Raw genomic sequence first — 57,671 nt, 5'->3', positions numbered from 1 at the left:
CGCTATAGTTAGCGCCTTTTCTGTTTTATGATTAATCTATACTTATATCAGATCAAATAAATTCTTTACGCCAATGTGTCGTTCCACTGTAAAGCCTTCGCCATAAGTAACCCCGATAGCATGGCCAAACTCTTTAGCGCGAGCTTCTAAAAACTCCATAAACTCAGGTGAAGAGATGTAAGTATTTTCGGAAGTATCATTCGGGTTAAAGAACTGCGATTTGAAAGCGCGTATACTTTCAAGCTTCTGTTCCCAGTAGGGCGTGATGTCCACGATCACATCGGGCTTAATGTAGCGGTCTTGTATGTAATGATATACTGCTTTGGGTCTCCAGGCTTCCTGCTTCTCTCCTTCCGGTCCTATAGTTTCAATCATCTTAAGACCTGCCAAAAAGCACGCTTCTGATACAACCTGTGAGCCCCTGCCATGGTCCGGATGCCGGTCATGTATGGCATTCATGATTACCAGTTGAGGTTTATACTCCCGGATCTTCTGAACTACTTTTAACTGGTGCGCTTTATCGTTTACAAAAAAACCATCGGCAAAATCAAGATTATCTCTTACAGCTAGGCCCATAATTTGAGAAGCTGCTTCTGATTCAGCGAGGCGTGTTTCAGGCGTGCCACGGGTTCCGAGTTCTCCCCTCGTTAAATCAACTATACCTACTTTTTTACCTGCAGCAATATGCGCTACTATAGTTCCTGAACAACCTAACTCCGCATCATCGGGGTGAGAGGCAAAAACAAGTATATCTAGTTTCATAGAGGTCAATGTTATCTTACACGCAGTTTCCTACCCACGCGAAGCGTAGAACGTGTACTCATGCCGTTTAGTTTAGCAACCTGGCTAGCCGATACACCATACTTTTTGGCTATACCGGATAATGTGTCTCCTTTACGAACGGTGTGGTAATAAGATCTGCGGCCACTGCTTGCTGTGCTTTTTTTGGCTTTGTTATAGTAGTTAAACAGCGCTGATGTTATCTGGAAATTCTGCCCTTTCAGCAGGTAATCCGGGAAATCATACATGTACTCCGGATCCATTGGGTTACCCTGGTAACGCACTTCGTAATGCAGGTGTGGACCAGAACTACGGCCAGTACTACCGCCTAAACCAAGCAGGTCGCCGGACTTTACAAACTGGCCGGGCTTGGCAATGGCTTTACTCATGTGGCCGTACAAGGTTTCCAATCCGTTATAGTGCCGAACTACAATATAGTTACCATACCCACTCCCATCCCATTTATTTATGCGCACTACGCCGTCAAAAGCAGCAAAAATGCTATCGCCTGTATCTAGGTCAATGTCAGTACCATAATGCCAGCGATACCCTCTGTGACCGAAGTGGCTGGTAACGGGCGTTTTAACCAACGGCATTTTATAGTTACGGTTAGATCGCGGGTCGTATAGTTTAACATCAACTGTATCTTTCAGCTGGCGTGCATCCATCCGGTACGGGTTAATGTTACGTGTATCCCAAATGGCATAATAACCAGCAATCTTGATCCATGACGAGTCGATTAACACTTCATCTGATACTTCCAGGATATGTTGTTCGCCCAGGTCCAGTTCGCTGGTGTCTTCGCTAACTATAGACAGCTCTTTCTTCGGGCTGAAGTTTATCGATCTGCCTGCATCCGAATTCTCATCATCAAACTCCTCATACTTTATAAGTATAGTAGTGTCAGGTCGAACGTATTGTATCTTAGGCGATTTAACCTTAAACAGATCCTTGGCTTTTTTCTGAGCTTCTGCACCTTGCGTAAAGCACAGAAAACACATAAAAAAAAGTACAACTGATAAGGGACTTTTAAACTTTGGCATTGCTTTGTAATAAGGCTTTTCAGCAGTTATAATGGCGCTGTTCGCATACATAAACTAACTCAAAGCCAATTTATTGTTAACTCCCAACACTACAACCTGAAATATAGTGCAGGTCGGGTGGCAACAAACTATAAAATTTTAATGCAAATCATTTGCAGCCAGGTAACGCTCCGCATCCAGAGCAGCCATGCAACCAGAACCAGCCGCTGTAACTGCCTGACGGTAAGTATAATCCTGCACATCGCCGCAGGCAAAAACCCCATCAATATTGGTTTTAGAGGTGCCCGGAATAGTGCGGATATAACCGTTCTCATCCAGGTTAAGGTAGTCTGCAAAAATATCGGAGTTTGGCTTATGACCGATGGCAACAAAAAAACCAGTTACAGGAATTTCAGTAGTCTCGTTGGTCAGTACATTTTTAACGCGCACACCAGTTACTACATCATCTCCCAGAATTTCATCTGTTACAGAGTTCCATAATATCTCTATGTTCGGGGTTTTCTTTACACGCTCCTGCATGATAATGGAAGCACGCATTTCTTCGCGGCGCACGATCATGTAAACTTTCCTGCATAGGTTAGCCAGGTAAGTTGCTTCTTCGGCAGCTGTATCGCCGGCACCAACTATAGCTACATCCTGTCCGCGGTAAAAGAAGCCATCGCAAACCGCACAAGCTGATACGCCGTTACCATTCAGCTTTGCTTCAGACTCCAGACCCAGCCATTTTGCCGATGCTCCTGTTGAGATGATCACTGTATCTGCTTCTATTACCTTTTGGTCGTCAATGGTTACTTTATGTGGCTGACCGGAAAAGTCTACTGCTGTAGCAATACCATAGCGCACATCGGTACCAAAACGCTCGGCCTGCTTTTTAAAGTCTTCCATCATTTCCGGGCCTTTTATTCCCTCCGGGTAGCCTGGGTAGTTCTCAACATCGTTGGTAATGGTAAGCTGGCCACCAGGTTGCAATCCCTGATAAAGTACAGGTGATAGTCCGGCTCTAGAAGCATATATGGCAGCGGTGTAACCGGCAGGGCCGGAACCGATAATAAGGCATTTTACTTTTTCTATTTCCATGGAAATGCAGTGCAATTTGAATTTGGTTGCAAGTATACAAAAAATCTGTTCCTTTGCCTGCATCCGGTGGGTATAAATAGGGCAAACAACCGGCTGAAACGACAAAAGCCCCGACTTGCAGCCGGGGCTTTTGCTTTACAAACTATAGGCTTAGCCTAAGTATGGTTTCAATGCTTTGCTTCTGGAAGTATGACGCAATCTTCTGATCGCTTTTTCTTTGATCTGGCGAACACGCTCACGGGTCAGGTTAAATTTCTCACCTATTTCTTCCAGTGTCAGCGAGTGCTCTCCGTTCAGGCCAAAGTATAGCGTAATTACATCGGCTTCGCGCTTGGTTAACGTAGAAAGGGCACGCTGTACTTCTTTGCGAAGCGAGTCGTTCATCAGACCCATGTCCGGCGATTCTTCGTCTTCGTTTTCCAATACGTCCAGCAAACGGTTTTCTTCGCCTTGCACAAACGGGGCATCCACGGATACGTGGCGGCCGGAAATCTTCAGGGTATCAACTACCTCCGCGGTTGTCAGTTCCAGTACCTCAGCAATTTCTTCCGGCGATGGCTCGCGTTCAAATTTCTGCTCCAGTTCCGAGAATGACTTGGATATCTTGTTAAGCGAACCAACACGGTTTAGTGGTAAACGCACAATACGCGACTGCTCGGCCAATGCCTGCAGAATGGACTGACGGATCCACCAAACGGCATAAGAGATAAATTTAAAACCTCTTGTTTCGTCGAAACGCTTTGCTGCTTTAATAAGACCAAGGTTACCTTCGTTAATAAGGTCACCTAAAGACAGACCCTGGTTCTGGTACTGTTTTGCAACAGATACCACGAAGCGCAGGTTGGCTTTTGTTAGTTTCTCAAGTGCAAACTGATCTCCCTCTTTGATTCTCTGTGCTAACGAAACCTCCTCGTCCGGTGTAAGCAAATCTACTTTACCAATCTCCTGCAAATATTTGTCAAGCGACTGGCTTTCGCGGTTTGTGATCTGTTTGCTTATCTTGAGTTGTCTCATCAGAGTATATTATAAATGCAAAAATGGTGAAATGTTAATTTGGGCTCGGTTTGGTAACACCAGAAAATCGCGCAAAGTTCTTACATATTACGAATAAATTCAAGACTATGCACGCTTAACCCAAAAATAAAAACTCCTGACACCACAACAGCTTACCTGCTGGTGGTATCAGGAGCAATAAAATGATTACTGGTTTTGCTGAGGAGCTTCCGGTTTAGGAAGTATCGCCTTGCGTGACAGTTTAAATTTACCTGTCTTTTTATCTACATCGATCAGTTTTACTTTTACTTCTTCGCCAACTTCCAGCACGCCGTCCATTGTTTCAACGCGCTCGTGTTTGATCTCAGAAATGTGCAGTAACCCGTCTTTGCCAGGCATAAATTCAACGAATGCACCATAAGGCTGGATAGATTTAACTTTACCGATGTATACATCACCAATCTCAGGTTGTGCAACTATAGCTTTGATCTTAGAAACCGCGCTGTTCATGGCATCCTGGTTGCTTGCGAAAATGTTTACATGGCCTTTTTCGTTCTTCTCCTCGATGATGATCGTAGCACCTGTATCTTTCTGTATCTGCTGGATAACTTTACCACCTGGTCCGATAACGGCACCGATAAATTCTTTATCAATTACCATGTTGAACGAACGTGGTGTGTGTGGCTTATAGTCAGCATTAGGAGCTGATATAGTCTTATTCATCTCGTTCAGGATATGCAAACGACCACCTTTAGCCTGCTCAAGTGCCTGATAAAGTACATCGTAAGATAAACCATGAACTTTAATATCCATCTGGCAAGCCGTGATACCATCTTTTGTACCAGCTACTTTGAAGTCCATGTCACCTAAGTGGTCTTCGTCACCCAGGATATCTGAAAGAACGGCAAACTTACCGGTTTTCTCATCTGTGATCAGACCCATTGCAATACCGGATACACCGCCTTTAACAGGTACACCGGCATCCATCAGCGCAAGCGAGCCTGCACAAACAGTAGCCATAGACGATGAACCATTAGACTCCAGAATATCAGAAACGATACGGATAGTGTATGGATTTTCTGCATCTCCAGGTAATACTTTCTTAAGGGCACGAAGCGCCAGGTTACCATGACCAATCTCACGACGGCCTGGACCTCTGTTTGGCTTTACCTCGCCGGTTGAGAACGCAGGGAAGTTATAGTGTAACAAGAATTTGTTTGTACCAGAAACCATGGCGCTGTCGATCATCTGCTCATCTAGCTTAGTACCTAGCGTTACAGTAGTTAATGACTGAGTTTCGCCACGGGTAAATACAGCAGAACCGTGTGTAGCTGGCAGGTAATTTACCTCAGACCAGATCGGACGGATCTCATCCAGCTGACGGCCATCCAGTCGCACGCGCTGATCCAGGATCATGTTACGCACTGCTTCCTTCTCTACATCGTGGTAATAGGTTTTGATCAGGGTCATGTCATAACCATGGTCTTCGCCTAACGACTCTACAAACTCGTTCAGAACAGATGCAAAGCCTTCTTTACGCTCCGATTTGTTGGCACGGCCACGCATAGCCACTTCAAAAGCTTTGTCGTAAGTTGCGCTGCGTACTTTTTCGCGAAGCTCTTCGTCATGGGTTTCATGCGAGTATTCACGCTTGTTCAGTTTGCCAACCATTTCAGCTAATTCCAGCTGCGCCTGGCAATGTACTTTAATGGCATCGTGAGCAAACTTGATCGCTTCCAGCATTTCAGCTTCAGAAACTTCGTTCATCTCCCCTTCTACCATCACTACGCTGTCCATAGAGGCACCAACCATCATATCTATATCGGCACGCTGCAGGTCAGAAACGTTCGGGTTAATTACTAACTGGCCATCGATACGCGCTACACGCACTTCAGAGATCGGGCCGTTAAAAGGTATATCCGATACAGCCAGGGCAGCAGAAGCAGCAAGCGCAGCAAGGGCATCCGGCATGATCTCCGTATCAGCAGAGATCAGGTGTATCGTCATTTGCGTTTCAGCATGATAATCATCCGGGAAAAGCGGGCGCAGTACACGGTCAACCAAACGTGAAACAAGGATTTCGTAATCAGAAAGGCGGGCTTCTCTTCTCAGGAAACCACCAGGTATTTTACCAGATGAAGCAAACTTCTCCTGATAATCAACAGATAGTGGAAGGAAATCAACGCCCTCGCGGGCATCTTTGTTGGAAACTATAGCTGCAAGCAGCATGGTGTTTCCCATTTTTACTACAACAGAACCATCGGCCTGTTTGGCTAATTTACCAGTTTCAATAGTTATCTCCCGGCCATCCGGAAGAAGGATTGTTTTTGTGATCGCGTTTTGTGACATCTTCAATTATTTTTTTTCATCAAAAAACAGGGCTGCCCATTGCGGCCGCTGTCGGGGTACTGGCAAAGAGGAAAACGGGAATGGTATAAAAAAGATTAGGGAATTCCCGTTGTGAATTCCCTAATATAAAAAGCTTATTTTCTGATACCTAGCTCGCTGATGATAGCTCTGTATCTTTCGATATCGTTTTTCTGAAGGTAGTTAAGCAATCTTCTTCTTTTACCTACCAGTTTCAGAAGACCCAGGCGGGTGCTGAAATCTTTTCTGTGAATCTTCAGGTGCTCTGTAAGATCAGTAATGCGTGTAGTGAAAAGCGCGATCTGAGACTCAGCTGAACCAGTGTCAGTTTTAGATTTGCTTATGCCGTGCTTTTCGAAAATTTCTTGTTTCGCTTCAGTAGTTAATTTCATTTCGTATAAATATCAATCTGTTTTTATCAATGAGATTGCCGTATAAGCCGCAAAGATATAAAAAATTAAATTAATCAAAAACTATTTTGCCGCTCTATTTTAGCTCTTGCTACAATTTATTGCGCCGGAGCCTTGCCATAAATTTGCGCCAGAAATCCAACTCCAGCAGGTTAGAGTCGTTGCGGGCCTGAATCAGAAAGAACAAACCTATAGGCAGCAGTATAGCATTAGAGGCCCACATACCTACCGGCACCGGTACCAAACCCTCGCGTGCCCACTTCTCGCCAAGTATAGATAGCACGTACATGACAATAAAGAAAATGATGGAAATAATAACCGGTACGCCTAAGCCACCCTTCTTTATAATAGCGCCCAAGGGCGCCCCGATCAGGAACATAATAAGGATGCTGGCCGACTGGGTATATTTTTTCCAGATCTCGATCTCGAAGTTTTTAGACTCGCGGATGGTGCTGTTTACGCGCTCGATATAGCTGGTAGTAAAACTCCTGATATTACGGGCTTTGTTCTTGGCCATTACCAGCGTACCGGTTGTAACCTCGGGCAGTTTGTATGCGATTTCCTTTTTAATATCGGCGCGGCCGCCAAATTTAGTACGTGTGGTATCCGTTTTCATGTACATATAAAAAGGATCCAGGTTGGTAACGTATTTCTTTTTTTCGGTGCTGGCCTGGGTGGCGAGCGAATCGGTTACCACGTTTAGCTCGGCAATATTCTTCATCATTTTGTTATCCGAAAAATACTCTTCGCGGGTACGGCTGAGGTCGAAAGACGAAAGACTGAACATGATCTTGCTCTCGTTGAAACGCTGCCTAACAAACTGCTCATCCGAGTTCTGAACTGAAATATCGTTCTGGTTTACGTAAATATTACCATCGAAAAGCTCGAGTACCAGGTAGCTGTCGTTGTGCTGGGTGTACATGCGGCCGGAGTCGGCAAGTATAACCCGCGAGTTGTTGCCGCCCTGCGTGTGGTCGTAGATCATGACATCGCGCACCGAACCGTTATCACCCAGCTTTTCGTTTATCTTTATACTATAGCCGGGCAGCCCATTGTAAAAAGCGCCTTCTTTAAAGTTCATGGTCGGCTTGGTCTGCCTAATATCCCAGAGCAAACTATAGGCCTTTAAGTTAGCTTTCGGTACGATATTGTTATTGAAGAAGAATGCGCAGAAGCCCAGCACGGCCGTAAAAATAAAGACCGGACGCAGGATGCGCGGCAAGGCAATGCCGGATGTTTTAATGGCCGTAAGTTCGTGGTGCTCGCCCAGCGTTCCGTAGGTCATCAGGGATGATAGAAGCACGGCTAGCGGCAGTGCGACAGGCGCCATGTTCAGGCTGAAATAAAAGAGAAGCTCTCCAAAAACACTGGCACCAAGATCCTTACCTACCAGTTCGTCGAGGTATTTTAACATATACTGTGTAAGTAGTATAAACTCTACCACAGTAAAGGTTAATATGAACGGGCCGATGAACGACCGGATAATAAGTTTATCTAATTTCTTCATGAGAGCATAAAACCATTGCGGCTTTGCCTGGAACTATAGGGTATACACGTAACGCCAAAGCTCCAAAAAACGTGCAAAGATACGCAGCAGAACCGGACGGAATGCTACCCGCCTACTATTTCTCTCAGGTTTTGCATCAGGTGTTCCCAGAGCTCGGCCAGTTCTTCCTGGTCCTCTTCATCAGAATAATCTACTACTTTCAGGAACTGCTCCTGGGTAAGCTCACTCGACTCGATAGAGAAATCAATATAAGACGGATCGGAAACGTGTTGGCGGTGGTCGTCCAGGAAAAGGAAACGAACGGAACGGTTAGAGCGGAAACCCGTCATTTCAGCGTAATGGTTGCTGCTATCCCATATAAAATTAAACACTTTGTTTTCTTCCACTTTTACGTCGTCGCAAAACCATTCGGCCAAACCACTGGCGGTACTCAGGTAAGGATACAGTAATCGGGCAGATGCATTGATCGGGTACTCTCCAACAAATTTAGTCTTTGTAGATCTCATCATAGAGCATAATAGTAAGTGATTGAGTAAGTATAGTGTTATTTTTTGATTCTATTAATATATCGAAAATAAAATATTTTTTTTCTGACTAAACTATTGTGCAGAATTAAATCTTTTGCATACTTTTGCATCACAATTCGGCGGGGTAGCTCAGATGGTTAGAGCGCAGGATTCATAACCCTGAGGTCGGCAGTTCGATTCTGCTCCCCGCTACAAACAAAAGCCTGTTGGTTAACGCCAGCAGGCTTTTTTGTTTCAGCACAAACTATAGCTGTGATTCTCAATCAGTTCTATCCTATAACTATAGTTTATACTTTTGCATAGCACGTTATTTAAATAAAAAAGAGCCTGTCCGGATTACCAGGCAGGCTCTTTTTATAGTTTATAGGTTAAATTATTACATTTTTGCCTCAACTGGCAGGTCTTCCAGTTGGGCGTAGCTAAGTTTCCAGTTTCCGTCTTCGCCTTTTTTCCAGAGAAGGATAAAGTTACCTTCGCCTTCACCACCCGGTTGGCCCGGAGCATCCGGTTTTACGTCTACTGAAAAAGTACCGGCTTCGTAGGCCATGTTCTTATCAACTCCGGAACTCACTACATTCAGTCGCAGGTCTTCTATCGTTTCTATCGTTTCGTTTACCCATTTATCGGCAACTTCAGACTTACCACTGAAATGAATCTCACCCTGCACAAAGTCTACGTCTTCGGCCAGCATAGCTTCTATTTTACTTTCATCTTCGCTGTTCCAGGCATCAATAAACTGTTTGTTCAGGTCTTGCACCACTTTAACATCTTCGGTTTTCTGGCAAGAGGTAAACAGAAATGCTACGGACAGCATCGCGATTAAGGATCTCATAATTTTAGTTCTTTAGTGTATACTTAAATACAAAAACACATATATATTTTCCGGCTTATACGGATTAAAAAAAAACCAGTCATTAAATGACTGGTTTTTTTATTTGTAGAGGTGTTATTTACCAGCTCTTTCTTCTGTACTCAGAAGTATGGTATGGCTTATCTGTGTCACCAAAGTCAGGGTTTGGAAGGAAGCCGTTGCTTGCCAATAAAGCCATTGAGTTATCGTTGTAAGCTAAAGCAGGCTGCTGGGTAGCTACTAATGCATTTGTAGAAGCTTTAGTGCTGGCAGGAGCTGATGATCTTCTGCTTGATGCCATACGGGCATTTGCAGCTCTGTTAGCGGCTGCTGCGCGGTTAGCGGCTGCAATACGCTCTGCTTCTTTTTTCTTCTGCTTGTTATCGATGATCTTACCAACACCGTAACCGGCACCGGCACCAACTACTGCACCTACAGCACCACCCACTACACGATTACGCTTATGGATGATGGCACCTGCAGCAGCGCCTGTAGCACCACCAATAACTGCACCTTTTGCCTGAGGGCTCCAGCCTCTTCGTTCTGTTTGTGCCGATGCACTAAAAGCAACAGCAACTATCAATACAAGGCTTAGAGCTAAACTGATTACCTTTTTCATAACATTCATTTTTAAGTTGAAACTTTATACGCAACTGAAGACTGTAGTTACAATTCGTGTGCCAAAAAATTAACCTTGCTTAAAACAATCTTTATTCAGGTAAACTTTTTTATATTTAAATACCTATTCCGGTTAAAATTCTCCACTTCTATGAAAAAAACACCCTTGCCCGGTTCTGCCCTTCGGTTTATACTTTTGCTTTTATTGCTGGGCAGCTGCAAAGGCAACTCCGACGAGCTGCTTTTAGAAAGCCGCAACTTTGAGCAGCAGATAGCACAGGAACAAAACCTTGTTTTTACTTTCGATAAAGCCTTGGTACCGGATTCGCTGCTGAACCAATGGGACACCATACCTTATATAAATATAAAACCCACCGTAAAAGGCAAGTTTAAATGGACGGCCCCCAACGAACTGGTTTTCTCTCCTGACCGGCCATTTGCGCCCAGCACCAATTACCAGGCCGACCTAACCGAAAACTTACTACAGCATTCTAAAACGAAATATAAAATTCCGGCTGGCCAGGGCTTCACATTTCACACCCCCTACCTAGCCCTCGCTAAAACTAACGCCTACTGGACCCTAAACGAAAACAACCCCACCCAGCTGGAAGCAAACCTGTTGCTGAACTTTAATTATCCGGTAACTATAGCTACCCTGCGCGATAAACTGCATGTGTACCAGGGCAACACTGATCTGCCTTTAGAGATAGTAAGCAGTACCCCCCAAACTATAGCTGTAAAACTGAAGCAAATAAACCAGTTAGATGAAGACGCTTTACCGGTGCGGGTAACTATAGCCAAAGGTCTTGCCATGCCGGGCAGCACTTACCAGACCACACAAACTATAGCACGGGAGGTAGCATTGCCCAGCCGGCGCCGGATGCAGGTAAGCGAAGTAGCCACGGCTTTTGAAGAAGGCCAGGAACGCATTTATGTATTTACCACCCAACCCGTAACTAACTCCGACCTGCGCAGTGTAATACAACTCAGTCCGCAACGCGAATTTACGGTAGAGCGACTAGAGAATGGCCTGGTGCTGCAAGGCAACTTTGCCGACCAGGAAAACTATACCTTAACGATAAGCGGTAACCTGGCAGGCATAGCAGGTAAAGAACTGGGCCGCGATTACCGGCACCCGATCTCGTTCCGGACCTTGCAGCCAACCATAGCGTTTGTAAACCAGAAAAGCATTTACCTGAGCAGCCAGGGCGCCCGCGATATTGCCTTAAGCCTGATACAGGTGCCGCGTATAAAAGTAAGCATCGGTAAAGTATACGAAAACAACATTCTGCGCTATTTACAGGATGGCAAAATGTACGATGGCTATTACGATGAAGAAGCGGAAGAATACTATGAAAGTAACTACTATGCTATAAACGACAACAACGGCAACATCATTTTCGAACGCGAATACGACACTAAATCACTCCGAAAAAAAGGCAACGCCCACCTCTTAAACCTCGACCTGAACGACCTGGATTTTGACAGCCAGTTAAAAGGCCTGTATGTGATCACGGTTACCAGTACCGACAAAAACTGGCTGAAGGATTCTAAAATTGTTTCAGTTTCAGATATCGGGCTGATAGCCAAACAGGGAAAAAACGAGGTGGTAGTATTTGCCAACTCTATCCGGAATGCCACCACTTTGGAAGGTGTTGAGGTTCGGTTCATCAGTACGAATAACCAGGTTATCCATAAAGCTACTACCGATAAAGAGGGCGTGGCCCGTTTTAGTAATATAGCTAAAGCAGCTCCTGATTTTAAGATGGGCCTGATAACCGCACGGTTGGGCAACGACTTTAACTACATGCCATACAGCCAGACACTGGTAAACACATCAAGGTTTGATGTAGGTGGCAAGCGGCTGGGGGAACTGAACTATGATGCCTTTATTTATGGCGACCGCGACCTGTACCGCCCCGGCGATACCGTGCATGTCAATACCATTATCAGAACACCCGCCTGGGAAACTATAGCCGGACTACCCCTAAAGCTAAAACTGCTGTTGCCCAACGGCAAAGAGTACCGAAGTATAAAAACCAAGCTGAACAAAGAGGGCGCCACTACCACAGACCTTATACTGCCTGCAAGCGCAGTTACCGGCACCTATACCATAGAAGTATACTCGGGCAACGACGTGCTGCTAAACTCCCGCAAAATTGGCGTGGAAGAATTTATGCCCGACAGGTTAAAAGTAACAGCAACCTTGAACAAAACTGCTTTTGTGCCCGGTGATAAACTTATAGTTGACATGACAGCGCAAAACCTGTTTGGTCCTCCGGCAGCCAACCGCAACTACGAAGTACAGCTCAGCCTGAAGAAGAAACCCTTTGAACCTGAGAGTTACCCCGACTATACCTTCGACATCAATACGTCCGGCACAGTAGCCTTACAGAACAGCGTGCGCCAGGGTATAACCGATGCACAAGGCAAAGGCAGGGAAACATTTGAGCTGACCGGTTACCAGGATGTGGGGTTGCTGGATGGCTCGGTGTATACCACGGTGTTTGATGAAACAGGCAGGCCAGTGAACAGGCTGAGCAAATTTGATGTGAGTACGCAGCAGGTTTATTTCGGTATCCGCAGGTTTGATGCGTATGTAAGTACCCGCCGCGCCCTGCATATTCCGTTGCTTGCCCTAAACCGAAGCGGAAAGCCCATTGCCGGCAACGCCCGCGTGCAATTGGTGCGCTATACCTACGAATCGGTGATTGAACGGAACCTTGACAACTATAACTATAAATCGCAGCGCAAGGAGAACGTGGTACTTAACAAAACGATTACTATACCTGCCGGAGGTGGCTCGTTTAGCTTCACGCCTGTTTCGTCGGGTGAGTATGAGCTGCGCGTAATGCGCCCGGGTGCCTATAACTATGTAGCCCATGAATTTTACGCCTACGGCTGGGGCGATACCGAAAGCACCTCGTTTGCTGTGAATACCGAAGGCGAAGTAGACATAGCCCTGGATAAAGATAACTACGAGGTAGGCGACAAAGCCAAGGTGCTCTTCAAATCTCCGTTTGCCGGTAAAATACTGGTAACCGTGGAGCAGGAAAACGTGCTGAACCATTATTACCTGAAAACCGATAAAAAAGCAGCCTCGCTGGAGTTGCCTATAGTTAGTAAACACCTGCCCACTATTTACATTACAGCCACTGCGTTGCGACAGGTTAAAGATAACCGCATGCCACTAACGATTGCCCGGGGTTTTAAACCTGTAACCATAACCGCTAAAAGCACCAGGCTCGATGTTGCTATCACTGCTCCCGAAGTTTCCCGGTCGAATAAACTACAGCAGGTAAAAATAAAAACTGCCCCAAATGCTGAAGTAACGCTGGCTGTGGTGGATGAAGGCATCCTGCAACTGAAAGACTATAAAACACCGGACCCTCACAGCTATTTTTACCAGAAGCGCGCCCTAGAAACCGAAATGTACGACCTATACCCTTACCTCTTCCCGGAATTTGGCAACCGATCAAGTGTAGGTGGCGATGGTTATGACCTGGAGAAACGCATTAATCCGCTTACCTCTAAACGAGTAAAACTGGTATCGCTGTGGAGCGGGCACCTGAAAACAAATAGCAGCGGCGAAGCCATCGTTAAAGTAAAAATTCCGGAGTTTTCGGGGGCGGTACGTGTGATGGCCGTGGCGTATAAAGGAAAAGCCTTTGGTGCAGCTGAAAAGATGATGCGCGTTTCGGACCCTGTGGTAATCAGTACAGCGTTACCGCGTTTTGTGAGTCCTTCTGATACGATACTTGTCCCGGTTACACTGAGCAACACCACCACCAAACCAGCAACGGCCGGTAGCGCTATATCCGTTACCGGTCCGTTGCGCGTGGTTGGTACAACGTCAAAATCAGCAAGCATCAAACCGAATACAGAGACACAGGTAATTTATAAACTGGTAGCCACTCCAACTATAGGTCAGGCTAAGGTTACGGTAGCCGTAAATGCGCTGGGCGAAAAATTCAGTAGCAATACCGACATTACTGTAAGGCCAACGGCACCGCTGCGCAAAATAACCAATGCCGGAACTATAAAATCAGGCACCACTGCCGAGCTCAAACTGGCGCATGATTTTATACCTTCATCGGTAGCGTCAAAACTTATCGTAAGCAATTCGCCGCTGGCTCAGTTTACCGATGATATTACATTCCTGCTACGTTATCCGCATGGCTGCCTGGAGCAAACAACGTCTACGGCCTTCCCGCTACTTTACTATACCGACCTGGCCAGGGCCCTGCAACAAACACAAAAGAACCGGACCTATAACCCGACTTACCTGGTGCAGGAAGCCATTGCCAAAATAGAGCAGATGCAGCAGTATGATGGCGGATTTACGTATTGGCCTGGAGCTGAAAATACGGATTGGTGGAGCAGCATTTATGCCACCCATTTCCTGCTGGAAGCAAAAAAAGCCGGCTATCCTGTAACGCAACAGGTGCTTGATAAAGCTATTACTTACCTGCAGCGCAAAGTAAAAGCCAAAGGCCTGGAAGAATACCGCTACTACAATGCTGCCCGGCAGGTACAAAGCAAATACATTGCCTCCCGCGAAACAGCCTACTCGCTGTACGTGCTAACTATAGCCGGCAAACCCGACTGGGCCACCATGAACTACTATAAAACAAAACCAGAATTACTGGCCCTCGACAGCCGCTATTTACTGGCCAGCACCTACGCCTTAAACGGCCGTCGCGAGAGCTTTAACCAGCTCCTGCCCCGCTCCTTTGCCGGCGAAACATCGGTGCGTGCGCTTGATGGCAGCTTTTATTCCCCACTACGCGATATGGCCATTTCACTGAATAGTCTGATAGAAGCTGACCCGGAAAACGCCCAGATAACTACGTTGGCAAGACATCTTTCAGAAGAGTTGAAATCGAGCCGTTGGTACAACACCCAGGAACGGGCATTTGCGCTGATGGCACTTGGGAAACTGGCAAGCCGTAATGCTGGTAATGCTACCGCACAGGTTATACAGGATGGGAAAGTAATTGGGACTTACAACGGTAAAGACCTGGTGCTGCAGGATAAGTTGAAGGCTGGAACTATAACCCTGAAGAGTACAGGCAAAGGCACGCTGTATTATTTCTGGGAGATGGAAGGCATTAGCCAGAGCGGTAACTATAAACAGGAAGATAATTTGATGCAGGTCCGCAAAGCTTTCTTTAACCGCAATGGCAAACAGATAACGAACAACACCTTTCAGCAAAACGACCTGGTTATCGTCCGGATCGCGTTGCAGTCGCTGGATGGCAGAACGATACCGAATGTAGCGATCACAGATATGCTGCCGGCCGGATTCGAGATCGAGAACCCACGCCTGATGACCGAACGTGAGTTTGCCTGGATTCAAAAACAGCAACCAGCTACCCCAGACCATACCGACATCCGCGACGACCGGATTAACATTTACACCACAGCCAGGCCTAAAGAACAATATTTTTTCTATCAGGTTCGGGCTGTCTCAAAAGGGAATTTCAAATTAGGTCCGGTGGGTGCCGATGCGATGTATAATGCCGAGTACCATAGCTACCATGGGGCTGGAACGGTAAAGGTGAAGTAACGAACAAATGGTAATGCAGCAACATCCATTTAAGTATAAACTACAACATTGGCTTTTAAAATACAGAAGCTGGCTGGCTGGTTTTGCGTTGGTTTTGCTGTTACCTATAGTTGGATTTATAGTTCTGAATAAGCTTTACCCACTAACTATAACTATCTCCTATTCTCCGGTTATCACAGCATCGGATGGCAGCGTGGTAAATGCGTTTCTGAGCAGCGACGACAAATGGCGGATGCAACTGGAGCCGGATGAAATTAATCCGGTTCTGAAGAAAGCTGTCTTGTTAAAAGAAGACCGGTATTTTTATTATCATCCCGGGGTAAACCCGGTGGCTATCGTACGGGCTACATTCAACAATATTACGCATCGCAAAACTACCTCCGGGGCATCTACTATTACCATGCAGGTAGCGCGGCTGCTTTATCCTCAGAAACGCACCTACACAAACAAACTGTCCGAAATTTTTCGGGCACTGCAGTTGGAGTGGAACTATAGCAAAAACGAGATACTGCAACTATACCTGAACCTGGTACCTTTTGGCGGTAATATTGAAGGCGTAAAAGCTGCCTCTGTGCTATACTTCCAGCAATCGCCGAGACAGCTGAGCCTGGCGCAGGCCGTAACACTGACCGTAATCCCTAACAAGCCCTCTTCGCTTCGGATCGGCAAACAGAATGCGCGTATCGTGGAGTTCCGGAACAAGTGGCTGCTATACTATAAACAGCAACAGGCTTTTCCGGAAGATGCCATACAGGATGCCCTGAACGAACCATTGGAAGCCGTCCGGCTGGAAGCCCCAAAAGTAGCGCCGCATTTTGCTTACCGTATGTTCCGGAAGTATAAAAATCAATCGATCATCAAAACTACGCTTAACCGGCAGGTGCAGGAAAAAGTAGAACAGCTCGCTTATAACTATAGGCAACGGTTGCGCTACCAAAACATTCATAATGCCGCGGTACTGGTCATCAATAACGAAACAAAAGCTGTAGAAGCCTACCTGGGCTCGGCAGATTTTACGGATGCGGCACATGGTGGGCAGGTAGATGGTGTGCGGGCTGTCCGATCGCCGGGCAGTACCCTGAAACCGTTCCTGTATGCTGCTGCTATCGACAAAGGACTTATTACCCCGAAAACGATCATCAGCGATGTGCCAATTGATTATGCCGGCTACCGGCCACAAAATTACTTTGGCAACTATAACGGAAATGTAACCATAGAACATGCGCTGGCCACATCGCTGAACGTACCGGCTGTAAAATTACTTGATCAGGTGGGCGTACATACGTTTGTAAAAAAACTACAGCAAGCCGACTTCTCTGATATAAAACTGAAAGGCGACCAGTTGGGCTTATCGTTAATACTTGGGGGCTGCGGCGTTAAACTGGAAGAACTGACTACGCTTTATGCTGCATTTGCAAACCAGGGTAAGTACAACCCCATCAGGTGGCTGCAGCAAGACACAACTATAGTTTCCCGGGAGATCTTCTCTCCTGCTTCGGCTTATATGATTAACCAGACGCTTACCCAATTGCTACGCCCCGACCTGCCGCATAATGCCCAGAACAGTGCACACCTGCCCAAAATCGCCTGGAAAACTGGTACCTCGTATGGCCGCAAAGATGCCTGGAGCATTGGCTATAATAAAAAGTACACGGTGGGTGTCTGGGTTGGCAATTTCTCCGGCGAAGGCGTACCTGAACTAAACGGTACCGATTCTGCTACCCCGCTGCTATTCGACATTTTTAACGCTATAGATTATAACAGCCCGAATAACTGGTTTAGGCCACCGCCAACTATAGCTAACCGAACTGTGTGCACAGAAAGTGGCCAACCAAACAACAGCTTCTGCCAGAACCTGGTGCTCGATACATTTATACCCGGCGTCTCGCCTGTCGCCAAATGTACCCACCTCAAAAAAGTAGCCGTATCCACAGACCTGAAATATGCCTACTGCACAAGCTGTCTGCCTTTGTCCGGGCTAACCGAAAAATGGTACCCCAACTATGCCCCCGAGATCCTGACCTATTTTGATGCGGAACATATACCCTACCAGCGCATACCACCGCACAACCCCACTTGCAGCCGTATATTCCAGGAGTATGCGCCTGTTATCACCTCGCCTACTGCCGAAATGGAATATATTTTAGAGCAGGAAGAGCGCCAGAAACTGATGCTGCACTGCAATGCCAACAACGAAGTAAAACAGGTATACTGGTACATCAACGATACGTTTATAAAGTCAGCGGCTGCTAACGAAAAAGTGTTTTTTGAGCCACAGCATGCAGGCAAGTATAAAATCTCCTGCACCGACGACCAGGGCCGCAATACCAACAGCTACATTACGGTGCAGTTCCTGTAAGCAACTATAGCGTAGCCATAACTTTAAACATCAATTCCTGTTTATTACAGCATGATCTCAGCAACCACCTACCAGGCCGCAAGTGTAGTAGCACCAACTATAGAAAACCATTTTATAGAGCAACTCGCAACGGCACGCCTTAGCAGCAATCAGCAAGTGGCACCGTTGCCTTCTGCTTATGTCATAGAAAAAGTAATTGATGTCGCCTTCTGGGCAAGTTTACGCCGCGAAGAAGGCCATGTCATCAAAATATCGCTTGCTTATTTGTCGCCGGAGCAGACGCGGTTACCGGTTGTGTTTCAGCAGCGCTTACCGCTTACGCCGGCCATACTTACCAAACTGGCACCTGGCGTAGAGCGGCCAGGCATCCACATCGGGGTTTGGGAAGAGGACGGGGAGCTATACATCTGGGGCACTACGCGTTCCATCCCGAGTTTAAGCTTTGTGGTAGATGTATCGGAGCCAGGTTTGCTGGTTATAAAGCACAGGCGATTAGATGGTTTCGGGAAATATGCCAACGTAGCTGTACTGAAAGGCGACCAGGTAAAGCTCATAGACGAAAACAGCGCTGCCCTGGAAGATTGCCCTGCTTTCCTGACCTCGTTGCTGGGCGCTGAAAAACCATTTACCGATGTATCGGCCAATATACTGATACAACTGGCTGTATCGATGCGGGCACATAAACGGGGCGGCTCTTTACTGGTGGTTCCTGCTGCTTCCGAGGCCTGGCAAGCTTCTATCATTAAACCGTTGCTTTATGCCGTGGAGCCTTCTTTTTCGGGGCTGGCTGACCTGGTGAAGAATAAAGAAACCGAAAAAGCCAAAGGCACCTGGCAGGAAACCTTAAAACGCGAAGTGGACGCTTTGGCCGGACTTACAGCTATAGATGGTGCCACCATCATTAACGATAACTATAACCTGCTGGCGTTTGGCGCAAAAATAGGGCGTGCCGCAGGAAGTAAACCAGTAGATGAACTGATTGTAACGGAACCTATTATAGGTGATACTGAAAAACAACTGCACCCTGCTCAGAACGGCGGCACCAGGCATTTATCGGCCGCGCAGTTTGTGCACGACCAGCGCGACGCATTGGGCCTAGTAGCCTCGCAGGACGGTCGCTTTACCATTTTTTCGTGGTCGCCGTGCAAGCAAATGGTGCATGCCCACCTGATAGATACACTGCTGCTCTAACTATAGTTTGTAACTCACCTGCAAAGCCTGCGTTCTTACGCATATGAGCAGAGCATTTGTAAAAGAAGACGACTCCGGAGAAGCGCCGATTATACCGCCACGGGCAGCCTTGCCGCCAGGCATTACCAACTATGTAACCCCGCGCGGACTAGAGCAACTACGCCAGGAGCTGACCGAACTGGAAACTGAACGATCACAGGCCGAAGCCAACCGGGAAAATGAAGCCGAACGCACACGCCAACTGACTATACTGAACGGCCGTATCGCAGCAGTTACAGCCCGTATTGCATCCGCTAAAGTAATAGAACCCAAAGATCAACCCACCGACCAGGTACGTTTCGGGTCCACCGTTACACTTAAAACTATAAAGGGCCGCAACCTTGGCCATAAGAGAACTTTCACTATAGTTGGAGTGGACGAAGCGTCTGTAGAACAAGGCCGTATCGCGTTTGTAGCTCCTATTGCCAAAATTGTAACCGGTGCAAAAGTGGGCCAAAATATAACCTTGCGCCTAGGCAAAGACGAAGAAGTAGCCGAGGTAACCAATATTGCTTACGACACAAACCAATAACCAAGCATAGCTCTGCCCCAGCTCAGATTTGCTACAGAATTGTTGTTTAGCTTACCGCCCTTACACCCACACTATGAGAATCCTGATTATCGAAGATGAGCCTGCCCTTAATGCGTCTATAGTTACCTATCTGCAACAGGAAGGCTATAGTTGCGATGCCGCTTATGATTTTAAAGAAGCCAGCCTTAAAATTGCAGACGTGCCCTATACTTGTGTGCTCGCCGACCTGAACCTGCCTCTCGGCAACGGACTGGACCTGGTAAAACTGCTGAAAGAAAACACGCCCGAAACCGGTATCATCATTATCTCTGCAAAAAATGCCCTCGACGACAGAATTACCGGACTGGAACTGGGCGCCGACGATTACCTTACCAAACCATTCCATTTATCTGAACTGAACGCCAGGTTAAAATCGGTGATCCGCAGGCGTAATTTTAATGGCCATAAAACTATACAGGTAGGCGTGCTGGAAGTGTTACCGGATGCGGCAGAAGTACAGGTCCAAGGCAAGAAACTGGCGCTAACCAAAAAAGAATACGACCTGCTACTCTATTTTCTGGCTAACCGCAACCGCGTACTTACCAAAGATGCCATTGCCGAACACCTTTGGGGAGACCATGTAGAGGCCCTCGATTCGCTTGATTTTGTGTACACGCACATTAAGAACCTGCGTCGTAAAATTATGGAAGCTGGTGGTGAGGATTACATCCAGACGGTATATGGACTGGGTTATAAGTTTGTGAGCCCATGAGAATCCTGACTAAAACAAGCCTGTATTACCTGCTGGTGTCTTTTGTCGTGTTCTTGGCAGGCGGTATCGGGTATTACCTTATTTTGCAGGGCGAGATTTACGACGAAGTGGACGACCAGCTGTTTACGGATAAAGAAAATATACTAACCTACATCCGCCGCACCAATACTCTGCCCCACGTAACCTCAGGCGTTACCGAAACTATAGTTGTAAAAGAAGTAACCAGCGCCACGCCTGTCCTCGAATCTCTGACCGATACCCTGATTTATAGTTCCTACGACGAAGAAAGCATCCCGTACCGCCGGCTGACCTTTACCGCTTACCAGAACGGAAAGGCCTACCAGTACACGATTATGAAATCGGTGATGGATTTTGATGACCTGTTCGAGAGTACCGTTTTTGCTATGGGCTGGACTTTTGTGATGCTGCTTTTTGGACTGGGTGCTGTAAACTATAGCATTAACAAATATACCTGGCGCAATTTTTACGATACACTTGGCAAACTAAAGCGCTATAGTTTGGCACAATACGGGCCGTTGCAACTCAAGCCATCCAACACCACCGAATTCCAGGAACTGAACAACGCGCTTCAGGCCATGACCCATAAAATCCATACAGATTATCTGAACCTTAAAGAGTTTACCGAAAATGTGTCGCATGAGATACAAACCCCGCTGGCTATAGTTAACAGCAAACTCGAGCTTTTTATGCAGTCCGATAACCTGACTACAGAGCAGGCAAAGTTGCTGGAAGAGATGCACCATTCTGTAAGCCGTCTGGCCCGTTTAAACAAATCGCTCATCCTGCTTACCCGCATCGAAAACCGGGAGTTTAAAGAAAACGAGGAGGTACCACTACACGAGCTGCTTACACAACAAACCGAACAGCTACAGGAAATAATAGAAATGCAGGGACTGCAACTAACGCAAACTATAGAAAGCCCCGTATTCCTGCTTATGAACCGCGGCCTCGCCGAAGTGCTGCTCTCTAACCTGCTCATTAACGCCATTCAGCATAATCGCCCCGGAGGTGCAGTAACTATAACCTTAACTATAGCTAACCTCTGCATCCAAAACACGGGCCAACCATTGCAGACTGCACCTGATGCATTTTTCGGGAGATTTGTAAGTGGCAGTACAAACTCCGGTTCGTTAGGCATCGGGCTGGCGCTGGTAAACAAAATCTGCGCAATCTATAGTTTGCAACCCAGCTATACTTACCAGAATGAGCTACATACACTTTGCATAAGCTTTCCGGAAAAAAGCAGTAAATAATTTACTTCTACAGATTGTCTTCAGATTTGGGTTGTAAACTTCGGTTGATATTAACCTAAAAACCGACAATTATGAAAAAATATAACCTTTATGCATTTGCCTTAGCCGCTTTGCTAATTGGAAGTGCCTGTAACACTGTTTGGGATAACACCGAAGTGCCCGAAGCGGTAAAAGTACAGTTCGCTGAACGGTACCCAACTATAAAACAAGCTGACTGGGACAATGAAAACGGAAACTACGAAGCCGAATTTAAACTAAGCGGTCTTGAACGTACTGCCCTTTTTACACCCGATGGAAAGCTTATAAGTTATACCGAGGAAATTGATCAGCGCCATCTGCCCGATGCTATACTGGAAGCACTGCAAACCGGGTATGCCAACTATAAAATAGACGAAGCCCACCGCGTGCAGCAAAACGGCAGCGCCCGTTACGTAATTGAGCTGGAAGATAACATGCAGGAGCTCGAGCTTCAATTTGAAGCATCTGGTAAAATGATAGAGCAGCAACCTGTATCTACAACATCGCCCCTGGAAGCCTCTCTCCTGCCCACACAGCTTTTAGAGTCCTCTACAGGCACACTTGGCCAACCAACAGCCCGCTGGGAGTTACCCGAAAACCTGCGCGAAGTATCGGGCATAGCCCTGTTACCTAATGGTTTAATTGCCTGCGTGCAGGACGAGGAAGGAGCCATCCATTTATTTGATCCGGAAAAGAAACAAGTAACCGAAAAGATTACTTTTGCCGGACCCGGCGATTATGAAGGAATCGTGTTGGTAGAGAAGGATGCCTATATCTTACGCAGCGACGGTGCCTTGTTTGAAGTACAGGATTTCAGGAATGGCCAACCCAGCGTAAAGGAACACAAAACAGTACTGGCAGCCACCCAAAACACCGAAGGCCTTGCCTACGATGCCAAAAACAACCGCCTGTTGCTGGCCTGTAAAGGTTTCGATACCAGACTTGGCGATAACAAAGGTATCTATACTTTCTTGTTAAGCGATAAAACCATGCAGCCCGAACCGGTAATGCACATAGCCCTGGCGCAGGATGGCCTGACAAGCACCAAAAAGAAGAAGAAAGACAAATACGATGTTTTGCAGCCTTCGTCCTTCGAGATTCACCCAATAACCGGGGAGCTATACTTGCTGGACGCCGTAAATGCGCGCCTGCACATTATTGATGAAGCTGGTAAAATTCTGAAAACAACTCAACTCGACAAAAAATTGCTCCGCCAGCCGGAGGGCATGGCTTTTAGCAGCAAAGGTGAATTATATATCGCCAGCGAGGGCGGCACCAAAGGGAAAGGCGTAATCGTAAAATTTGATCAAGGAATTTAAAGTATAAATAAAGCACAATGCCCGGCTATAGTTTAGAAGCAACTATAGCCGGGCATTTTTTATTGGTCAACTATACAGCTTATACTTTACCTGCTTTCCGGAAAATCAGGTAATCCACCATTCGCCATGCTGTGCCGTCCTTACTCACTTCATAGGTCATTTTAAAGGAATCTGTAGTTAGCTTTTCGTAAATAAAGTGTTGCCATAGTATGCCACCTTTCGGGTTAGGTTGCTGGGTAGTAAGTATAAGTTTGCCATTGGCCCAGCCTTCAGCGTTAAATTTGCGATGCCCGCCATAGTTATCAAATACATAGGCTACATACTCACCAGTCTGCGGGTCATTTCCCCACATAGAAGTAGCTTTATACGTGTTAGGGGTTACATCCACATGTTCCAGTTTTAGCCAGCTGCTATCCAGGGCTACCGTAAATTCAAGATTTGCAGTAATAGGCTTGTCGTTAAAGAATTTGCCCTCACCGGTCCATTTACCAGCAAAGAATTGTAAGAGATCCGCAGATGGTTTTTTTTGAACTGATTGTTGGGCCTGGGTTGAAAGACAAACAAGCAGAAAGGCAAGGATGATAAAAAGGTTTTTCATGGGTTTTATTTTGTAGGGTATAGTTGGTAATCGGAAGCAGTACTGCATATGCAGCATTCAAAGGTAAATAAAAAAGGGCTTAACCGAAGCTAAGCCCTTTCCTGTTATATAACGAAGTAAATTACTTTACTTTATCAACGATGCTCTTGAAAGCCTCTGGGTGGTTCATCGCCAGGTCAGCAAGTACTTTGCGGTTAAGGTCGATGTTAGCCTTTTTAAGGGCGCCCATTAATGCTGAATAAGAAAGACCGTGCTCACGTGCACCGGCGTTGATACGCTGTATCCAAAGTGCGCGGAAATCTCTTTTCTTCTGCTTTCTGTCGCGGTATGCGTAAGTTAAACCTTTTTCAACAGCGTTTTTTGCTACTGTCCAAACGTTCTTACGACGGCCAAAGTAACCTTTGGCCATTTTCATTATTTTCTTTCTTCTGTGTCGTGCTGCAACGACGTTTACCGATCTAGGCATTTCTTTACAGTTTTAGTGGCTGGTGATTATAGTTCAATCTTTAGGTAAGACCAGACACCGGGTTTATACTAATTAATTAACCTTCTAATTCCTGGAATTAGATTTGAAGCATCAGTTTCACGCGGTCCATGTCAGCTGTGCTAACTAGGCCAGAGTGAGTTAAATTACGCTTCTGCTTTGTCGTCTTCTTGGTCAGGATGTGGCTTTTGTAAGCGTGTTTACGCTTTACTTTGCCAGTACCTGTCAAAGAAAAACGCTTCTTTGCACCAGATTTAGTTTTAACTTTTGGCATGTGTATATAATTGATTAAACAAATTACTTTTTAACAGGAGCCGCAACTTTTGGAGCAAGCATCAGGAACATTCTCTTTCCTTCCAGCTTTGGTAATTGCTCCACTTTTGCTACGTCTTCCAGTGCTTGTGCAAATTTAAGCAGCAGTATCTCGCCACGCTCTTTAAACACGATCGTTCTACCCACGAAGTGTACATAAGATTTGATCTTAAATCCACTTTCTAGGAAAGCTTTTGCGTGCTTTAGCTTAAACTCAAAATCGTGATCATCTGTGTTAGGACCGAAACGGATCTCCTTCACAACCACTTTCTGAGCCTTGGCCTTCATCTCACGGGTCTTCTTCTTCTGCTCGTACTTAAATTTCGAGTAATCGATAATACGGCATACCGGTGGGTTAGCAGTCGGCGAAATCTCAACCAGGTCAAGATTTTGCTCATTTGCTATTCTCTGAGCGTCCCGTGTCTGGTACACTCCCTGCTCTACATTGTCTCCAACCAATCTTACCTCGCGGGCAGTTATTTTATCATTGACTTTGTATGGCTCCTCCACCTTACCTCGTGGGATGTAGCGCTTATTTGGCGTAGCTATGGTTTTACCTCCTTAAATCTTTTAAATTCTACAATCAGGGTGCGAATATCGCAATTTATAATTCAAAATGAAAATTCTTTCATTAATTGTTCAGCATTTCAGCTATTTTGCTCTGAAACAGATGGATAAATGCATCAACTGCCATCGAGCCCAGGTCGCCTTCGCCGTGTCTGCGCACCGAAACAGCATTGTCTTCCTGCTCCTTCTCACCTACTATCAGCATGTACGGCACTTTCTTCACTTCCGCATCACGAATCTTACGGCCAATTTTCTCATCGCGGTTATCTACAAAGCCACGAATGTCCATCTCGGCCAGTCGGTCGTACACCTGCTGGGCAAAGTCCTGATACTTCTCCGATATCGGAAGTATAGCAAACTGTTCAGGGCTTAACCACAGCGGGAAATTACCACCACAATGCTCTATCAGTACAGCCACGAAGCGCTCCAATGACCCAAACGGTGCACGGTGAATCATTACCGGGCGATGCTTGGCATTATCAGCACCTATGTATTCGAGCTGGAAGCGTTCTGGTAAGTTATAATCTACCTGAATAGTTCCCAACTGCCACTTGCGGCCTAATGCATCACGCACCATAAAGTCGAGCTTAGGTCCGTAAAACGCAGCCTCGCCCAGTTCGGTTACAGTGCGTAATCCTTTCTCGGCAGCAGCTTCAATAATGGCGCTCTCTGCTTTCTCCCATAGTTCGTCAGAGCCAATGTATTTGGCTTTATTCTCCGGGTCGCGAAGCGAGATCTGGGCAGTATAGTCTTCAAAACCAAGCGCACTGAACACATACAATACCAGGTCAATCACTTTCATGAATTCTTCCTTCACCTGGTCCGGGCGACAGAAAATGTGCGCATCATCCTGCGTAAAGCCACGTACCCTGGTAAGGCCGTGCAGCTCACCGCTTTGCTCGTAACGGTACACAGTACCAAACTCTGCCAGGCGCACTGGTAGCTCCTTATAAGAGCGCGGACGGGTCTTGTATATCTCGCAGTGATGCGGGCAGTTCATTGGCTTCAGGAAGAACTCTTCCCCTTCGTTCGGCGTCCTGATCGGCTGGAAAGAATCTGCGCCATACTTTTCGTAGTGGCCTGAAGTAACGTATAGTTCTTTGCTGCCGATATGTGGTGTAACAACTGGCTGGTAACCGGCTCTTACCTGTGCCTTACGCATGAACTGCTCCAGACGCTCGCGCAGCAACGTACCTTTTGGTAACCAAAGCGGTAAGCCCATCCCTACTTTCTCAGAGAAGGCAAATAACTCCAGTTCTTTACCCAGTTTGCGGTGGTCACGCTTCTTGGCTTCTTCCAGTCGCTCCAGGTATTCAGTCAGTTCCTTTTGCTTCGGGAAAGTAACGCCATAGATACGGGTCAGCTGCTTTTTGCTTTCATCGCCGCGCCAGTAGGCACCGGCCACGTTCATCAGTTTGGCTGCTTTTATAAAACCAGTATTCGGGATGTGCGGACCGCGGCAAAGGTCTGTAAAGTTCCCTTGCTCATAAAAGGTTATACTTCCGTCTTCCAGGTCCTTTATAAGGTCCAACTTATACTCGTCGCCTTTCTCGGTAAAATATGCGGTAGCCTCTGCTTTAGATACTTCACGACGCTTGAACTCGCTTTTATTGCGGGCAAGTTCCAGCATCTTCTGCTCTACTTTGGCAAAATCATCCTGCGAAAAAGTACGATCACCTAAGTCAACATCGTAGTAAAAACCATTCTCCACCGGAGGTCCTATACCAAACTTCACCCCCGGATATAGATCTTCCAGCGCCTCAGCCAGCAAGTGTGCCGACGAGTGCCAGAATGCATTCTTGCCCAGGTCATCGTTCCAGGTGAGCAGTTGCACCGTAGCGTCTTCTGTTATAGGGCGTGTGCTGTCCCAAACAGTATCATTTACTTTGGCGGCTAACACATTGCGCGCCAGACCTTCGCTTATGCTCGATGCAATCTCGTAGCTTGTCACCCCTTTCGGATACTGGCGAACAGAGCCATCTGGTAATGTGATGTTGATCATGTATAGTTTTATTTACTCGTGATGTAATTCTTATTCGTTTATAGTTGCTGTATCAGGTTCAGCACTAGCTGCCGGCATTGGCCTTGTCAGTTTTGCCTTCAGGCGAGCTATACTTTGGTCAGCAAAGGTATAACCCGGCTGCAAAGCATCCAAACGCTGATACTGCTCCAGCGCTTTTATGTTATGCCCGGTACGCTCATAGGCACTTGCCAGCATGGTAATGTACTTAACAGTATGACCATACTCCCGTGCTGCTTTCTCTAAATGGGCAATTGCTCCTGCATTGTCGCCGCGCGCATATAAAAGTTCACCTGCCCTGTAATGCACCAGTTGCAGGCTATCGTTAAATCCAAGAGCCCGGTTATAGCTCCATAGAGCACTGTCACCTTTCTGGGTTTGCTGGTATAGCTGGCCTCTGTAAAACCAGAGCATCGCATCTTTGGGTACCAGCGTCATAGCCTTATCCAGGTGCATTGCAGCTTCGTCGTAGTTTTTCTGGTTTATAAGGGCGCCGGCTAATTCGCGTCGGGCTTCAGCAAAATCAGGAGCTTCTTGTAAAGCCAGCCTGAAATTACGGGTTGCACGCGCCGTATCCCCGATAGCCTCTGCCACACGGCCATTGTAATATAAAGCAAATTCATTACGTGGCGCAAGTTTAAGAGCTTTTGCCGCATAAACCGAAGCTTTCTGAGGTTGCTTTAATTGCAGGTACAGATCGCTCAACAAAACATACACCCCTACATGCTGAAAAGAATTACGCTCGGCCCGCAAAGCTAATGGCAGCGCTTCTTTTACCTTCCCGATGGCACGCAACACCTGTGCTTTCAGGAACAGGTTGCCCATGTCGTTCTTGTTTAACTCTACCGCTTTATTTACATCATCAAGTGCCATTGGCAGCTCTCCTTTACCTAACAGGATTTTGGCTCTGCGAACGTATAAACTGGCATCCTGCCTGTTGCGGCTTATGGCCGTATTCAGGTTAGCTAGCTGCGCTTCCGGGTCATCTGTCACCTTGGCAAGGTTTACCATCTGCTCACCGGTGCCCTGATTCAGGTTACAGCCAGCAAAAGTGGCAAGTATAATTACCAGCAGCGCAGGAACTATCTTTTTCTTCAGGTAAGATGTATGTAAATAAAGCCGATGCATCAGGCCGCTAAATTAGGTAATATTTATGTAATTATTGGTTTAGCAAACTATAGCTAAAAAAGAAAAGCCTGCCACAAGGTGTAGCAGGCTCTGTAACTATAGCTGATGCGCAGTTATTTTTTTGACTGCTGCAACATGATCTTACATCGCCGGGCCAGTTCCAATTCGTCCCGGGTGGTAACATCTAAAGCAATGGCCTGCTCAAGGGTTTTTGTACAGGCTTCCGTTATTTTCATTTCCTTATAAATAGTAGCCAGGTCGTAATAATACTGGATATTATGAGGGTTATACTTTATAGCCGTCTGTAAAGCTGTAGCGGCTTCCTCGTTTGTTGCTTCGCCGCAAACACCGCCAAAAAACATCTTCGATGCGGCAGCTTCTGCAAAATTCAGATTCGCCATTTTAAAGTACCAGCGCCCCAGCAAATGCCAGGCACCAGCATGTTTGTTATTGGCAGCTAGCGCCGCATCCAGAAACGATTTCATCTGGTTAATATTCTCCAGGCGTTGTTTAGGACCAGATACCATAGCCGTAGCACCTAATGCCATCGCCATTGCATAATTGGCTTCTGCATCAGCTGGTTTCAGTTCATAGGCCCGTGTAGCATATTGCTTTGCTTTGGTATAAAAAGCGATCTTGGTTCCTTCATCAGTTATGCGTTCACCTATGCGGCAGTTCAGAAAACTAGCTTTACAGAGGGCTGTATAGTTATCCGGAGCAGCTAGCAGCACCTCCTCATACATAGCAAGCGCTTCGCTATCGCGGTAGTTACCCATCAACTCTTCAGCCTTCTTCAGTAGTTGTTCGGTATTAAGTCCGGAGCCGGCAATGGCACACATAGGTGCACCTGCCAGTCCCAGCACTAATAATAACATCCATACCCGAAATTGTCGCTTCATAAGCTGTTTTGCAGAAAAGTCATGAAACAAGTAGTAGCTGCAATTGGACAAATATTAGAACAGATTTAACTGCTTCTTTTCTTTTATCGCTTTTTTTGCACTATTTTCTTGTATAGTATCTTCTACGTCAGCTGCAGATTCTGGTTGAGTTCCGCTGGCACGAGCCGCTTCCTCAGCTAGTTCTTTCAACTCTGATGGTAAGGTAACCGGCTCCCGTTTGGCAGCAGCTTTCTTGGCTTTCGGCTTATCCTCCTCGTACTCCACCACTTCCTGCTTTGGCACTGTTACATCAAATATCTTGAAGTAGTTGAGCTTGTTACCCATGGCCTTCCAGCCTTTTACATCAATAAATTCGCTTAACAGGATTTTTTCAGATTCCTTGTCGCCACGCAGGCTACGCTTGAATTTAATTTCAGCCAGTGGTTCCGGATGAGTAGATACAGCTTCCAGCCTTGAGTTCTTGCTTTCTGATATGAAGGTGAATTTCTTGCCAACCGTAGAAGTTTCTATCCTGAAACGCTTTACATAATAGGTTTTATTGTCTCCTTCGTAATAAATCGTTGACACCACCAATTCCGGATCGAACTTTTGCAGCACCTTGATCTTCTCAACTGTATAGTGGTTGCTTAGGTCAAACGTTGTCTGCTCGTAAGTACCATCCTCGTAAATCACCAGTATCGTATCGTCCGTATTGAATGACCCAAGGTAACGGCCACGACTTTCCGTATTCAAACGACCGATCACTTCATCATAGAAGATTTCACGGCCTCCCAAGGTAGAATCGCCTAAGCTCTTCTGCACTACTTTCTTGATAGGGTACTTGGTTACAATGTTACCGTTAGAACCCTTGCCTTTGATCATCAGCTCTGCAAAGTCGAAATCGAACTGCTTGTTGCGGGCCGTAGACTGTGGCGCTAACGTTATACTTACCACCTCCGATTCAGAGTTAGGGTTGGCCGTCAGGTAATGTACCTTCGAGCCCTTCTCTCCTTTTGTTAGGTCGTATTCTTTATCACGGGTGATGGATTTCACAGCAAAGCGCTTCGCAAATGAAATGCCGGTCTTGCCATCCACATAGATCATATTGTACACCATGTGCTCGTCGTTCTTATTATAAACGCCAGCCATGATGATATCTTTCCCAACGAAAGTTTTATCAGCAACCTTGGTTACGGTAAACTTGCCGTCCTTACGGAATACGATGATGTCGTCCATATCAGAGCAATCGCACACAAACTCGTCTTTGCGCAGGCTGGTACCTATAAAGCCGTCTTTGGCGTTCATGTATAGTTTCTGATTGGCAATAGCCACTTTCTGTGCCGTAATAACATCAAAGGTCTTCACCTGCGTTTTGCGATCGCGGCCCTGGCCATACTTCTTCAGCAAGCCTTCAAAGTACGCAATCGAGTAACGGATCAGGTTAGCCAGGTTATCATCTACCTCAGCCATCTCCTCTTCAAGCTTGTTGATATACTCATCAGCTTTGAAAGAATCAAACTTGGAAATACGCTTGATACGGATCTCTGTCAGGCGAACTATATCGTCCTGCGTTACCTCGCGGCGCAGCAATTTCTTAAACGGATCAAGTCCCTTATCAATCGCTTCCAGCACCGCTTCCCAGGTTTCGCACTCTTCGATGTCGCGGTAAATGCGGTTCTCGATAAAGATCTTCTCCAGAGACGAATAATGCCACTTATCTTCCAGTTCGCCTTTACGTATTTCGAGTTCTCGCTTCAGCAGATCCACTGTTTTGAAAGTAGAAATACGCAACAACTCATCCACGCTCAGGAAGTGCGGCTTATCATCGATAATCACACAGGTGTTCGGAGAAATAGACACTTCGCAATCCGTGAAAGCGTAAAGCGCATCCATCGTTAAATCAGGAGAAACACCTGGCGGCAACTGAACCTGTATCTCTACATTGGCAGCCGTATTGTCGATCACCTTCTTGATCTTGATCTTGTTGTTCTCGCTCGCTTTCACGATCGATTCCATCAGGCCAGTAGTAGTTACACCATAAGGCACATCGCGAATGATGAGCATAGTCTTGTCTACCTTTTCAATGGTAGCGCGCACACGTATCTTGCCGCCGCGCATACCGTTGTTATAGTTGGTAACATCTACCATACCGCCATTCGGGAAATCCGGTAGCAAGGTAGTACTACGGCCTTTAAGCACATCTATAGAACCCTTGATCAGTTCCTTAAAGTTGTGCGGCATGATCTTGGTAGACAAACCTACGGCAATACCTTCCACGCCCTGGGCAAGTAGCAATGGGAATTTAACCGGCAATGTTACCGGCTCGTTTTTACGACCATCGTAACTCAGCTGCCAAAGTGTTGTCTGCGGGTTAAATACCACATCCAACGCAAACTTAGATAAGCGTGCCTCAATATAACGTGGCGCCGCCGCACTGTCGCCGGTACGTACATCACCCCAGTTACCTTGTGTTTCAATCAACAGGTCTTTCTGACCCAGGTTCACCATCGCATCGCCGATAGACGCATCGCCATGCGGGTGGTACTGCATGGTCTGACCAATAACGTTAGCCACCTTGTTAAAGCGACCATCGTCCATCTCCTTCATGGCGTGCAGGATACGGCGCTGCACGGGCTTTAAGCCGTCTTCAATAGCTGGTACCGCACGCTCCAGAATTACATAAGAAGCATAGTCTAAGAACCAGTTTTCGTATAATCCGGAGACAGGGGTAACATTATGGATGACTTCTTCTTCGCCATCAGTAAAAGTTACTTCCAACTCCTCTTCTTCGTGGTTGTGCAATTCTTCGTTTATATCGTCGTTATGCATAAATCTCTTCAACTATATCTTTCTCTATCTTCAAATTCTCGATGATGAACTGCTGACGTTCCGGCGTGTTCTTGCCCATGTAGTAGTTCAACATTTTCTGGATCGTGGTATCCTTCTGCAGGATCACCGGCTTCAGCTTAATATTGTCGCCGATAAACTTTCCAAACTCATCCGGTGAGATCTCTCCAAGTCCTTTAAATCGGGTAATCTCAGGACGCTTGCCTAATTTCTGAATGGCTTCCTGCTTTTCGGTTTCGTTGTAGCAGTAAATGGTTTCTTTCTTGTTGCGCACACGGAAAAGCGGTGTCTCTAATATAAACACGTGGCCGTTACGCACCAGGTCAGGGAAGAACTGCAGGAAGAAGGTCAACAACAGCAATCGAATGTGCATACCGTCTACGTCGGCATCGGTCGCAATCACCACACGGTTGTAACGCAGGCCATCCAACCCTTCTTCAATGTTCAGGGCGTGCTGCAGCAGGTTCAGTTCCTCGTTTTCGTAAACGATCTTCTTCTTCATGCCATAGCAGTTCAGGGGCTTACCTCTTAAACTGAATACCGCTTCGGTATCTACATTTCTGGACTTGGTGATAGAACCACTTGCAGAGTCACCCTCTGTTATAAAGAGTGTAGACAGCAGAGAATTCTCGTGCTTATCTTCGTTGAAGTGCAGGCGGCAGTCGCGCAGTTTACGGTTGTGCAGGTTTGCTTTTTTAGCGCGCTGGTTTGCCAGTTTTTTAACACCGGCCATGTCCTTACGCTCGCGCTCACTCTGCTCAATTCGCTTCTTCAGCGCTTCGGCAGTTGTTGGGTTCTTGTGCAGGTAGTTATCCAGCGCCTCTTTTACAAAGTCGTTGATATACGCACGCACCGCAGGACCATCAGGCCCCATTTCAATAGAGCCAAGCTTTGTTTTGGTCTGCGATTCGAATACCGGCTCCTGCACACGCAGTGAGATAGCACCTATAATTGAGCCACGGATATCGGCAGCGTCATAGTCTTTCTTAAAGAAATCGCGCACTGTTTTAACCACTGCCTCCCGGAAAGCTGCCAGGTGCGTACCACCCATGGTGGTGTACTGACCGTTCACGAAACTATAGTATTCCTCGCCGTAGTCGTTTCCGTGCGTCAATGCCAATTCAATATCCGGCCCTTTCAGGTGGATGATCGGGTAACGCATGCTTTCTTCGTCGGCTTTGTTACGCAGCAGATCCAGAAGGCCATTCTCTGAGTAAAACTTTTTACCGTTGAAGTTTATAGTTAGGCCAGCGTTCAGGTAAACATAGTTCCATATCTGGTTCTCCAGGTACTCCAGGTTAAACTGATAGTTCTTGAAGATGGTATCGTCCGGGGTAAAAATGGTAAGGGTACCATTTCGTTGCGACGAGTCCTGTATTTCTACATCTTCTGTTAAAACACCACGCTCAAACTCGGCTGCTTTAACCTTTCCATCGCGCACAGATTGGATACGGAAGTAGCTGGAGAGGGCATTCACCGCCTTTGTACCAACCCCGTTCAGACCAACTGATTTCTGGAAAGCTTTGCTGTCGTATTTACCACCTGTGTTGATCTTGCTCACGCAATCTATAACCTTACCCAGCGGAATACCACGGCCATAGTCGCGCACCTGTACCTTGTGGTCTGATATCTTAATGTCGATCGTCTTACCATAACCCATCACGTGTTCGTCGATGGAGTTATCGATTACCTCTTTCACCAAAATATAAATACCGTCATCGGCCGAAGAACCGTCTCCCAGCTTGCCGATGTACATACCAGGACGTAACCTGATGTGCTCGCGCGGCTCCAGCGAGCGAATGCTGTCTTCGTTATAATTATGCTCTAACTCTGCCATTCTGTAAGCGTAAGTGTAGTTGATTTGATGGAATTACCCGGAAATATAGGAAATAATAAGAGACAAGATGCAATATTAGTTCCAGCAACCTGCCCAGCTACAAAGTAACAAAAAATATTTACTAATTATTTTAGTTTTTATTTCTTATTACAAGTAGCTACTGCTTATCCTATAGTATATACAACTATAAAATCAAGCATACAGTTCACTTATTAAATAAAAAAGAGCCATAGCACAAAGCTAAATTTTTTAGCATTTTTATATAGATAAATTTGTATATTAGTAGCCGAAGTGCAGCCATCATTTAAACCCTAACAAGCCCCGGACAGCTATATGTTCTCGTAAATGGAAATAAAACTACCTGCATACTTTAAGTATACTGTAATTATACTTGGTATCCTGCTGCTAATCTGGCTCATGCAAATGTTTAAATCAGTGCTGGTGCCACTCTCGTTTGCCATGTTGTTTGCCCTGCTCCTGTTGCCTGTTATCCGGGACATGGAAACAAAACTGAAGTTGCCCAGACCTCTGGCTATACTTATCAGCATTGTCCTTATAATTCTGGTGCTTGGTATGGTTATCTGGTTTTTGTCGATACAGCTGCTCAGCCTGACTTCTGAGCTGGATACCATTGGCAGCAATATCGGTGACCTGGTAGATAAGGTACAGCAATTTCTTTATCGTAAATTTGGTATCATGCCATCGGGCAAAAGCGAACTGGTGCGTAACGCCGTGGGTGGATTACAGGATATTGCCACCACTTTTCTGGGCAACACCATCTCTGTGACTACTGGTGCAATAGCCGCCTTTACACTTGTGCCGATCTTTGTATTCTGTTTGCTGTATTACCGCGACCACCTGCAGCAGTTTATGTTCCAGTTTGTGGCCAAAGACCGCCGCAGCAGCATGATGCAGACCGTAGAAAACATACAGAGCGTAGTGCAAAGCTATATTTCAGGACTGATGATCGTGATCGTGATCGTGTCGTTGCTGAACGCTGCAGGTCTGCTGTTACTAGGCGTAAAGTATGCTATCTTCTTCGGCATCTTTGCTTCTATCCTTACCATAATCCCTTACATAGGCATACTGATAGGTGCATTGCTGCCTGCTTTGTTTACGCTGGCAACTACCGGCCACCTGATTGATGCGGTGCTGGTTGTTGGTGTATTTATGTTTGTGCAGTTTCTGGAAGGTAACTTTATAACGCCGCTTATAGTTGGCTCTAAAGTAAGCCTGAACCCCTTTGCAGCTATAGTTGCGTTGCTGGTGGGTGGCGAGATCTGGGGGGCAGCCGGCATGATTTTGTCCATCCCGTTTATAGCCATGCTGAAAGTAATTTTCGATAGCTATGAACCACTTAAGCCGATCGGTTTTCTGTTGGCTGATATTGATGAGATTGCACTAAAAAGGCATGGGAAAGTAACCAGCTGGTTCCAGGAAATATGGAATGGATTGGGGCGCGGAAAAAAGAATAAGGATAACGGAAAAGAGAACCTATAAAGCAATTTGCTAAAAGTTTGTGCTAAAATAATTGCAGTCCTGATAGTTATACTACCATTTTGAAACGGTTTACTAAAAATATTGGTTTAGGAATAGAGCCGCAGGCACCTGCTGATGCGGCCAACGAAACAGACCTAAATCCGAGCCATTTGTACGCTATCATTGATATTGAGACTACAGGCGGGCAGCCTGCTCAGGACAGAATAACGGAGATCGCCATTTTTATTCACGACGGGCAGAAGATCGTGGACAAGTATAACACACTGATTAACCCGCAGCGTCCTATCCCCTATTTTATAACACAACTAACCGGCATTTCGGACGAGATGGTGCAGGATGCACCCAAATTTTACGAAGTAGCTAAGGATATTGTGGAGTTTACAGAGGGTAAAATATTTGTAGCCCACAACGTGCGTTTCGATTATTCTTTTATCAAAAAAGAGTTTGCGGACCTGGGCTATACCTTCCAGCGCAAAACACTTTGTACGGTGCGTTTAAGCCGCTCCTTAATTCCTGGCCTGCCGTCTTATAGTTTGGGTAAGCTTTGCAAAAGTATAGACATCCCGTTAAATCAACGTCACCGAGCCATCGGCGATGCCGAAGCAACGGCCGTTCTTTTTGACAAGCTGATAAAAATCAATCGTCCGGTGGTGGATGGGAACATGCACATGGCTGCCGAAACCACCTCGCAGATGCTGAAGCAGGAGATCAAGACTTCGTTGCTGCCACCTAACATCAGCAAAGAGCAGGTCGATAATCTGCCTATGGTACCAGGCGTGTATTACTTCCATAACGAGGCCGGTGAGGTGATCTATGTCGGTAAGAGTATCAACATTAAAAAGCGCATCATCCAGCACTTTAACATCGACTATAAGAGCCGTAAATCGCTGGACTTTAAAAACAATATTGCCGACATTACTTACGAGCTGATGGGCAATGAACTGGTGGCCTTGTTGTATGAATCGGCGGAGATAAAGCGCATGAAACCGTTCTATAACCGGCAGCAGCGACGCAGTGTGTTTAATACCGGTATTTTTGTGTACGAAGACGAAAAAGGCTACAAACGTCTCACCTATGGCAGTATAAACAAGGCAGATAATGCTAATATGACGCCCCTTATCGCGCTATCGAACCATTATAAAGCCAAGGGGTTCTTGTACCACAAGGTCAGCAATTTTAATTTGTGCCAGAAACTATGCGACCTGTATAAAACCTCCGGCGCTTGTTTCGATTACCAGGTACACCAGTGTAACGGCGCTTGTATAGGCAAAGAAAAACCCGAAACCTATAACATCCGCGTAAACGCCGCTATTGATTCCATCACATATGAGCATAACAGCTTTGTGATTATTAGTAAAGGTCGTGAGCCAGGTGAGAAAACTATAGTTGTAGTAGAGCATGGCACCTACCTGGGCTTCGGGTTTGTAGATGAGACGTTTTCGGCCAGCACTTTGGATGATTTTAAAGGCGCCATTACCCGCTACAACGATAACAAGGATGTGCAGCAGATCATCCGAAACCACATGCGCAGCAAACACAAGGATAAAGTTATAGTGTTTGATTAGACAGAGAGTTAGAAAGTTAGAAAAGTATAAGTTAGAAAGTTAGAAATTTATATCTCTTAACTTTCCAATCTAGTACCAACAGAGCCCGCCGTTAAGTATAGCGGTGGGCTCTGTTCATAAAACCTAAATCCATTTTCTAACTTCCAAACTTTCTAACTTTTTAACTTCTAAACTTTCTAACTCTTTTGTTTCTTCCCGATTTATTCCTTAATCTCGTTCACTAATTGACCCAACCACAAGATTAACATTAAAAATACTTTAAACTACATGGAAAAAAGATTCAGACCAGGCGTATTGTTCGGAGATGAAGTGAGCGAGCTGTTCCGCTATGCAAACGAAAATAAGTTTGCCATACCAGCCGTAAACGTAATTGGTACCAACTCTGTAAATGCCGTTCTGGAAACAGCCAAAGCTGTAAATTCCCCAGTTATCATTCAGTTTTCGCATGGTGGTGCACAGTTTTTTGGCGGTAAAGGTTTAGATAATGAGAACCAGAAAGCAGCAATCGCAGGTGCAGTTTCAGGAGCACAGCACGTACACCTGATGGCCGAAGCTTACGGTGTGCCGGTAATATTGCACACCGACCATGCCGCTAAAAAATTGCTTCCTTGGATTGATGGCTTGCTGGATGCCGGCGAGAAATTTTATGCCCAAAACGGAAAGCCACTCTATAGTTCACACATGCTGGACCTGTCGGAGGAAGAAATTAAGGAAAATATTGAGACCTGTGCCAGCTACCTGAAACGCATGAACAAACTGGGCATGACCGTAGAAATTGAGTTGGGCGTAACAGGCGGCGAAGAAGACGGCGTAGACAACACAGGCGTAGACAGCTCTCGTTTATACACCCAGCCGGAAGAAGTAGCCTTTGCCTACGAAGAACTGAAAAAAGTGAGTGACCGATTTACTATTGCAGCTGCCTTTGGCAACGTGCATGGTGTGTATAAGCCAGGTAATGTAGAGCTTCGCCCCGAGATCCTGAAAAACTCGCAGGACCACATCCAGCAGAAGTATGGCACGGGCGCTAACCCGGTTAACTTCGTATTCCATGGTGGCTCCGGTTCTGAGAAAGCTAAAATTACAGAGGCTATAAACTATGGCGCTATCAAAATGAACATTGATACGGATATGCAGTGGGCGTTCTGGGATGGCGTGAAAAACTACTACGAAGCAAAGAAGGATTACCTGCAAGGTCAGTTGGGTAACCCGGAAGGTGCAGACTCTCCGAACAAAAAATACTACGACCCAAGAGTTTGGTTGCGCAAAGGCGAAGAGAACTTTATTGCTCGTTTAAAAGAGGCATTTGAAGACCTGAACTGCATGAACCGCAACGCATAACTATAGTAATCAATAAACGAAAAGGGTGAATTTTATAGTTCACCCTTTTTTGTTTGCCATCAGCATCAATCAGTTAAGTTTCTTCGGATATCAAATTCCTTGGTATCGCCTGTCTGGCAGATATATGTTTGATTTCGGTAGCCTATTTTAACTTCTTTGGTTAAGCCTTTATCAAAACGCAGCAGCATCCTTTCCCCGGTAATATTTAGTGTTATCCAGTGGCCCCGGTAGCGCAACTGCATGTTCAGGCAAGTCATTTTTTCAGGTAATACCGGGTTCAGCCACAATATATCGTCCCTTATTTCCAGACCGGTAAAGCCGCGTTGTACCAGGTCTACGGTGCCTGCCATGGCCCCCAGGTGTACGCCTTCGGCAGTAGTGCCTCCCTGTATGTCTTCAAAATCACTTACCAGGGCCACCTCAAAGTTGGCCCAGGCCTTTTTCCGGTCAGACCGGGCAAGCACCCACGCATGTACTATCTTGCTGAGCGTAGAGCCATGTGAAGTGCGCTGCTCATAGTAGGCAATATTCTCAGGTATGTGTTCGGGTTTAAATCTATAGCCAAGTCGCTCAAAAATCTGGATCAGCCCTTTTGCAGAAAAAAGGTAGAACAGCATCAGCACATCAGCCTGTTTACTGGCTTTGTACTTATTTACATTTTCGCCTTCACTTTCCAGGATGCGGTCCAGGCGCATGGCTTCGCCGTATTTTTTGCGGTACGTTTGCCAATCAAATTCCTTCAGCGCATCATACCCGTCGAACTGGGCAATTACCGGGCTGTCAGCTATAAATGGCACATACAAACGCTTACTTACAGCTTTCCAGCGCTCCAGGTCGGTGTCTGAAATGTGTAGTTTGTGCAGTAGTTCCTGTATCCGGGCTTCATCAATAATATCAAAAAGATCGAGCGCACTTTGGATGCACCAGGCGGCCATTACATTGGTATAAGCATTGTTATTCAGGCCTATTTCTTCCGACCCGGGGTAAGAAGTATGGTACTCGTCCGGGCCCACCACATGCCTGATTTCGTAGCGTTCTATAGTTTGGTTATAGGTAGCTATAGTTGACCAGAACTGCGCAATATCGAGCATCAGTTCTGCCCCATAAAACAGCAAGAACTTTTTGTCATCGGTCGCCTGAAAATACTGCCATACATTGTACGAAATGGCCGCACTGATATGCCGTTGCAGGTAGGTGTTATCCGGTAACCAGCGCCCTGATTGTGGGTTGAGATGAATAAGCTGGCTTTCTTCGCGACCGTTGCTCCCACTCTGCCACGGAAACATAGCACCTTTGTATCCGGCTTCTTTTGCTGCATAGCGGGCTTCGGGTAAGCGCCGGTACCGGTACAACAAAAGCTCGCGGGTTATTTCGGGCAACCGGAAGTTGAGGAATGGGAAAATGAACAGTTCATCCCAGAAAATGTGGCCCCGGTATGCCTCACCGTGCCAGCCGCGTGCCGGCACTCCCACATCCAGGTCGTAGGTATGGGCAGAAACCGTTTGTAATAAGTGGAAAATGTGTAGCCGAAGTATAGTTTGGGCTTTATTGCTGCTGGCTATTTGCAGGTCGCAACGGCTCCAGAGGCGCTTCCAGGCCCTGGTATGCTCTTCCAGTAAATCGCTAAAGCTACTCTGCCGTACCATGTTGGTTTCAGCATCCAGTAACGGTTCTGAAATGCCCCAGTCGCGGGAAGTGTAAAGCAATACTGTTTTCTCGAGGCGAATGGCTTGTTGTTGTGTTGCCTGTACCTGCAAATGCTGCGCTACATAGCCCTGCTCGGTTATAGTTTGTGTGGTGATGTTATCTTCTGAAACCCGGGAAATGATGCGGGTACGCGCCACCTGTGCCATCCGGACCTTTGACTGCGTAGTTTGCACCACCAGGTACATCGTATCAGCGGCGCTAGTACCCTGGGCCTGGGGCTCTAAATGCTGACTTGCAAGCGAGCGGTAACGTGCCACGCCACTGTTTATAACACGGCCATCCAGTGCAGACAGGATAGTGATAGTTCCGGACCAGTTCAGCGGGGTCAGCTCCCATTGGATGGCTGCCAGATGCGGGTTGGCCATACTTACAAACCGACGGCAGCGCAGCTTAGACTCATGTCCGTTGCTACTACGGAAATGCATTTCGCGGAGCAGTACTCCCTCATGCATGTTCAGTTCCTGCCTAAAACTTAATACCTCTACCTTACTAGTATGGAACCACTCCCCACCGGGCTCCCGGAAAGTAACAGGCAACCAGTTTGGCCAGTTAACCAGGTCTTCGTTCTCAATCGTTTTGCCGGCTATTTCAGAAAACAGCCGGTTATAGCCGCCGGCAAGGTAGGTACCCGGGTAATAAGCGCCGTCTTCGGCATTGGTTTCTTCAAAAGCGCCACGCGTCGCAAAATAACCATTGCCTAAGGTGCAAAGCGCTTCACGCAAAGGCTGCTCTTCCTGCGACCATGTATCATAAATGATGCTCCAGTCACGCATGGCGCTGTTTTATAGTTTCGGTAAGCTTCTGCAGGAAAATCTGAACTTCAGCTACACCTTTTAAACTATAGCCGGCAGCTGATTTCTCGTCATGTGCGCCCACTAATATGCCAACTCCAATACCCTGCAGGGCCGCAAAAGCATCTTCATCGGTAATATCGTCGCCAATATAAATGGGCACTATGTCCGGTTTGTTCAGGTGCAGCTCATCCAGCAGCCAGAATACAGCTTTCCCCTTGTGCCAGTCCAGGTTGGGTTTTAGCTCGAATACTTTTTTACCAAGCCCCTTTTTGAGCTGCGGATGATCGGAAAGCACTGTATCAACTATAGTTTCTACTTCGTTTACCTGCGCATCGGCCACGTTGCGGTAATGCACAGCAATGGCGTAGCGTTTCCGTTCTACCAGCGTACCAGCTATAGCTTGCAGTTTGTTTTTCAAGGCTAGCTCTGCATTATCCAGGGCAGGTAAGGCTGCAGCTGCACCGCCAGGTTCGGTGTGTAACTTATCAGGTCCCGAAATATCGAAACCATGAGAGCCTGCAAAGTATAGATTATCGAGCTGCACCAGTTTTTGAACATTTTGCCGGTCGCGGCCACTAACGATAGCTACCGGGCAAACATTGGCTAAATCACGCAGTACCTCGCGCGTCTGTGGGCTCAGTATGGCCATGTCAGGCTCTTTCACAATGGGGGTCAGGCAACCGTCGTAGTCCAGGAAAACAGCCGGTTTTTTAGAAGCAAGTATCATATCGAACTCCGCTAAAGCCGATGGTAATTCTTCTGCATTTCGTTTTTGTAACTGCGTGTTGGGTTGGTTTATCATAGTTTCCTATTCGGTTGGGAAGTTTTGTATCACGAGGTCGGCACCGTGTTGTTTAAGTGCTGCGGCATCGCCAGTGCGGTCTATGCCAACAACTATAGCAAACTGACCAGCCTTACCTGCCTGCACACCAGCCAGTGCATCCTCAAAAACAGCTGCTTCGTTGGGCTTAACCCCTAATTGCCGGGCAGCTTCCAGAAAAATATCCGGAGCAGGTTTCCCTTTTAAGTTAAGCTTAGCAGAAACCACTCCATCTACCCGCACATCAAACAGCTCCATCAAACCCACCGACGCAAGGATAGCTTCACAGTTTTTACTGGCCGATATAACGGCGGTACGCAAACCTTGCCGGCGCTGTTGTTTCAGCCAGTTTATAGTGTCCGGGTAAACATCTACCATGCCCTGCTTTATAAACTCCTGGAAGTATAGGTTTTTAAGATTTCCAAGCCCTGCTATAGTTTCTTTACCCGGCTCATCATCTGGATCTCCCTCCGGTAAATGTATGTTTCTTGATTCCAGAAAATTTCGGACACCATCGTAACGTGGTATGCCATCAATCAACTGGCGGTAATCAGTAGCTATAGTTAAAGGTTGGTACGTAATGCCCTCCTTTCTGCCTTTACGTTCGAGGTACACATCAAACATTTTTTTCCAGGCCTGGCTATGCAGTTTCGCGGTCTGTGTTATCACGCCATCCAGGTCCAGGATCAGGGCTTTGATGTGTTTTTCCTGTAACAGGTTGCTGAGGCTGTTTTGCATACATATTTAGTATAGCTGCACACTTCTAAAACTATAGGTAGCGCTGAAAATTATAGGTAGAGAATGGTCAGTTTTCAGACTGCAGCTATAGTTTTATTTTTCTTAAAAGGGCAACAAACCAGTTAGCAACCTATAGTTTACCAGCCCGGTATGTTGCCCTTCAAGCTATAGTTTACGGAATACCTTCGGTGCGCTCATGTGGCGGAATATCAGGACTTTGTTCGGGGTGTGTGGTACGATGGGCACCGCCTACGCCGTATGCTTTTGGCTGTGGTGGCAGGCGTTTGCCATCATCTTCGCGCAGTGCTTGTTTTTTATCCGGAGTGTTGGTCTGCTTATTTTTCTGGTTTTCTTTCATAGCTTTTAGTTTCTTGTGTAAAATTCAGCTGCAGCCAAATGCTGCTGCATCTTTTCTCTTACGATACTTTACAGTTGTAGTAAACCAAATGCAACTATAGTATACCGTAAACCAGAACAAAAACCGTAACTAATACTTTAAAAACAGAGTAGTTGAGCCCAACAGCCAACCACCCAGATACTCACATTTATGCTTAAAAACATTACCCCGACTACTACCCAAGCCTGGCAAAAACTACAGGCGCACTATAATCAGATACAGGCTCAGCAACTGCGCGATTTATTTGCCCAGGACACCGAGCGTTTCCAGAAACTATCCCTGCAGTTCGAGGATTTTTTGTATGATCTTTCTAAAAACAGGATAACGGAAGAGACGCTGGATTTACTGGTAACATTGGCCGAAGAAACTGCGTTGCCGGGCGCTATAGAAAGTATGTTTGCCGGGGAGAAAATAAACGTAACCGAGAACCGTGCCGTGCTGCATACAGCCCTGCGTAATTTTACTGATACCGAGCTGTTGCTGGAGGGGGAAAACATACTGAAGGATGTGCGTGCGGTGCAGCAACAAATGAAAACCTTCTGCGACAACATTCATAATGGCACCCTGAAAGGCTATACCGGCAAAGCGTTCCGGCATGTGGTAAACATTGGCATTGGCGGGTCGCACCTTGGTCCGCAAATGGTATGCGAAGCCCTGAAAAGCTACCAGCAACCAAACCTGGAAGTACATTTTATTTCGAATGTGGATGGCACTGATGCCGCTGAAGTTCTAAAGAAGCTGGATCCGGAAACTACCTTGTTCATCATCGCTTCCAAGACATTCACGACCAAAGAAACTATAACCAACGCAATTACGGCCCGCAGCTGGTTCCTGCAGCAGGCCAAAAACCAAGCCCACGTCAGTAAGCACTTTGTGGCCTTATCAACCAACACTGCCGAAGTTGAAAAATTTGGTATCGCCCCTGAAAACATTTTCCAGTTCTGGGATTGGGTAGGTGGTCGTTTCTCACTGTGGTCTGCTATTGGTTTGTCTATCGCCTGCGCGCTGGGCTATAACCGTTTCGAGGAATTACTGCGTGGCGCCGAATCAATGGATAAACACTTCCGAAAAACGCCGCTTCGCCAGAATATACCTGTGCTGATGGCTTTGCTAAGCATCTGGTATACTAACTTTTTTAACTGCCAAACGCACGCTATACTTCCGTATGACCAATACATGCGCCTGCTGCCAGAGTTCCTGCAACAGTTATTAATGGAAAGCAATGGCAAAAGTACCGACCGTAATGGGCAGCCTGTAACGTACCAGACACAACCCGTGGTTTGGGGAGCAGCCGGCACCAACAGCCAACATTCTTTCTTCCAGCTAATACACCAGGGCACTATCCTGATCCCCTGTGATTTTATAGCCGCCGCCAAAACCAATAACCCGATCGGGGAACACCAGGCTCTGCTTATGTCTAATTACTTTGCCCAGACCGAAGCTTTGATGAAAGGTAAAAACGAGGCCGAAGTGAGAGAAGAACTGGAGAAGAAAAACATGGCGGCCAACGAACTGGAAAGCCTGTTGCCACACAAATTATTTGAAGGTAACAAACCAACTACGTCTATAATGATGCGCCAGCTTACCCCGTATAACCTAGGTAGTTTACTGGCTATGTATGAGCATAAAACTTTCGTGCAGGGCGTTATCCTGAACATCTATAGTTTCGACCAATGGGGCGTGGAACTGGGCAAGCAACTGGCCACAAGTATAGAGCAGGAACTGCTACGTGATAAAAAGGCCGCGCACGATGCTTCTACTACAAACCTCATCCAATATTATCAGCAAAACAGCAACTAACTACGCAAGCATGCACCTCCGGATAAAGCGTCTGGCATTTATACTTCCCCTTAGTTTTTTGCTGAGCGGATGTGCCGATAACGACTTTTTCCAGGAGGATGCACGGCTTGAAAAGCAGGCCCCACCAGATAGCGCTTGGGTTACGGCGGGCCGACATTACAACACTGGCTGGCTGCACCGTTTTTTTTGGGGAGACCATAACCGCGCGCTTTGGTCAGAACCTGTAAAAGTGCCGGTGTTTAACATGCAGCAGGTGCAGGATAGTCTGTACCTTTCAGAAAAAGGCGGAGGTTTCCAGACGACCAGTTTTGAGTTTAGGGATGCACAGGGCAGAGAATACGCTTTCCGTTCTATTGACAAAAATCCGGTAGAAGTGCTCAGCGACTTCTGGAAACCAACGTTTGTAACAAATATAGTGCGCGACCAGACATCGGCGGCTAACCCCTATGGTGCGTTGGTAGTACCAAAACTGGCCGAAGCTGCAGGCGTTAATCATACAAACCCCAGGATATACTATGTTGCTACAAATGATACCAGCTTAGGTAACTATAGCAAACTGGCCCAGGGCAAACTTTTTATACTGGAAGAGAAGTTTAAGTCCCCTGCCGACAGAAGCCCACAGATGGCACATGTTTCTGATTTTGGCAGCTCGGATGATGCCCTGGAATTACGATTTAAAACCAATACACATCATTTCGACCAGAAAGCTTTTGCCCGCGCGCGTTTGCTTGATTTGCTGATTGGTGACTGGGACCGGCACAAAGGCCAATGGGACTGGGCTATAGTTAAGAAAGGACCTGAAACGTACTTTGAACCTATCCCAAAGGACCGCGACCAGGTTTTCCTGAAAATGGATGACGGCCTGATTCCGTTTATAGCAACCAGCAGGTTTATGGCCCGCAAACTCGAAACGTTTAGTTCAGATTTCAGCGATGTGAAAGCGTATATGATCAACGCAAAGTTTATAGATGAGCGCTTACTGAACGAACTGACTGCCGCCGACTGGCAAGAAATTGCCAATCAAATGCAGGCTGCCCTAACCGACAACGTAATCGAAAGTGCTGTAAAAGACCTGCCTCCACCCATATACAAATTCATAGGCAAAGACATTGCAACTAACCTTAAAAGCCGCCGAAATCTGTTACCGGAAGCAGCCCGGAAAATGTATGAAATCTTAGCCGAAGAAGTAACTATAGTTGGCTCTGATATGCAGGAAACCTTTGTAGTAAAGCGCCTGGATAATATCCGGGTAGAAGTTACAGTAACACGGCCTGCCACAACTATAGCTCCTGCCCTGCATCTATACCACCGCATCTTTTATACTTCTGAAACCAACCAGCTTATACTTCACGGCCTGGCCGAAGACGACACCTTTATAGTTGAAGGGAATGTACAGCAAAGTATACCTGTTAAGATTTACGGCGGGCTTGGTGAAGACGAGATCACCGATAACTCCTCCGTGCAAGGTTTTAAGAAACTGACAGAAGTATACGACACCGAACGCGGCAACAAATTATACTTCGGCACCGAAGCCAAAGACCACACCACCCGCGATGTTAGAGTGCACGCCTACGACCGAGAAGGAAACTGATGCCGAGAAGCAGCAAAGTGAGAGTTCAGGAGTTTAGGAGTTAGAGAGTTAGAGAGTTAGAAAGTTAAAGAGTTAAAAGCCCTCACTCGCGTCCCGCGAGTGTGAGCTACCGGTGGCGTCCCGCCACGTCAAACCACGAATATAAATCTTCAACTAAACTATAGTTTTAAGCGGCCAAAGTCCGTTGGTAACGCACATCCCGAAAGCTTTCGGGACGAGTGTAAAAAAGAGATGCAAGGTATTGCGTCTCTACGTGATAATGAATCCTGAAATCCTGGCTTCTTAAAAACCTTACCCCGCTTTCTGCAGCATTTTCAGGACCAGTTCTTCAGTGCCGTTCAGGTATTTGTTTTTGGATTTGGTGGCGTCGTGTTTGCGCAGGTAATTCAGCAGTTTATCTTCCCGAAACAGGTTTACTACTTCCGGATGGATATAATATTTACAGCACACGCTGGGCGTATTGCCTAAGCCTTTGGCCACATCTTTCACCGCTGCTTTTATAGCCTTTTCCTTTTCCAGATCAGGGTTTTCGTCCAGCACATTTTCCAGGCATTTCACCATCCTCACCGAGCCACCCCATGTCCTGAAATCCTTGGCTGTAAAAGGTTGTTCGGTAGCTTCTTTCAGATATTCGTTCACATCCCCAGACTCAAGCACCTGGCGCTCTCCGTTTTCATCGTAATACTGAAACAGGTCATAGCCTGGTATGTCTTTGCACTTCTTAATCAGTTGCGCCAACCGGCGGTCTTTCAGGTCAATGTCATGCTCCACTCCTTTCTTGCCCCGGAACGTAAATTTAACCTGGCTCCCGTTTATCTTAACGTGCCTGTCGCGCATAGTCGTCAACCCATACGAATCGTTTGATTTGGCATACTGCCTGTTCCCGATCCGGATCATCGCGTTATCCATAACTGAGAGCACAAGCGCAGTTACTTTTCGGCGGTCCAGGTGTTTGGAGTTGATGTCTTTCTCAATACGTTCACGCAGCTTCGGCAGGGCTTTCCCGAAAGAGAGCATGCGCCCGAATTTGGTCTTGTTGCGGGCCTGGTTCCACTCCGGGTGGTAGATGTACTGCTTTCGGCCTTTAGCATCGCGGCCTGTTACCTGCAAGTGCCCTTTGGCCTGAGGGCAGATCCAGACTTCGGTCCAGGCGGGCGGAATGACCAGTTTATTTAGTCTTTCCAGTATTTTCTCATCGGTGATCTTTTGCCCTTTTGCATCCAGAAACTGAAAGCCTTTACCTGTTTTCTTACGGGTATAGCCTGCCTTTTCATCCGAAGTGTAGCGCAATCCTGCTACCTCTGCCGACTTAGCCGGGTCGCCGTGGAGTTCGTGTATCTCGTTCTTCTTAGCCATCTATAGTTTGTTTCCTGAACTTCATACTATAGTTATACCTAAAAGTTGTAGCTTATTAAGCCGGTAATCTATAGTTTATGCTATACTTTCGGTTTCACCTGTTATTTTGCAGGCGCTAACAATAAACTATACTTACCATGCATAAAAATATCTCTTACCTGTATGCTTTCTTCGGGGCCTTCCTGATCGGGTGTGGTGCCGTGGCCGTGGACATTGCCGGCGAACAGGCGAATACAGCCCTCATAACAGGGGGCATAGGCGGATTTATAGCACTTACTGCCGGCCATTTTCTGAAGCGCGGCAAACGCTGGGCCTTTATACTGGGTGCCGGCGAAGCAGGCTTGTTAACTATACTTTTAGGCTGGCGTGCAGGCACCTATTTTATACGTTTGCTGAACATGGTACAGGCCAGTGGCGACACCGTTACCACTGAAACAGCCGGTATGGCTTTTCTGCTGACTACCGCTATGCTCATCATCTCCCTGCTGACCCTTACTGTTTCGGTTATGTTTGCCAAACAGGTATTGGTCGATACAAAGTAGGGGTTGGTATATTTTGCTATAGTATATTAAACCCGATATACTTATCTTAGTCAAAGCAACACTAATAAACTAATCTAACCATTATGCTACAAAAAATTGGCTTGAGCATTGTACTTACAGCCAGCGTGGTAGGCGCTGCCGATGCACAAACTAAACTCGTAGAGAAAGTAACCAAGAAAGGCGACGAGCTGGTTATTCCTTACGAAAAATATAAACTGGCCAACGGCCTAACCCTGATCGTGCACGAAGACCATTCTGACCCGGTGGTGCACGTAGATGTTACATACCACGTAGGCTCGGCCCGCGAAGAAGTAGGCAAGTCTGGTTTCGCGCACTTTTTCGAGCACATGATGTTCCAGGGTTCCGATAACGTAGCCGACGAAGAACACTTTAAAGTAGTATCGGATGCAGGTGGTACCCTGAACGGTACAACCAACCGCGACCGCACTAACTATTTTGAGACTGTACCAAGCAATCAGCTTGAGACAGCCCTTTGGTTGGAAGCAGACCGCATGGGCTTTTTGCTGGATGCCGTTACCCAGAAGAAATTTGAAGTACAGCGTGAAACCGTAAAAAACGAGCGTGGCCAGAACTACGACAACCGCCCTTACGGCTTAGTTTACGAACTTACCTCTAAAAACCTGTACCCATACGGCCACCCATATTCCTGGACAACGATTGGTTACCTGGAAGACCTGAATCGTGTAAATGTAAACGACCTTAAAAACTTCTTCCTGCGCTGGTATGGCCCTAACAACGCGACCGTAACAGTTGGTGGCGATGTAAAGCCTGCCGAAGTTATAAAGCTGGTTGAGAAATACTTTGGCTCTATACCTGCCGGTCCTGCCGTGGAGGATATGAAACCAATGATGGCACAGCTGGAGAAAGACCGTTACATTTCTTACGAAGATAACGTGCGTTTCCCGATGCTGCGCATGACCTTCCCAACGCCGGAGTCTGGTCATAAAGACGAAGCTGCGCTGGATGTGCTGGCTGAGATCATTGGCCAGGGCAAAAACTCTATCTTCTACAAAAACATTGTAAAAGACCAGAAAGCGCTTTCAGCTTCTGCATCTAACTCTACTTCAGAGCTTGCCGGTGAGTTTGGTATCAGCTTAATGGCTTTCCCGAACAAAAACCTGGCGGAGGCTGAGGATATGCTACGCAAGTCTATCGCAGAGTTTGAAACGCGCGGTGTAACCGACGAAGACCTGCAGCGCTTTAAAGCATCAGCAGAATCAAACCTGATCAACCGCCTGGCAAGTGTTAGCGGTAAAGTATCGCAGCTGGCCTCGTATGAGACCTTCCGTAACAACCCGAACGAGATACAGGAAGAGCTGCGCCGCATACAGGGCGTTACCAAAGCAGATGTAATGCGTGTGTACAACCAGTACATTAAAGGTAAGCCAAGCGTTATACTGAGTGTAGTGCCAAAAGGTAAAAAAGAGCTGGTAGCCAAAGCCGACAACTATACTGTAGATACCAGCAAATCGGTGGCGATGCCGCAGGAGTACGGTAACCTGAAGTATACCAAAGCAGTTGATACCTTTGACCGTAGCAAGCGCCCTGTAGCAGGCCAGGCAACTGCCGTTACAGTACCTAACTACTATACTGCTAAACTAAAGAATGGCCTGGAAATCATCGGTACCAAATCTGATGAGATCCCGACTGTAACCATGCAGCTAACTATAGCTGGTGGTCATCGTCTTTCTGCCGCTAACCTTGGTAAAGCTGGTATCGCATCGTTAACGGCTTCTATGCTGAACGAAGACACCGAAAACTATACTTCTGAAGCTTTCAGCAGCGAACTGGACAAACTGGGCAGCTCTATCCGTGTTGGTTCCGGCACCGACGAAACGTTTATCATGGTGACTTCGCTTAAAAAGAACCTGGATAAAACACTGGCCCTTTTAGAAGAGCGTATGTTCCGTCCGAAGTTTGCACAGGATGATTTCGACCGTCTGAAGAAACAGCAGCTGGAAGGTATCGCGAACCAGTCTACGCAGCCTACAGCCATTGCAAGCAACGTATACAGCAAACTGCTTTTCGGCGATAACCACATCATGGCAGTTCCGGCTTATGGAACTACCGAAAGTGTAACTTCTATTACCCTGGATGATGTAAAGCAATTCTATAAAGCTAACTACTCTCCTACAGTTTCTAACCTGGTTATAGTTGGTGATATCACTGAGAAAGAGATCCTAGGCAAACTTGACTTCCTGAAAAAGTGGGATAAGAAAAAAGTTACGATACCAGCCGATGTAAAAGCACCTGCTATAGCTAAAACAAAGCTATACTTTGTAGACAAGCCGGATGCAGCGCAGTCTGAGATCCGTATCGGTTACGTAGCAATGCCTTACGATGCTACCGGCGATTACTATAAAACCAGCCTGATGAACTTTGCCCTGGGTGGTGCCTTTAACAGCCGCATCAACCTGAACCTGCGCGAAGACAAAGGCTATACGTATGGTGCCCGCTCTGGCTTTGGCGGCAGCAAGTTTGCAGGTCCGTTCACGGCATCTGCCGGTGTGCGTGCCGATGCTACTGCTGCCTCTGTAGTGGAGTTTATGAAAGAGATCAACGAGTTTAAGAAAAACGGTATCACCGAAGCTGAACTGCAGTTCATGAAAAACTCTATCGGTCAGTCAGATGCCCGTAAATATGAAACGCCTGGTCAGAAAGCCGGCTTCCTGGGTCGTATTTTAGAATATGATCTGAAGAAGGATTACGTGAACAAGCAAACGGACATCCTGAACAAGATAACGAAACAGGAAATTGATGCGCTTGCTGCCAAATACCTGCCTGCCGACAACATGCACATTGTGGTAGTAGGTGACAAAAAGAAAGTAATGGCAGACCTGCAGAAACTGAACTACGAAATAGTAGAGCTGGATGCAAATGGAAACCCGGTAGGGACATCATCCGTAAAATAAAGCCATACTACACACTGGAAAGCCCCTGACTACGTTAGGGGCTTTTTTTTGCACCAAACTTTTAGGCCAGATCAGCTTTTTTTTGCAACCCCTATTACAGCTGTATGCGTAAAGGGGCTACGTGCGCATTTTTTAAGGCACAGACTTTGTAGTGCGATTGCACTATATATACTAAACATTTTATACATGAAACTTAAAAGAACTTTACTGACACTTTCGCTGGCTGCAGTTAGTGCATTTACCCTCTATAGTTGCGGCGATGATGGCGTACTTTTATTTACCATTGAAGATGATGTAGCACTGGGTGCACAAGTGGCACACGAAGTTGACTCTACTTATAAAGCACAAGGCAAATTACTGGAGCGCAACGCTACCAACCAACAGGCCTATATTGCCATGGACCGTATCGTGAACCGTGTACTTAACTCCGGTCAGGTACAATATCGTGATGAATTTACCTGGGATGTGAAGATCATAAAGGACGATGCGCAGCTGAATGCCTTTGCTACGCCGGGCGGCCATATTTACGTGTTTACCGGGCTTATTAAATACCTGAGCGATGAGGACCATTTTGCAGGTGTAATCGCCCACGAAATAGCCCACGCCGACCATCGCCACAGTGTAAAACAACTGCAACGCTCGTATGGCATAAACCTGCTGTTATCTATAGCTTTGGGCAACAACCCAAGTGCCTTAAAGCAAATTGCAGGGCAGCTTTCCGGCACACTGGCAGGCCTTAAATTTAGCCGCGATGCCGAAACCGAAGCCGATAATTATTCGGTTGAATACCTGGGTGGCACAAACTATTATGCCTGCGATGGCGCTGCCGGTTTCTTTATTAAAATGAACGAAGAAGCCGCACAAGGTACACCGCCGGAGTTCCTTAGCACACACCCTAACCCTGAAAACCGCGTGCAGAACATTGAGCAGAAAGCAAAAGAAGAAGGATGTAGCGTAGCATCTGGCCCTGATAATGACTTTAACGCACTCAAGAGTGCTTTAAAACTATAATTTAAAAGCCTGCAGCCGGTTCTGCAGGCTTTTTTTATACCTACTGCTATGAAAAATCTTAAACAAACCGGCGCTAAAGCTATACTTAAAGCTGAAGAAAAAATTGACATGCTCACGTTTAAGCTCAAACGCCAGCTAAACATGATGCAGCCTTTACAGATAGTACCTTACCGCAGCTACGGCACACCCAACAGGCTTTATGTTAAAGGCCGCGTGTTACTGGATAAAGGCATAAAACACTCCGAAGCAGACGACACCCTCTGGGAAAACCTGATGAACATGTACCGCCGTTTCGAGAGTGATGAAGTACCGAACGCCCGTGTACAGCTATGCTTAAACAACCAATACCACGAGATAACTACCGATGCCGAAGGTTACTTTGTACTGAACTTAGAGCCTAAAATACCGCTGGTGTTAGACGACATATGGCATGATATTGAACTGAAAGTGATAGATGCACCGGTAGAGATGACGGAAGAAGTAAAAGCCACTGCGCATGTACTGGTACCTCCACCCGATGCAGAGTATGGTATTATCTCTGACATAGATGATACTATAATGCGTACCGGCGCTACGAGTTTGCTGGAAAGCGGCCGTAATGTTTTGCTCAACAATGCTCACACCCGCATTCCGTTTCATGGAGTTTCGCAGTTCTATAAGTCATTGCAGCTGGGCCGTAATGGCAAGCGCAATAACCCGTTCTTTTATGTAAGCAGCAGCCCCTGGAACAACTATGATCTGCTGTATCATTTCCTGGAACTGAACGACATACCGCAAGGTCCGCTCCTGCTCCGCGATTTTGGCTTTGATGAAGACAAGTTGGGCCACTCCGACCACATGAGCCACAAATACAAAGAGATTGAGAACATCCTCATCACCTACCCCGAACTGGACTTTATACTAATCGGGGACAGCGGACAGCAGGACGCCGCCATATATAGCGAAGTAGTTAAAAACCACCCGGGCCGCATCATGGCTGTTTACATACGCGACGTAAACATCGAAAAACATACCCGCAAAGTGGTAGGTATAGCCGACGAACTAAAGAAAGGCGGCGGTGATGTGGAAATGCTACTGGTAAAAGAAACTGCCGAAGCAGCCAAACACGCTGCCGGCAAAGGCTTTATATTTGTAGAAGAAGTAAAAGAAGTAGCGAAAGAAGTAGAAGTAGATGAAGCTGGTGATAAGTAATTAAGTAAGCTATAGTTGATAGCCGGTAAAGTATAGATTTATAGTTTACCGGCATCTGCCAGCTATAGTTTACTGCATATAAGGCTGCCAGTTTACGATCAGCACCTTGTCGTCTTCCAGCAGCAGGTAACCGTAGTCGTAACAAAAGTAGTAGGTGTTACCTTGTTTAGTACGATAGAGGTGCGTAAAGTGGCGGAAGTCGAAACCGGCCAGCAGCAACACCTCGCGCCGCATAGTGGTCTTACCCTCAGGGCTATGGCGCTGTAGCACAAAACGATTATGACGCAGCTTAGTATTAACCTCCTTCATCAGACGCTCACCTGCATTTTGAGCCTTTCGACTGTTCTTGGCTGTTGCCCGGCACTGGTCACTACAAAAGCGCTTGTCGATTCTCCCTATAAGTTTCGCACCACAATGTTCGCAGGCTCTCTCTTCCATTTTTGTTTGTCCTAGTATGCTTTTATCCGGGTAAGCCCGGTATACCCGGACTTACCCGGTTATTTTACGTTTAATGCGTGTTTAGGTGCTTACTTGCGGTCATAATTCTCGATCTATATGCAGTTTCCATCTAATCAGCCAGTTATCTATCTTAACGCCTTGGATCACGAAGGCAAAAAATATATTCGGATCTGGCATAAGCCTAATCCTTTTATCGTCAAACGGCTCAGGGAAGCTGCCTGGATAAAGTATAGTAAGACATATAAGTGCTTTGTGATGAGCCATAGCCCGCAAAGTATAGAAATGACCTTCTTTCATTTTCAGGGGCTGGCGCAGGTAAACACCCGCTACCTATACCAGCCCAAAAGGCTGAAGCCAGACAAACTGATGCCGGTGCTAACTGGTGGCCAGCAAGGCGGTTCGCTCAAAAAAATGCCGGATATGCCAGTGGTGAAGCTCCAACCCATACTGGTAGAAGAAAACAAAACGATGATCGGCATTACCTTCCGTTATAGCAAAAAGATCTATGAGGCTCTCCAATGCAGCAGCCTAGCCTTCTGGCAGCGGGAACAGAAGTGCTTTACCATACCCGAGGGCGGACAAAACATACAACAGCTGGCCAGGGAGCTGGAGGGCATCGGCTGGCTATGGCTAAGCCAGGAGCTTGTGGTTCGCGATATATTGCTGCTGCGCAGGCTATGGGAGCAAACCTACGTAAAGGTGGCTAGCTACATTACCTGCCCGATTGACTACCTGGAGAAGCTCTTCCTTCTGAACTACTCTATGAACACCATCCGGACTTACCACTCGCTGTTGTTGCGTTTCCTCAACAGCCACAATGAAAAGGGCCTGGGGCAAGTTAACGTCTTTACGGAGGAGGAAATTAACCAGTACCACAGGCAAATGGTTCAGGCGGGGGCCTACTCCTGCTCGTTTATAAACCAGTCGATTAACGCTGTTAAGTTCTACTATCAGCGGGTGCTGGGCCGCCACGAGATGCAGCTAAATAACGTAGAGCGTCCCGAAAAGCCTGACCGGCTGCCCACCGTTCTCAGCAAGGAGGAGGTTAAGAAAATACTCGCTGCCACCGACAATCTGAAGCACGGCTGTATGCTGCAGCTCCTGTATGCCGGAGGGCTCAGAATTGGCGAGGTCATTAATCTGAAGCTGACGGACGTACAGTCAGACAGGAACTTACTTCTGATTCGTGGTGGAAAAGGCAAGAAGGACCGCACTACCTTGCTCTCACAAAAGCTGCTCCAAAACCTGAGAGCTTATTATAAAGAGTACAGACCAAAGGTATGGCTGTTTGAGGGCCAGTTTGGCGGACAGTATACGGCTGACAGCCTGCGTAACGTGTTTCAGGCCTGCCGCAAAAAGGCCGGCGTTAAGACCAATGCTACGCCCCACACCCTGAGGCACTCCTTTGCCACGCACCTACTGGAGCAGGGCACCGACCTGCGTTACATCCAGACCCTGCTTGGGCATCGAAGCAGCAAGACAACAGAAGTATACACGCATGTAACGAGCTACGCGTTGGATAAAATCGTGAGCCCGCTTGACAATCTGTAGAAAACACCTATATTAGTGTGACACTATGAATGCAAAGGAAGAAAAGGGCTCCACAGTAAGAAATTATGTACAAAAGGAACCATTAACACTCCACACATAGTGCAGATAGTAGGAGTAGGTACTCCTGCTAGCAGAGAGTTATGTGTCATAAAACAAATTAAGATGATAAGAGTTGCTGAAGTAGTCAGTCTTTCTAGATTTAAATCAATGCTTCTGCTAGCCTTCTTAGTCAGCTGTGATTTTAACGAAGCCACTAACTTAAAAACAGGCAGAACCAATAACTATGAAGTCGCCACTTCAAGTGTCGGTATGTTTAGTTGGTACAGAAAGGGTGATTGTGTGAGAGTCTTGCATCGTAACATTCTTATAAGGAACGATAGCCTGTATATTGAAGGAAAGCTAAAAGGTGAATGGGGACAGTATGCGCGGCAGTTAAGCTTAAGCGAAGTGGAACAGATGGAACAGTATCTGGAAAAGTACCCCTCTGCGCCAAGAAAAGAGAAAAGTCCTGAAGAAGGTAGTTTCAGTTCTTTGTACATCAAGAAAGGAGATGTTGTTGTTGATTCACTAAAAGACACGGTTATTGAATGGCGTAAAGATGACGTGGCCCTTTTAACTTTCATTTCAAAACTGGCATGTACTGGTGAACTTAGTAATCTTGCGGAAAAGCAAGTCTACTACCCAAGTGCAAAAATGGTAACTCCTCCGCCTCGTGTGACTGTACCTTTCAACAAAAAATAAAATCACAGCACATAACAAAAACTATAGTGCATAAACGCACCATAGCCCAACCGTTGTGCATAATGCCAATCATGAATAGAACCTTCTTTAATGGAAGAAATAGGAAATAAAGCAAAGAAAGATTCCCTCTACATTTCACTTGTCTATGTTGGACTGGGTACCATATCATTACTTGCTATAGCCTCACCGACATTGATGGAAATTGAATTTGTTTCTATTCTTTTTTGGCTGATTCTCCTGTTAACAATGCCTGTTTCATTTATTGGGTTTGGAATCCTGTATGGTGAAGGTAAAGATGGAATGGGTTATGCATTGTTGGCTCAAGTAGTAGTCTTTGTAATATTTTGGTTTATCACATATCGAATCCTTCTTGATAAAGAGAAGAAGCGATTGAGTGCCAAAAAAAGAAAAATAGAAAGAAGCACAAATGCACAACAAAACCTATAAGTTAGCTACGCCACCTTATAGCAGAACCGTTATGCACAAGCTAAAAAATGAAATCGGTAATCATTTCAATATTATCTCTGGTATTACTGTCTTGCAATAACTCAAACCAGAGTAAAGACACCATTGCGTCTGATTTTGAGAAAAATCCTATAGACACAGTATTGGTTAAAATTGAAAATAAACTAAACAAGTCGTACGAAGTTGGCTTCTACTCAAAGTCATTTACCTATTGCTGGATTGCTGGTCCAGACACTCTCGACTTTAAAATTGGGATGACAGAACATGTTAGAGACAGCTCAGTCCAGCTTAGGGTATTTCACCGAAATCCTATTTTATTTTCAAAGGCGTTGGACAAGATAAATGAAAGCTTACCATTAATTGAACAAGATTTTAATTTAGAGAAGCTTGGCTACCTTCATTTCGAGTCTCCAATATTCTACAAGGACATGACTGTAGAACTTTCAAAGAGCTATGAAAATCAGTTCGGAAAGAAAAACATCAGTTATAAACAGCTAAATGTATTTCTAATGAATTCATGGTTAGAGAAAAAAGTCGGTACTTTCTTGAATCAATTTACCAAGAGCACAAGGAGATATGCGATTGAGAAATTTCATTTACTGGAAAAAGAGAATTACAAGCAGTACATTCCCAATTCGGACTTGAGTGATTATCCTTCCTTTACTATTCATGGAATGGGAGTGTCAGTAATTATAAATGAATAAAGAAAAAAAAGCCAGTGCCTAACAAGGTGTAAACGTCAGCCTTCGGCCGACGGCCTCGCCAGCCGCTTACACGAGGCCGTTGTGGTGCATTAGTAATTTAGAATTTCCGTTCAAGGTGAGGAAAAGAATGGAATAAAAATTTATGGTTGACAAAACAAATCTGAGATTAGCTTTAGAAACTGCTAAAGAATTCATAGCAGGAAAAATTGACTACAAACAGCTAAATGATAATTTTCCAGATGATACTAATGATAAAGAAATTAATGAGTTATTCGATTTAATTGAGCATCAACCAAAATTGGGTGGCTTTTTGGGAGTAAGTCAAGAAACTTATGACCAGTATAACCAAAATATTGATAGAATTTTGAAAAGGTTAGAAGAAAGAATTAAAGAATAACGAAACCACAACAAAACCTAAAAATCATTAAAACGCTTTTTAGCCAAACCGTTAGGGTGCAAAACCACTATAAAATTTCTCTCCCGCAAGTATAAAATTCTTTGCATAAGTTATCTTTTAAGATAACTTTGTCGTATGACAAGACAAATCATCTTTCATGGGGATTACTTCCTTGA

At 46.2% G+C, this 57,671-nt stretch carries 46 protein-coding genes and 1 tRNA gene; 22 read left to right on the top strand and 25 right to left on the bottom strand.

Annotated elements, in window-relative coordinates; translation table 11 throughout:
* Positions 1–42 precede the first annotated feature (42 nt).
* The 8 genes from bshB1 to GWO68_RS00200 form a co-directional block, all read right to left on the bottom strand.
* Positions 43–762 (bottom strand): bacillithiol biosynthesis deacetylase BshB1, encoded by a 720-nt coding sequence (gene bshB1 / locus GWO68_RS00235; RefSeq protein ID WP_162344390.1) that lies wholly within the window; start codon positions 760–762, stop codon positions 43–45.
* 11 nt (positions 763–773) lie between these two features.
* Positions 774–1,874, bottom strand: a complete 1,101-nt coding sequence (locus GWO68_RS00230) for a M23 family metallopeptidase (protein ID WP_235941880.1) — start codon at positions 1,872–1,874, stop codon at positions 774–776.
* Between the two features lie 87 nt (positions 1,875–1,961).
* Positions 1,962–2,900, bottom strand: coding sequence for a thioredoxin-disulfide reductase (gene trxB / locus GWO68_RS00225; protein ID WP_162344389.1), 939 nt, complete (start codon positions 2,898–2,900; stop codon positions 1,962–1,964).
* A 150-nt stretch (positions 2,901–3,050) separates the two neighbouring features.
* The gene (locus tag GWO68_RS00220) at positions 3,051–3,914 is read right to left on the bottom strand and encodes a sigma-70 family RNA polymerase sigma factor (RefSeq protein ID WP_025605096.1); all 864 of its coding nucleotides are present in this window, start codon (positions 3,912–3,914) and stop codon (positions 3,051–3,053) included.
* 186 nt (positions 3,915–4,100) lie between these two features.
* A complete protein-coding gene (pnp, locus tag GWO68_RS00215) occupies positions 4,101–6,242 on the bottom strand; it encodes a polyribonucleotide nucleotidyltransferase (protein WP_162344388.1) in 2,142 nt (713 codons plus the stop codon).
* 134 nt (positions 6,243–6,376) lie between these two features.
* Positions 6,377–6,652 (bottom strand): 30S ribosomal protein S15, encoded by a 276-nt coding sequence (gene rpsO, locus GWO68_RS00210; RefSeq protein WP_162344387.1) that lies wholly within the window; start codon positions 6,650–6,652, stop codon positions 6,377–6,379.
* A gap of 109 nt (positions 6,653–6,761) precedes the next feature.
* Positions 6,762–8,177 carry an LptF/LptG family permease gene (locus tag GWO68_RS00205; protein WP_162344386.1) on the bottom strand — a complete coding sequence of 472 codons (1,416 nt, stop codon included), beginning with the start codon at positions 8,175–8,177 and terminating at the stop codon, positions 6,762–6,764.
* 104 nt (positions 8,178–8,281) lie between these two features.
* A complete protein-coding gene (locus GWO68_RS00200; protein WP_317164471.1) occupies positions 8,282–8,686 on the bottom strand; it encodes an START-like domain-containing protein in 405 nt (134 codons plus the stop codon).
* 136 nt (positions 8,687–8,822) lie between these two features.
* Between GWO68_RS00200 and GWO68_RS00195 the strand changes: the two genes are divergently transcribed.
* Positions 8,823–8,896, top strand: a tRNA-Met gene (locus tag GWO68_RS00195).
* A gap of 184 nt (positions 8,897–9,080) precedes the next feature.
* Here GWO68_RS00195 and GWO68_RS00190 read toward each other — a convergent pair.
* Both GWO68_RS00190 and GWO68_RS00185 read right to left on the bottom strand, forming a co-directional pair.
* Positions 9,081–9,536 (bottom strand): YybH family protein, encoded by a 456-nt coding sequence (locus GWO68_RS00190; RefSeq protein WP_162344385.1) that lies wholly within the window; start codon positions 9,534–9,536, stop codon positions 9,081–9,083.
* A 118-nt stretch (positions 9,537–9,654) separates the two neighbouring features.
* Positions 9,655–10,173, bottom strand: coding sequence for a glycine zipper domain-containing protein (locus GWO68_RS00185; protein ID WP_162344384.1), 519 nt, complete (start codon positions 10,171–10,173; stop codon positions 9,655–9,657).
* Between the two features lie 150 nt (positions 10,174–10,323).
* Here GWO68_RS00185 and GWO68_RS00180 point away from each other — a divergent pair, with 150 nt between their 5' ends.
* From GWO68_RS00180 to GWO68_RS00150, 7 genes are all read left to right on the top strand, one after another.
* Positions 10,324–15,741 carry an alpha-2-macroglobulin family protein gene (locus GWO68_RS00180; protein WP_162344383.1) on the top strand — a complete coding sequence of 1,806 codons (5,418 nt, stop codon included), beginning with the start codon at positions 10,324–10,326 and terminating at the stop codon, positions 15,739–15,741.
* A gap of 13 nt (positions 15,742–15,754) precedes the next feature.
* Positions 15,755–18,100, top strand: coding sequence for a penicillin-binding protein 1C (gene pbpC, locus GWO68_RS00175; RefSeq protein ID WP_162344382.1), 2,346 nt, complete (start codon positions 15,755–15,757; stop codon positions 18,098–18,100).
* A 51-nt stretch (positions 18,101–18,151) separates the two neighbouring features.
* On the top strand, positions 18,152–19,291 hold the full coding sequence (locus tag GWO68_RS00170; protein ID WP_162344381.1) for a putative sensor domain DACNV-containing protein: 1,140 nt from the start codon (positions 18,152–18,154) through the stop codon (positions 19,289–19,291).
* 43 nt (positions 19,292–19,334) lie between these two features.
* The gene (locus GWO68_RS00165; protein ID WP_162344380.1) at positions 19,335–19,862 is read left to right on the top strand and encodes a GreA/GreB family elongation factor; all 528 of its coding nucleotides are present in this window, start codon (positions 19,335–19,337) and stop codon (positions 19,860–19,862) included.
* A gap of 73 nt (positions 19,863–19,935) precedes the next feature.
* Positions 19,936–20,613: a response regulator transcription factor gene (locus tag GWO68_RS00160; protein WP_162344379.1), complete on the top strand. Its 678-nt coding sequence runs from the start codon at positions 19,936–19,938 to the stop codon at positions 20,611–20,613.
* The gene (locus GWO68_RS00155; protein WP_162344378.1) at positions 20,610–21,887 is read left to right on the top strand and encodes a sensor histidine kinase; all 1,278 of its coding nucleotides are present in this window, start codon (positions 20,610–20,612) and stop codon (positions 21,885–21,887) included. Before GWO68_RS00160 ends, GWO68_RS00155 begins: the two co-directional genes overlap by 4 nt.
* Positions 21,888–21,958: 71 nt before the next feature.
* Positions 21,959–23,224 carry an SdiA-regulated domain-containing protein gene (locus GWO68_RS00150; protein ID WP_162344377.1) on the top strand — a complete coding sequence of 422 codons (1,266 nt, stop codon included), beginning with the start codon at positions 21,959–21,961 and terminating at the stop codon, positions 23,222–23,224.
* A 79-nt stretch (positions 23,225–23,303) separates the two neighbouring features.
* Here the strand turns inward: GWO68_RS00150 and GWO68_RS00145 are convergent, their stop codons facing one another.
* From GWO68_RS00145 to GWO68_RS00105, 9 genes are all read right to left on the bottom strand, one after another.
* Positions 23,304–23,822, bottom strand: coding sequence for a DUF1579 family protein (locus GWO68_RS00145; RefSeq protein WP_162344376.1), 519 nt, complete (start codon positions 23,820–23,822; stop codon positions 23,304–23,306).
* A gap of 121 nt (positions 23,823–23,943) precedes the next feature.
* Positions 23,944–24,288 carry a 50S ribosomal protein L20 gene (gene rplT, locus GWO68_RS00140; RefSeq protein WP_162344375.1) on the bottom strand — a complete coding sequence of 115 codons (345 nt, stop codon included), beginning with the start codon at positions 24,286–24,288 and terminating at the stop codon, positions 23,944–23,946.
* A gap of 97 nt (positions 24,289–24,385) precedes the next feature.
* Entirely contained in the window at positions 24,386–24,580 is a 195-nt protein-coding gene (rpmI, locus tag GWO68_RS00135) for a 50S ribosomal protein L35 (RefSeq protein ID WP_162344374.1), read from the bottom strand.
* A 23-nt stretch (positions 24,581–24,603) separates the two neighbouring features.
* Positions 24,604–25,128 carry a translation initiation factor IF-3 gene (infC, locus tag GWO68_RS00130; RefSeq protein WP_162344373.1) on the bottom strand — a complete coding sequence of 175 codons (525 nt, stop codon included), beginning with the start codon at positions 25,126–25,128 and terminating at the stop codon, positions 24,604–24,606.
* 121 nt (positions 25,129–25,249) lie between these two features.
* A complete protein-coding gene (gene thrS, locus GWO68_RS00125; protein ID WP_162344372.1) occupies positions 25,250–27,187 on the bottom strand; it encodes a threonine--tRNA ligase in 1,938 nt (645 codons plus the stop codon).
* A gap of 30 nt (positions 27,188–27,217) precedes the next feature.
* Positions 27,218–28,333: a tetratricopeptide repeat protein gene (locus tag GWO68_RS00120; RefSeq protein WP_162344371.1), complete on the bottom strand. Its 1,116-nt coding sequence runs from the start codon at positions 28,331–28,333 to the stop codon at positions 27,218–27,220.
* Positions 28,334–28,446: 113 nt separating this feature from the next.
* Positions 28,447–29,232: a tetratricopeptide repeat protein gene (locus GWO68_RS00115; RefSeq protein ID WP_235941879.1), complete on the bottom strand. Its 786-nt coding sequence runs from the start codon at positions 29,230–29,232 to the stop codon at positions 28,447–28,449.
* 54 nt (positions 29,233–29,286) lie between these two features.
* The gene (locus GWO68_RS00110; protein ID WP_162344370.1) at positions 29,287–32,040 is read right to left on the bottom strand and encodes a DNA gyrase/topoisomerase IV subunit A; all 2,754 of its coding nucleotides are present in this window, start codon (positions 32,038–32,040) and stop codon (positions 29,287–29,289) included.
* Positions 32,033–33,895, bottom strand: a complete 1,863-nt coding sequence (locus GWO68_RS00105) for a DNA topoisomerase IV subunit B (RefSeq protein ID WP_162344369.1) — start codon at positions 33,893–33,895, stop codon at positions 32,033–32,035. The genes GWO68_RS00110 and GWO68_RS00105 overlap by 8 nt, the downstream gene beginning before the upstream one ends.
* 345 nt (positions 33,896–34,240) lie before the next feature.
* On the opposite strand from GWO68_RS00105, the gene GWO68_RS00100 reads away from it, so the two are divergent.
* From GWO68_RS00100 to fbaA, 3 genes are all read left to right on the top strand, one after another.
* Positions 34,241–35,395 carry an AI-2E family transporter gene (locus tag GWO68_RS00100; RefSeq protein WP_162344368.1) on the top strand — a complete coding sequence of 385 codons (1,155 nt, stop codon included), beginning with the start codon at positions 34,241–34,243 and terminating at the stop codon, positions 35,393–35,395.
* Positions 35,396–35,454: 59 nt separating this feature from the next.
* Positions 35,455–36,960: an exonuclease domain-containing protein gene (locus GWO68_RS00095; RefSeq protein ID WP_235941878.1), complete on the top strand. Its 1,506-nt coding sequence runs from the start codon at positions 35,455–35,457 to the stop codon at positions 36,958–36,960.
* Positions 36,961–37,227: 267 nt separating this feature from the next.
* Positions 37,228–38,298 carry a class II fructose-bisphosphate aldolase gene (gene fbaA, locus GWO68_RS00090; RefSeq protein ID WP_162344367.1) on the top strand — a complete coding sequence of 357 codons (1,071 nt, stop codon included), beginning with the start codon at positions 37,228–37,230 and terminating at the stop codon, positions 38,296–38,298.
* 65 nt (positions 38,299–38,363) lie between these two features.
* On the opposite strand, the gene GWO68_RS00085 is transcribed toward fbaA, so the two are convergent.
* The 4 genes from GWO68_RS00085 to GWO68_RS00070 form a co-directional block, all read right to left on the bottom strand.
* The gene (locus tag GWO68_RS00085) at positions 38,364–40,778 is read right to left on the bottom strand and encodes a glycoside hydrolase family 65 protein (protein ID WP_162344366.1); all 2,415 of its coding nucleotides are present in this window, start codon (positions 40,776–40,778) and stop codon (positions 38,364–38,366) included.
* Positions 40,771–41,601, bottom strand: coding sequence for a trehalose-phosphatase (gene otsB / locus GWO68_RS00080; RefSeq protein WP_162344365.1), 831 nt, complete (start codon positions 41,599–41,601; stop codon positions 40,771–40,773). Before otsB ends, GWO68_RS00085 begins: the two co-directional genes overlap by 8 nt.
* Positions 41,602–41,607: 6 nt before the next feature.
* Positions 41,608–42,357, bottom strand: a complete 750-nt coding sequence (locus tag GWO68_RS00075; RefSeq protein WP_202923618.1) for a beta-phosphoglucomutase family hydrolase — start codon at positions 42,355–42,357, stop codon at positions 41,608–41,610.
* Between the two features lie 172 nt (positions 42,358–42,529).
* Positions 42,530–42,715, bottom strand: coding sequence for a hypothetical protein (locus tag GWO68_RS00070; protein WP_162344364.1), 186 nt, complete (start codon positions 42,713–42,715; stop codon positions 42,530–42,532).
* Positions 42,716–42,904: 189 nt separating this feature from the next.
* Between GWO68_RS00070 and pgi the strand changes: the two genes are divergently transcribed.
* Positions 42,905–44,554, top strand: a complete 1,650-nt coding sequence (pgi, locus tag GWO68_RS00065; protein ID WP_162344363.1) for a glucose-6-phosphate isomerase — start codon at positions 42,905–42,907, stop codon at positions 44,552–44,554.
* Positions 44,555–44,564: 10 nt separating this feature from the next.
* Positions 44,565–46,145 carry a hypothetical protein gene (locus tag GWO68_RS00060; protein WP_162344362.1) on the top strand — a complete coding sequence of 527 codons (1,581 nt, stop codon included), beginning with the start codon at positions 44,565–44,567 and terminating at the stop codon, positions 46,143–46,145.
* Positions 46,146–46,436: 291 nt separating this feature from the next.
* Here the strand turns inward: GWO68_RS00060 and GWO68_RS00055 are convergent, their stop codons facing one another.
* Positions 46,437–47,501 (bottom strand): DNA topoisomerase IB, encoded by a 1,065-nt coding sequence (locus GWO68_RS00055; protein WP_162344361.1) that lies wholly within the window; start codon positions 47,499–47,501, stop codon positions 46,437–46,439.
* Positions 47,502–47,638: 137 nt separating this feature from the next.
* Here GWO68_RS00055 and GWO68_RS00050 point away from each other — a divergent pair, with 137 nt between their 5' ends.
* From GWO68_RS00050 to GWO68_RS00035, 4 genes are all read left to right on the top strand, one after another.
* Complete coding sequence (locus tag GWO68_RS00050; RefSeq protein WP_162344360.1) at positions 47,639–48,043, top strand: hypothetical protein; 405 nt, start codon at positions 47,639–47,641, stop codon at positions 48,041–48,043.
* Positions 48,044–48,126: 83 nt separating this feature from the next.
* The gene (locus tag GWO68_RS00045) at positions 48,127–50,976 is read left to right on the top strand and encodes a M16 family metallopeptidase (protein ID WP_162344359.1); all 2,850 of its coding nucleotides are present in this window, start codon (positions 48,127–48,129) and stop codon (positions 50,974–50,976) included.
* A gap of 186 nt (positions 50,977–51,162) precedes the next feature.
* Positions 51,163–51,987 carry a M48 family metalloprotease gene (locus GWO68_RS00040; RefSeq protein ID WP_162344358.1) on the top strand — a complete coding sequence of 275 codons (825 nt, stop codon included), beginning with the start codon at positions 51,163–51,165 and terminating at the stop codon, positions 51,985–51,987.
* Positions 51,988–52,035: 48 nt separating this feature from the next.
* Positions 52,036–53,178: an App1 family protein gene (locus GWO68_RS00035; protein ID WP_162344357.1), complete on the top strand. Its 1,143-nt coding sequence runs from the start codon at positions 52,036–52,038 to the stop codon at positions 53,176–53,178.
* A 69-nt stretch (positions 53,179–53,247) separates the two neighbouring features.
* Here GWO68_RS00035 and GWO68_RS00030 read toward each other — a convergent pair whose 3' ends face one another.
* A complete protein-coding gene (locus tag GWO68_RS00030) occupies positions 53,248–53,487 on the bottom strand; it encodes a hypothetical protein (protein WP_235941877.1) in 240 nt (79 codons plus the stop codon).
* Between the two features lie 405 nt (positions 53,488–53,892).
* On the opposite strand from GWO68_RS00030, the gene GWO68_RS00025 reads away from it, so the two are divergent.
* The 5 genes from GWO68_RS00025 to GWO68_RS00005 all read left to right on the top strand — a co-directional run bounded on the left by GWO68_RS00025 (position 53,893) and on the right by GWO68_RS00005 (position 57,495).
* Entirely contained in the window at positions 53,893–55,188 is a 1,296-nt protein-coding gene (locus GWO68_RS00025; protein WP_235941876.1) for a tyrosine-type recombinase/integrase, read from the top strand.
* A 162-nt stretch (positions 55,189–55,350) separates the two neighbouring features.
* Positions 55,351–55,929 carry a hypothetical protein gene (locus tag GWO68_RS00020; protein WP_162344354.1) on the top strand — a complete coding sequence of 193 codons (579 nt, stop codon included), beginning with the start codon at positions 55,351–55,353 and terminating at the stop codon, positions 55,927–55,929.
* Positions 55,930–56,019: 90 nt separating this feature from the next.
* Positions 56,020–56,376: a hypothetical protein gene (locus tag GWO68_RS00015; protein ID WP_162344353.1), complete on the top strand. Its 357-nt coding sequence runs from the start codon at positions 56,020–56,022 to the stop codon at positions 56,374–56,376.
* A gap of 47 nt (positions 56,377–56,423) precedes the next feature.
* Positions 56,424–57,098: a hypothetical protein gene (locus tag GWO68_RS00010; protein ID WP_162344352.1), complete on the top strand. Its 675-nt coding sequence runs from the start codon at positions 56,424–56,426 to the stop codon at positions 57,096–57,098.
* 142 nt (positions 57,099–57,240) lie between these two features.
* Entirely contained in the window at positions 57,241–57,495 is a 255-nt protein-coding gene (locus GWO68_RS00005; RefSeq protein WP_162344351.1) for a hypothetical protein, read from the top strand.
* Positions 57,496–57,671 lie beyond the last annotated feature (176 nt).

Origin of the sequence: Pontibacter fetidus (assembly GCF_010119545.1) — a bacterium.
In the GTDB taxonomy this organism is placed as follows: Bacteria; Bacteroidota; Bacteroidia; order Cytophagales; family Hymenobacteraceae; genus Pontibacter; species Pontibacter fetidus.
Note: the sequence above shows the minus strand (reverse complement) of the source record. Positions and strands in the feature narration are given on the sequence as shown.

Bases quoted from the DNA above. Each gene is read 5' to 3' on its own strand.
- thrS (WP_162344372.1), bottom strand. From the start codon at position 27,187: ATGATCAACATCACATTACCAGATGGCTCTGTTCGCCAGTATCCGAAA.
- otsB (WP_162344365.1), bottom strand. From the start codon at position 41,601: ATGATAAACCAACCCAACACGCAGTTACAAAAACGAAATGCAGAAGAA.
- GWO68_RS00160 (WP_162344379.1), top strand. From the start codon at position 19,936: ATGAGAATCCTGATTATCGAAGATGAGCCTGCCCTTAATGCGTCTATA.
- GWO68_RS00200 (WP_317164471.1), bottom strand. From the start codon at position 8,686: ATGATGAGATCTACAAAGACTAAATTTGTTGGAGAGTACCCGATCAAT.
- GWO68_RS00105 (WP_162344369.1), bottom strand. From the start codon at position 33,895: ATGGCAGAGTTAGAGCATAATTATAACGAAGACAGCATTCGCTCGCTG.
- GWO68_RS00075 (WP_202923618.1), bottom strand. From the start codon at position 42,357: ATGCAAAACAGCCTCAGCAACCTGTTACAGGAAAAACACATCAAAGCC.
- GWO68_RS00150 (WP_162344377.1), top strand. From the start codon at position 21,959: ATGAAAAAATATAACCTTTATGCATTTGCCTTAGCCGCTTTGCTAATT.
- rpmI (WP_162344374.1), bottom strand. From the start codon at position 24,580: ATGCCAAAAGTTAAAACTAAATCTGGTGCAAAGAAGCGTTTTTCTTTG.
- trxB (WP_162344389.1), bottom strand. From the start codon at position 2,900: ATGGAAATAGAAAAAGTAAAATGCCTTATTATCGGTTCCGGCCCTGCC.
- GWO68_RS00230 (WP_235941880.1), bottom strand. From the start codon at position 1,874: ATGTATGCGAACAGCGCCATTATAACTGCTGAAAAGCCTTATTACAAA.
- GWO68_RS00085 (WP_162344366.1), bottom strand. From the start codon at position 40,778: ATGCGTGACTGGAGCATCATTTATGATACATGGTCGCAGGAAGAGCAG.
- GWO68_RS00145 (WP_162344376.1), bottom strand. From the start codon at position 23,822: ATGAAAAACCTTTTTATCATCCTTGCCTTTCTGCTTGTTTGTCTTTCA.
- GWO68_RS00190 (WP_162344385.1), bottom strand. From the start codon at position 9,536: ATGAGATCCTTAATCGCGATGCTGTCCGTAGCATTTCTGTTTACCTCT.
- GWO68_RS00205 (WP_162344386.1), bottom strand. From the start codon at position 8,177: ATGAAGAAATTAGATAAACTTATTATCCGGTCGTTCATCGGCCCGTTC.
- GWO68_RS00040 (WP_162344358.1), top strand. From the start codon at position 51,163: ATGAAACTTAAAAGAACTTTACTGACACTTTCGCTGGCTGCAGTTAGT.
- GWO68_RS00025 (WP_235941876.1), top strand. From the start codon at position 53,893: ATGAGCCATAGCCCGCAAAGTATAGAAATGACCTTCTTTCATTTTCAG.
- GWO68_RS00060 (WP_162344362.1), top strand. From the start codon at position 44,565: ATGCACCTCCGGATAAAGCGTCTGGCATTTATACTTCCCCTTAGTTTT.
- fbaA (WP_162344367.1), top strand. From the start codon at position 37,228: ATGGAAAAAAGATTCAGACCAGGCGTATTGTTCGGAGATGAAGTGAGC.
- GWO68_RS00115 (WP_235941879.1), bottom strand. From the start codon at position 29,232: ATGAAGCGACAATTTCGGGTATGGATGTTATTATTAGTGCTGGGACTG.
- bshB1 (WP_162344390.1), bottom strand. From the start codon at position 762: ATGAAACTAGATATACTTGTTTTTGCCTCTCACCCCGATGATGCGGAG.
- GWO68_RS00155 (WP_162344378.1), top strand. From the start codon at position 20,610: ATGAGAATCCTGACTAAAACAAGCCTGTATTACCTGCTGGTGTCTTTT.
- GWO68_RS00035 (WP_162344357.1), top strand. From the start codon at position 52,036: ATGAAAAATCTTAAACAAACCGGCGCTAAAGCTATACTTAAAGCTGAA.
- GWO68_RS00180 (WP_162344383.1), top strand. From the start codon at position 10,324: ATGAAAAAAACACCCTTGCCCGGTTCTGCCCTTCGGTTTATACTTTTG.
- GWO68_RS00020 (WP_162344354.1), top strand. From the start codon at position 55,351: ATGATAAGAGTTGCTGAAGTAGTCAGTCTTTCTAGATTTAAATCAATG.
- GWO68_RS00050 (WP_162344360.1), top strand. From the start codon at position 47,639: ATGCATAAAAATATCTCTTACCTGTATGCTTTCTTCGGGGCCTTCCTG.
- GWO68_RS00100 (WP_162344368.1), top strand. From the start codon at position 34,241: ATGGAAATAAAACTACCTGCATACTTTAAGTATACTGTAATTATACTT.
- GWO68_RS00185 (WP_162344384.1), bottom strand. From the start codon at position 10,173: ATGAAAAAGGTAATCAGTTTAGCTCTAAGCCTTGTATTGATAGTTGCT.
- GWO68_RS00010 (WP_162344352.1), top strand. From the start codon at position 56,424: ATGAAATCGGTAATCATTTCAATATTATCTCTGGTATTACTGTCTTGC.
- GWO68_RS00110 (WP_162344370.1), bottom strand. From the start codon at position 32,040: ATGCATAACGACGATATAAACGAAGAATTGCACAACCACGAAGAAGAG.
- rplT (WP_162344375.1), bottom strand. From the start codon at position 24,288: ATGCCTAGATCGGTAAACGTCGTTGCAGCACGACACAGAAGAAAGAAA.
- GWO68_RS00120 (WP_162344371.1), bottom strand. From the start codon at position 28,333: ATGCATCGGCTTTATTTACATACATCTTACCTGAAGAAAAAGATAGTT.
- pbpC (WP_162344382.1), top strand. From the start codon at position 15,755: ATGCAGCAACATCCATTTAAGTATAAACTACAACATTGGCTTTTAAAA.
- GWO68_RS00170 (WP_162344381.1), top strand. From the start codon at position 18,152: ATGATCTCAGCAACCACCTACCAGGCCGCAAGTGTAGTAGCACCAACT.
- GWO68_RS00220 (WP_025605096.1), bottom strand. From the start codon at position 3,914: ATGAGACAACTCAAGATAAGCAAACAGATCACAAACCGCGAAAGCCAG.
- GWO68_RS00015 (WP_162344353.1), top strand. From the start codon at position 56,020: ATGGAAGAAATAGGAAATAAAGCAAAGAAAGATTCCCTCTACATTTCA.
- GWO68_RS00165 (WP_162344380.1), top strand. From the start codon at position 19,335: ATGAGCAGAGCATTTGTAAAAGAAGACGACTCCGGAGAAGCGCCGATT.
- GWO68_RS00005 (WP_162344351.1), top strand. From the start codon at position 57,241: ATGGTTGACAAAACAAATCTGAGATTAGCTTTAGAAACTGCTAAAGAA.
- GWO68_RS00055 (WP_162344361.1), bottom strand. From the start codon at position 47,501: ATGGCTAAGAAGAACGAGATACACGAACTCCACGGCGACCCGGCTAAG.
- rpsO (WP_162344387.1), bottom strand. From the start codon at position 6,652: ATGAAATTAACTACTGAAGCGAAACAAGAAATTTTCGAAAAGCACGGC.
- GWO68_RS00070 (WP_162344364.1), bottom strand. From the start codon at position 42,715: ATGAAAGAAAACCAGAAAAATAAGCAGACCAACACTCCGGATAAAAAA.
- pnp (WP_162344388.1), bottom strand. From the start codon at position 6,242: ATGTCACAAAACGCGATCACAAAAACAATCCTTCTTCCGGATGGCCGG.
- pgi (WP_162344363.1), top strand. From the start codon at position 42,905: ATGCTTAAAAACATTACCCCGACTACTACCCAAGCCTGGCAAAAACTA.
- GWO68_RS00045 (WP_162344359.1), top strand. From the start codon at position 48,127: ATGCTACAAAAAATTGGCTTGAGCATTGTACTTACAGCCAGCGTGGTA.
- GWO68_RS00030 (WP_235941877.1), bottom strand. From the start codon at position 53,487: ATGAAGGAGGTTAATACTAAGCTGCGTCATAATCGTTTTGTGCTACAG.